This is a genomic window from Phenylobacterium sp. Root1290 (assembly GCF_001425305.1).
Classification (GTDB): domain Bacteria; phylum Pseudomonadota; class Alphaproteobacteria; order Caulobacterales; family Caulobacteraceae; genus Phenylobacterium.
Genome location: NZ_LMEE01000001.1, coordinates 57,807 through 113,344 on the forward strand (window position 1 = coordinate 57,807; position 55,538 = coordinate 113,344).

A 55,538-nucleotide genomic window follows, 5' to 3' on the forward strand; every position below is an offset into this window, starting at 1 on the left:
GCGTCCGCGGGAAGGCTGGCGAATTGAAGCAACTCGCGTGCTTTGCCAACCCTCAACCGCTGCACATATTCCGTCGTGGTGTAGCCGGTCGCCCGTTGAAATCGGCGCAAGAAGGTACGCCGCTCAAGGCCGGCTTCAGCGGCCAGCGTCTTCAAATCCACCGCGCGAGCGGCCGTTGCCTGCAGCCAATGCTGGGTCTTAAGGACTTGGGCGTCCCCATGAGAGAGAATTGGCGAGAAGGAACTGTAATAGCTCTGCTCGCGGCCAGGCGGGTCCACCACAAGGATCCTGGCGGTCTCAAGCATGACGGTTGGGCCGAGAAACCGATCGACCAGCTTCAACGCCACGTCGATCCAGGCCATGACGCCGCCCGCCGTGATGATGTCTCCGTCATCGATAATCAGACGGTCCGTATCGAGGTTTGCGGCCGGAAAGCGGCTCCGGAATTGCGGCTCGAAGCTCCAGTGGGTCGTGACCGTCCGCCCGTCCAAAAGCCCGGTTTCTCCGAGCACGAAAGCGCCGGCGCAGACCGAGCCCAACGTGACGCCGCTGGCGTGCTGCTGTCTCAACCAGGTCGCATATTCAGCTGCCCCCTCAGGCTCCATCGGCTCGCCAAGCGCAGGCGGCAGCAGGAGCACAGTGGCGTTACCCGATGCACCGACCGCTGTGTCGAATACGCGCTGCAGCGCTTGCCCCTCCCCTTCCCGACTCCAGTGGCTTACCCGCAGAGTGCGCCCCTGACTTCCTTTTTGAGCCAGACCGGCAGCGACCTTGAACAGATCGGTCATGCCAAGCAAAGCCGCCATCTGGACGCCTGGATACGTCACCAAGCCGATCTCAGGAGGTTGGCCGACCATGTCGCTACTGCCTCGGAAAATGTCGCAAACGCCACTCATCTAAGAGCACTTGGCGCGCTAACCAAGGCGACTTCATCAGCCTTGAGGTCAATCCGATGAGCAAACGCGTCGTGGTCGTTGTCGACCTTCAGAACGAGTACCTTTCCTCCGGCAAGCTGCCGCTAACCGGCATCGACCAAGCGGTGCAGTCTGCAGCCAAAGTGATCGCTGCGGCTCGCGCGAGCGGCGACCAGGTCGTGCACATCCGACATGAGATGCCTGTCGCAAACGCTCCGGTCTTCACCCCCGGTTCGGACGGCGTACAGATCATCGCCGGTGTCGCGCCCGCGCCCGGCGAACAGGTCATCGTCAAGAATTACCCCAACGCCTTCCGCGAAACGGACTTGGAGGCGGTGCTAAAGGCTCAAGACGCTCAGGAAGTCGTCATTGTGGGCGCGATGAGCCACATGTGCGTGGCCGCCACAAGCCGGGCCGCCTCGGACCTCGGGTACAAGACGACCGTGGTGCATGACGCGTGCGCCACAATGGATCTCGAGTTCAATGGTCAGGTGGTTCCGGCGGCGCAGGTGCACGCAGCCAACATGGCGGCGATCGCTTTTGCGCACGGCGCAGTCGTGAGCGCCGCAGAGGTCGTGGGCTAGAAACGGAGAAGCCGCCTGCACGTCAAGGCGGCTTCCTCGTCGCAACCTTTCGGCGGCATGGGTCTGTGGGTCAAAAGCCCCACGCCATCGGGCAAGTTTTGGTCGGTTGGCAGGTGTAGCCTCCGAACATGACGGGCGACCGCCCAGGGTCGCCCATTCTTCGTTGAGGCAAAGGGTCAATGCTAGAAGCCGGTTTCCACAACCTCGAACTGATGCAGATCAGGGAGCTGATCCAATCAGGTCGGGCCTCTTCGATCGAGGTTACGAGGGCTCTCCTCCAACGCATCTCCGACATCGACCCCGAACTTCATGCGTTCGTGACCCTTCTTACGGATCGAGCAATTGCTGAGGCGGCTGCGGCTGACGCAGAGATTGCCGCCGGCAGAATCCGCGGCCCGCTCCATGGCGTACCTCTCGCGGTGAAGGATCTCTTGTGGACAGTGGACGCGCCGACCACCCACGGCATGCCCATCAATCGAGCCTTCATGGCGCCTGCCGATTCAACTGTCGTCTGTCGCCTGCGCGAGGCCGGCGCGGTCATTCTCGGCAAGCTGCAACAAACTGAGGGCGCATTCGGCGATCACCACCCGGAAATCCGTGCTCCCGTGAACCCTTGGAACCCCACAATTTGGTCGGGTGTGTCGTCAAGCGGATCGGGCGTCGCAACGGCCGCGGGCATGTGCTTCGGGGCGATTGGCACTGACACCGGCGGCTCTATTCGCTTCCCGTCCGCCGCCAACGGACTGACGGGCCTAAAGCCCACCTGGGGACGGGTGAGCCGGTTCGGAGCGTTCGAACTAGCAGCTTCTCTCGACCACATCGGCCCGATGGCGCGTTCTGCGGCAGACACGGCTGTTATGCTGGCGGCGATCGCCGGTCCAGATCCCAAGGACCCCACCGCCGCTCACAATCCTGTACCGGACTACGCCAACGAGATGGAGAAGGGTATCCGAGGACTTCGGATCGGCATCGATCGAGACTGGGCGATCAACGGCGTGGACGCCCCCAACCAGGCCGTGATCCGTAGCGTGATCGAGGTTTGCGAGGCGGCGGGCGCCATCATTCAGGAGGTCGCCTTTCCTGACACCGCTCAGATGGTCGCCGACTGGACGCCGCTTTGCAGCGTAGAAGCGGCTGTAGCTCATCAAGAGACATTTCCTTCACAGCGCCAGGACTATGGCCGTGCGCTCGCCGGTCTACTTGATTTGGGACGAGCGCAGTCGGCGATGGACTACCAGCAGCTCCGCCTGCGGAGGGCGGAGTTCACCGGTCGCGTGCGCGCGGTGTTTCAAGACATCGACTTACTGCTGATCCCGGCGACTGGAGTGATCACCCCGACTGCTGAGAAGATGGATACTGTCGGTTCCGACGCTGCGCTGGCGTTGGCGATGTTCAGCTTCACCATGCCGTTCGACATCACGGGCAGCCCAACGATCACCCTGCCAGGCGGTATGAACGAAAACGGGACCCCAATTGGATTTCAGTTTGTGGCGGACCACTTTCGCGAGGACCTGCTCTTCCGCGCCGGATGGAGCTATCAGTCCGCCACCGATTGGCATCGCCAGCGACCGCCCGTCTGAGCCCACGGTCTACCTCCTCTGCGGCCCGCGCTGGACTGCGACTCGTAGGCAACCGCGTGACCCGCGCAGGCAAGCCGGGCCAAAGCCAACAGGTTAGCCTGAGGTCAGATAGGAGGCTTCGATGCAAGATAGTCAGGACGCCGGCGGGAGCGCGCCGCCGGTCTCAAACGCAGCGCTGATCGCGAGAGCCATGGGCAACGTCGCGAAGTTCAAAGAGATACGGCCCAATTGGCCAACCGCCGCGGGGGTAAGTCCGGAATTTCAGATCCCGGCTTACAAGTACTTCGACTGCGGAACCTCCAACATGGCCGTCGGAACTCCACCCGCGGTCCAAAGCGACGAACTTCGCCTAGTGACCGGCGTCTGCGCGCCGGGGCAAGGCGCGCCCCTGCACCTTCACACAGGCGAGGAGATGATGTTCGCAGCCAGCGGATCCTGGGTGATCTACTTCGACGAGGCGGGAGATAATGCGGTGTTCCTCGATCCCTGGGACGCGATTGTTATTCCCGGAGGCATACCGCGCGGTTGGCGCAACGTCGGAACCGAGGTGGGTTGCCTCCTCAACATCAGCTGCAACACGGACGAGATGACGTTCGTGAAGACGAAGTAGCGCCATCCTTCAGAAGATCGCAGCGTGGGGTTCCGGGCGCCCGCGGCGCGCCTGGCACTCTCTGCGCTGCTGTCTTGGCGGACAGCCGAACCGTGCGCGAAATGCGCGGCTGAAGTGGGCCGTGTCATTGAACCCCCAACCGAAAGCGACATCAGTAATGTTGCGATGCGCCTGGTGGGGATCGCACAGGTCCCTCTGCGCTCCGTCTAGCCTCATGGCCCAGATCCACGAAATCGCCGAGCATGGCTGATCGCTGAACGCACGGTGGATGGTGCTCGCCGAAATGTTGAGCCTGTTCGCGATCTGATGAACCGAGAGGTTCGGCTCGCGCAGATGCGCGAGCACATAGGCCCTAATTCGTTCAAGGCGCTCGCCAGCGTTCGCCGTCGTCCTCCGGGGTTCGCCCAGATGCGTGAAGGTTGAAAGCACTAGGTTCTCTACACCCGCCACAAGCGCGGTCGCCGCTGGGCCGCCTGCGTTCATGCCGCGCGCAACCTCCGAAAGGGTCCGGAGGGTGGCCGCAAGCAATAGCGAAGGGCCCGCGACACCGTTGGAACAAGCCGGTAGGGCCTCAGCCATCGTCAGAGCCAAGCGACGGATCGCGACTTCCGGAAGTGTAAGGATCAGACAGCTCGTCCCTGTCTGCAGAGCCAGTTCGAAGGGCCTGCCCGCTTCAAAAAGCACCAGGTCGCCAGACTTCAAGGCGACGCCCCGGCCACGCGCTATGAGATCGCCCGCCCCGCAGAGGATCATGCCGACACCGACTAGATTGCGGCCGGCCACATGCCGCATGCTGCGCTCGGTGAGCATGTGACGTTCACGAGCATCGATCTCGCACAGCGTGAGCTCGCCGATCTGGACGCACGGCTGGATTTGGGCGCTGTTCGCGACCTGCGCTTCGAAGGGAGCTAGGAGACCTCCCTGGGCGACGGTCGGTTCGTCACGATCGGAGACAAGCGATGTCAGAATCGGAGCCTCCAGCCCAAACGCGATACCTTCGTCGGTTGCCTGCATGGACGCACTCATTGTGGCGCCGCCGACCGCGCCCCGGCGACACTGTTGCTGAGAACACCGCGACGGACACCGCGCGGAAGCGTCGCGCACTAAAGGGGTTCCCACAGTGGGAAGGTCAAGCGCCGGCGGTTCATTGACCGGTTAGAGCTGGCAGCGCGCCGCCTTAGCATGCGTCGTGCGGCGGCCGCGTTATCGGACTGCAGGCCGCAGTAGAGGGCTGCGACGCCATCGCGATCTGGGGTCCAAAGTTGAGCGTGCGCCCGCCCACGCTCACTCCTCGACCGCCACCTCCAGGCCCGCGGCGATAGTGTACGTGCCGCTGCGAGCCCGCCATGCCAGCCCCCAAAACAACGACATCGCAGCCTTGAGACCGGATAGCAGCCTCCTGTCGCGGCGGTTTGCCTTGGATTCAGCGGCTTCCATCGGCAGCGAAGATGGTTTTGCCTCTGAGGATCGTCCGCAGCACACGGGTCTTGTGGATGTCGCCCACGCTGACCTTCAGGAGGTCCTGGTTCAGAATGATCAGATCGGCGTCCTTGCCGACCTCGATCGAGCCGGTGCGATCCTCGAGGCCCAGGCCATAGGCGCCGTTGATCGTCAGGACCTCCAGACCAGTGATCACGTCGATGGCCTCTGTGCGCGCCAGATACCCACGCTCGGGCGCGGATGGGTTCTGACGCGTGACCATAGCCTGCAGGGCGAGCCAGGGATTCGGTTCTGGGATGTTGTCCCAGTCGCTGCCGTACCCCACGGTGTCGCCGGCGGCGATCAACGACCGGATGGGTCCCACCGCTCGCGTCCGCTCACGGCCGAGCAGGACCACAGTCGCGTCCATCAGCTCGTTCGGGAAGAGCACCACCGGCGGAGAATTCTCGAAAGCGACGTTGAGCCGGCGGGCGCGGCCCATGTCCTCGGGCGCCACACTGAAGGTATGCGCGATAACGTGCCGCTTCCCACTGTTCCCGTTGGCGCGGCGGGCTGACTCGATAGCGTCGAGCGAACTGCGAACCGCGGCATCGCCCATGGCATGGATCATGATCGAGAGACCCAGCCGATCCATCTGCAGCACTGCCGTGTTGAGGCTGGACGAATCGATCGCCGGGCGACCGTAGGTCGGCGCGGAACTGTAGGGCTCGAGGTAGGGCGAGCCGGCGCCGATCGCGATTCCGTCGGCGTAGATCTTCCCGCCATCGGGATTGATCAGATCGGAAACCGGCCCCCGTTCGGCGCGGGTGTCGAACCGCTCCAGCATCTTCTCAGGCGCGACGCTCGCGAGCGGCGTATTGAAGTCCCAGTTCGTCTTCACGCGGACCGTCAGCCGGCCTTCCGCCTCGAGCTTGCGATACGCCGCCAGGTCGGCGGCTTCAGCTTGGCCGGTCTGGACGCTCGTGACGCCATAGCTATTCAACTTCTGGAAGATCCAGGCGGCGCCGCGCTCGATGTCTTGCGCCGACGGCTTGGGCTTGGCGTTGAAGACCAGCGCGATGGCCGATTCCATCAGGACACCGGTTGGCTCGCCGGTCCTCGGGTCGCGCAGAATCTGCCCGCCCGCAGGGTCGCGAGTAGTCTTGTCGATCCCGGCGGCGGCCAGCGCCGCAGAGTTCACCCAGATGATGTGGTTCGTGTTGTCGTGCAGGTAGACGGGGTTGTTCGGCGCAATCCGATCCAACGCCGCCTTGTCAAGCGACTGCGCCAACTTGGCGTCCCACTGCGCCCCCTCAACCCATTCGCCGGGCTGCTTCGCCTCCACGCACGTGGCGACAGCTTCGAGCACACCGCCGCGGTCGAGCCGGTCCGAGAACTTGCAGTAGCTCAGCTGGGCCAGGCCACCTCGGACCGGATGGATGTGCATGTCGGTGATGCTGGGCATCGCCATGCCACCCTTCAGGTCATGGACGACCGTCGCCGGCCCGATCCGCCGGCGAACCGTCTCACTCGACCCCACGGCCACAAATTTCCCATCCGCGATGGCCACCGCTTCGGCGACGCCAGAGAAAGCGTTTGCCGTGAAGATTCGGCCATTGACGAACACGGTCTCGGCGAACGGCTCCGTAGGCCGGGGTTGCGCGACCGCGGCGCCCGCGCAGAGCAGACTGGCCGCGAGCGGCATTATGGCGAGGAGTCGTTTCAGGCGCATGCCGGGTCTCTCGCTGTTCGGGCGGTTGCTGTCTGGGCATCGCAGGGGCGAACTGGTCAAAGGCGGCCCCTACGCACGGGTGCTGGCCAAGCATGTGCAGGAGCAGACCGTGCTCCTGCACAGCTTCGTCGAGGTACTGCCGGATATCCTCGCCCGACGCGATCTGGGGACCGGTCCAAGCCTTGAACCCGAACCCAAGGGCGAAGAGGCCGCTGATTGTTGTGCGCAAGCCAAGCGCCACCGAAGCTGGCCTCGGCGTCAACGATGAGGAAGTCCTGGCGCGGTTCGAGCTGCCGCAGGTGGAAGCCGGGGGCAATCCCAGTCAATCCCGCGCCGATGATCAGGACATCAACGGGCTCTGCTGCGGACTCTCGATGGCCCGACACCGGGTGCTGTGGATGCAAGGCTTCAACCGACATGAGTAGAGGGAGCAAAGCCGCGGCGCCGGACCAGCCGGCGCCGCGTCCGGGTTCAGTACCGATAGGTCGCCGTAACGCCGAAGGTCCGGGGCTCACCCAAGTTCTGGTAGGTGAAGCCGACGCCGGAGACGTCGATCCGCGACGTGTAGTAGAACTTGTCGCCGATGTTCTTCACCCAGGCGGCCAGCTCGATCGGCGAGTTGGCGGGAGTGTAGGAGACCCGTCCGCCAAAGAGCGCATAGGACGACTGCGCCTGGGCGTCGTTGTTGAAGACGTCGAAGTACTGCTTCGAGGTGGCGACTGCGTCGGCATGGATCGTCACGCGTCCCCACTCAGCGTCGATCACACGCCAATCCGCGGCCAGGCTGACATTGACCTTCGGGGCGTTGGCCAGCTGGTTGCCGCGGACGTCGATGCCGCTCGCCGTCCCCTCGAGGATGCGCGACGAGAGCAGACCGACCCCGCCATAGATCGTCAGCCCCGAGGTCGGAACCGCGGTGAACTCCAGCTCGGCGCCGTACACACGGGACTTCGGCAGGTTCAACAGCTGCTGCAGGGCGCTGGCGCTATCGACGTTGATGAACTGCTGGTTCTTGTAGCTGTAGTAGAATGCCGTCGCGGAGACCTGCAGGCGGCGGTCGAAGAATTGGGTCTTCACGCCCCCTTCCACGGCCTCCAGGATCTCAGGCTTGGCCACGGTCAGTTCCGAGGGATCGTAGAAGGCCTGCGCCGCGAAGCTGCTACCGCGATAGCCGCGGGAAAGGTTAGCGAAGACCATAGTCCCCGCGACAGGCCGCCACTCCAACCCGAGCTTCCCGGAGAGGTCCTTGTCGTGGAAGCTTTGGCTCGTCGTGGCATTAACGTCCGGTGAGCCCGGGATCAGGTTCAGGAAGAACACGTCGTCGGCGCCGGCGGCCACCGACCTGAAGTTGGTTTGGTCGCCCTTGTCATCGGTCCCGCGCAGGCCGAAGCGCAGGCTCAGGTCAGAGGTGAGCTTGTAGGTGGCGTCGCCATAGAGGGCCAGGCTGGTCTTCTTCTGGTCGAAGCTGTTTTGGACCTGACAGGCGAGTGGGATGGTCGCGAGGCAGTCGGCCCCGTTGCGCAGACCGTCGCCGTTTGTGTCGAGGTCCATGTAGAAGGTCTGCAGAGTCGAGTTGTAGACATTCTCTCGGCTCGCATACGTGCCCACCAGCACCTTGAACCGGTCGGACGCCTCGTAGGTGACGCGCAGGTCCTGAGCGAGTTGCTTGACGCGATCATAGTAGGTGATCGTGAGAGTCTCGTAGGGGCTCCCGTCGGTGTCTTGCGGGACCAATAGCACGCCCTTGTTCGCCGACGTCACCGACGTGATCGTGAGGCCTTCGGCAGGACGCCAGTTCATGTTCAGTGACGCGCCCTGCGCCCGGTTTTTGCGACGGGGCGTATAGTCGGACTCCACGGTGTAGTGATCGAGGCCGGTTCGGAAGTAGTCCGTCTTGGTGTTCGAGGCCGGAAACGTCTGGCGGAAGAACTCGTAGGCGCCGGCGCCGACGCCCAGCGGCCCGACGTCCGCCACCACCGCCGGGTTTCGCGGGTCGGCGTAGCTCGCGGAGAGGCGTAGTGTCGCGTCGAAGGCGTCACTCGGCTGGTACAGAACCGAGAGCCGACCGCCGACGCCGCGCGTCCCGTTGAGGTCCGGCCCGATGAGATTATTGATCCAGCCGTCAGCGTGGGTGCCCGAGAACGCCAACCGCACCGCTACTTGGTCGCCGAAGTGGGTGTTGATGGCGCCGCTGGCTTCTTTCCGATCGTAATTCCCGTACCCGAGCGTGAGGAAGCCGATGTTCTCGAAGACCGGCTTCTTGGCGATCAGGTTGACGGCGCCTCCGGTGGAGTTGCGGCCATAGAGGGTGCCTTGCGGCCCGCGCAGGACCTCGACGCGTTCGAGGTCGAACATCGAGACGCCGAACGCGGCGAAATTGCCGATGTAAGCTTCGTCGTAGTAGGTCGCGATCGGACCCGATTGGTTCAGGCTGTAATCCGACATCGATACGCCGCGGAGCGAGAAGATCGGCGTATCCTCGCCAACCGTGGTGATCGCGCGCAGGTTCGGCACCGCGGTGGTCAGGTCGGAGAGGTCGGAGACATGCTGTGCAGCCAGCCGCTGTTCCCCCAGCGCGGTGACCGAAACGGGCACATCGCTCAGCCGCTCGGAACGCTTCTGCGCGGTCACGACAATCTCGGTGACCTCAGCGATTTCAGGCTCGTCCGGCGCACCGCCCGTTTGCGCCTGCGCCAGGGCCGGCGCAAACCCGATGATCGCCGTCGCAGCCAGAAGTCCAGATTTGAATCCCACGTCTATCCCCTCGTTGTTATGGGTGGGCGCCCAGGTGGGCGATGAGTTCTCGGCGCACGCGCGCCGCATCGGCGCGAAGCGGCGCTCGGCGACCGGCCGCGATCTCGGCGGCCGTGTAGGGCTTGAAACTGACGGGAAGCTGCGCGCCGTCGTAGCGCCGCAGCAAACGTCGGCGAGGTCCTGATCGCCCTGGGGCGCCGAGGCGACGCCGGGCACGCACGTCAGGTACGCCCATGCCCTGCACCATGGCCGCGAACTGCGCGGCCCGGATATGCCCCTTCAGATTGGGTTCACCGGCGCCGACATCGACCACCGCGACGCGGCCATCGATGACCGATGTCCCGTTCAGGTCGTGAACGAACACCCAGCTCTGCGGGTAGACTTTCGGGAGAGTCGGTTGCGCGGGAATGGTCTCCGGCTCCACGGCCGGCGATGCGATTTGCGCCGACGCCGGCGCCGCCAGGCTCAGGAGTATCGCGCCCGTCAGCGCGGGCCTGCGCACGTTCCACCTATCAAGCACCGGCCGCTCCTACGCGTGTTCGCCGAACTCTATGATGTGCGACCAATTTTAGTCAATCGTACAATCTTGAACCACTGATGAATGTCTGACCTTCCTGGCCATGATCACGGCCCACGGCGCGGCCTTTCATGCGCAGCACCCGTGAGGGCTGCGCACAGGTGGACGGTTTAGGAGCGAGGGGCCGCGCGCGACGCTATCCGAGCCTCGAGGGCGCAGGCGTCAGGCCGGCCTGGGAATGTGTCGGAGGTTCTGCACTTGCAGCGTCAATAGCCGCCGCCTCGTGGGCCTGGCCGCCCAGCGCCTTGTGATAGGCAAGGTGCGGATCAACCGCGCCGGTACCAATGCCCAAGAGCTCTTCAAGCACGGTGGTTCCGAAGAGCGGCAAGGTCCAGGGAAAGTCGCCGCCTTCCTGAATGAAGACGATGCGGCCCCGGCAGAGGTCGTCTGCGGCGTTCGTCGGCTTGCGGCTCAGCGAACGATACCCTTCGGAGGGCATGCGCATCCGGCCTTCGCGACCTGCCCGCCGGCGCTCGACGTCTTCGCGGTCGGGATGAACCCGCCCGAGGTTCAGAACGACCCCGTGGTGATCGAATTCACGCGCAAGGCTGCGGGTGAGGCTAGGTACGTCATCGGAGTCTGCAAAGGCGGCGCTACTGGGAGCGGCCGGTCTGATCAAGCGGCGAACCGTCGCAAGCAACTTCGCCGCCCCGCACCGGCGAGGACTTCAAGCGCATCGAGCGGGCCAACGCTGCAGTCCGCGAGACGACCAGAGCGGAGTCTGACTTCGTGCTGGTCGGCCATCTGGTCGGCCGTGGCCTCGGACTTCCCGAGGACTAAGGCATCCTCACGCGCCCGGCGCGCGTGGTTGGGTGGATTACCCACGCCATGGAGCGGTCCCACGGCGGAGAACTCATTCGGCCGCATGCGGCCTAAGCGCGCCTAAGTCCCCACTGAGCATCACGAACGCTCCGCGCGGTTCAGCCTAACTCGCTCCGGACTGCGCGAGTGCTCCGCCAGGGCAAAGTCCGCTACCCGGCGGCCCGACAGCTTTCTTGATCGGTCCGGCCGCGATGGGCTCGGTGCGGTTCGAACAAACGCGAAAAATTGCGAGAACGTTCGCGCACGAACGCTGCACGCAACCACCCATATCTCATTGATTTAAAAGACAATTCCGTACAGTCCATCATCGGGGCGACGGAGAGCCTATAGGGCTGAAATATAGCGTGTTTCGTCATGCAACTTGGAGAATTGGGCTGGCCGCTGGACGCGCGCTTCTACGCCATTTCGTGAGGGATTTCGCCCCTGCTTTCTATTCCGCATCCCCACACCGCGCTCAACGGCGCAGAGGAACCCAAGCCAATGTTAGTCCGCCTCACCGCAAGTCGGACCCAAGCGGCGCCTTTCGCCCTACAACGGGTTATCCGCGAACCAACCTACTGATCGTGCGTTGCTGCTGCGGTGTTTCGGGGGTGAGGGCCAAGTTCTGCGTACGCATGCCATTTTCGACGGGGGATCGGCCTATCCGTTTCTCAATTCCGGGGGCGAGCTCGCCGGCCTGATCGGCAGGTTCGACTGGGGTTCGACTTCGCTCGGGCCGCTCGACGCCTGGCCGCAAAGCCTGCGCACCAGCGTCGACCTGATCCTGCGATCCCATGTTCCGATCGTCAGCCTCTGGGGCGCCGACGGGATCATGATCTACAACGACGCCTACGCGGTCTTCGCGGGCGGGCGCCATCCGAAGCTGCTGGGCTCCAAGGTCCTGGAGGGCTGGCATGAGGTCGCCGATTTCAACGCCCATGTCCTGAAGGTCGGCTTGGCCGGCGGCACCCTGGCGTTCAAGGACCAGGAACTCGTCCTCCACCGGCACGGCCAACCTGAGACGATCTGGGCGGACCTGGACTACTCCCCGGTGTTCGACGAGGCAGGGCGCCCCTTCGGTATCATCGCCATCGTCGTTGAAACCACCGAGCGGCTGAAGGCGCAGCGGTGGCGCGAAGCCGAGCAGGAGCGTCTGCGGCTCATGTTCGAGCAGGCGCCAGGTTTCATGGCGATGCTGGCAGGCCCCGAGCACCGCATTGTCCTGACGAACCCCGGTTATGAGCGCCTGATCGGCCGCCGCGACGTGGTGGGCAAGACGGTCGCCGAAGCCCTGCCGGACGCCGTTGAACAAGGCTTCGGCCAACATCTCGACGAGGTGTTCGCTAGCGGCCAGGCCTATACCGCCGAGTCCGCGCTCTACGCCGTGCAGGCCACGCCGGGCGGGCCGAGCAACAACCGTTATATCGACCTGGTTTTCCAGCCGGTCGAGGACCAGCACGGCGCGGTCGTGGGCATCTTCGTCCAGGGCTCCGACGTCACCGATCGCCGCGAGGCGCAACGGCAAGTCATCGAGAGCGAGGCGCTAAACCGCGAGATCATCGACAGCGCATCCGACTATGCGATCATCGCGACCGATCTCGATGGGCGGATCATGCGCTGGAACCGGGGCGCTGAGCGGCTTCTAGGCTGGAGCGAGAGCCAGGCCCGTGGCCGCGACCTCTCGATGGTGTTCTCCGAGGAAGACCGGAAGGCCGGCGTCGACGCAAACGAGCGTCGAATGGCGCTGGAGGACGGGCACGCCCAGAGCGAGGGCTGGCGCTGCCGGAGCAATGGCGAGCAGTTCTGGGGGAGCGGGGAGCTCACCCCCGTGCGCGACGCTGCGGGCGTCGTCACTGGCTTCGTCAAGGTTCTGCGCGATCGCACCGAAGCCCATCAGGCCGCCCAGCAGCTGGCTCAGGCGCAGCAAGCCGGCGGCGTCGGCGTCTTCTCCCTCGATTTCGCGACCAACGAGATCACGGCGACTCCTGAGCTGTGCCGGATCTATGGTCTGCCAGAGCGTTCTCGCTTTCCGGTGACCGAGATCGAACAGCTCGTCCTTCCCGGTGACGCCGCCAACGTCCTGGATACCCGCCGGCGCGCGGCCGGCGAGGCGGACAAGGAAGTCGAGTACCGCATCCGCAGGCACAGCGACGGGGTCGAACGGATCATCGCACGCCGGGCCGAGTACGAGCGAGACGCGAAGGGCGCGGTCGTCCGCTTGGCGGGGGTCGTGCAGGACATCACCGATCGACGCAGCGCCGAGCGCGCGCTGCTCGCCAGTCAGGCGCAGTTCGAAGCCTTGGCCCAGGCGATGCCGAACCAGGCCTGGACGGCCCGGCCCGATGGCTACGCCGACTGGTTCAACGCTCAGTTCTATACCTTCACCGGCGCGCCGGAGGGCGCCCTGGACGGGATCGGCTGGACGAGATGGGTTCACCCGGAAGATCTCGGGGCGGCGCAGGCCGCCTGGTTCTCGACACTTCGATCTGGCCGGGACTTCCAGTCCGAGTTCCGCCTCCGAGCCGTCGACGGCACGTGGCGATGGCATCTAGCCCGCGCCATCGGCGTCCGCGATCCGGGCGGCTCCCTGCTTCGCTGGATCGGGACCAACACCGACATCCACGAGCAGAAGCTCGCTGAAGCCGCTTCGAACCGCGATCGCGACCGCATGTGGTCGATGTCGCAGGACCTCATGCTGATCAGCGACTACAGCGGGCGGATCACCTCGGTGAACCCATCCGTCGAGCGCATGCTCGGCTGGAGCGAAGCCGAACTGATCGGCGCTCAGCTCGTCGACTTCATACACCCCGAGGACGTCGACAGGACGGTGGCCGAGGTCATCAAGCTGGCCGGAGGCGAGACCACCTGGGCTTTTGAAAACCGTTACCGCACCAAGGCCGGCGCCTATCGCCTGCTGGACTGGACGGCAGTCCCAGATCAGGGCCGCATTCACGCCGTCGCACGCGACATCACCGAACAACGAGCCGTCGCCGAGGCGCTGCGCCAGAGCCAGAAGATGGAGGCTGTCGGCCAGTTGACCGGCGGCATCGCACACGACTTCAACAACCTGCTGCAGGGCGTCACCGGAAGTCTGGACCTCATCCAGAAGCGCGTGGCTCAGGGGCGGATCGGCGAACTCGACCGCTTCATCGTCGGCGCGATGACCTCAGCGAACCGGGCCTCAGCCCTCACCCATCGGCTTCTCGCCTTCTCCCGGCGCCAGCCGCTCGATCCTCGCCCAGTGCGGGTCAATCCGCTGGTCGGATCGATGGAGGACCTGCTGCGGCGCACCCTGGGCGAGCGGATCGACTTCGAACTGGTCATCGCCGCTGGGCTTTGGTCCACGAAGTGCGACCCCAACCAGCTGGAGAGCGCGATCCTCAACCTGGCGATCAACGCGCGCGACGCCATGCCCGACGGCGGCAAGCTGACGATCGAGACCTGCAACGCCCATCTCGACACGCGGTATGCAGCCCAGCTGCGCGACGTACGCCCGGGCCAATATGTCTGCATCTGCGTCACCGACACCGGCGTGGGCATGGACGCGGCCACGATCGAACGCGCCTTCGAACCCTTCTTCACCACCAAGCCGATCGGCCAGGGAACCGGCCTTGGCCTTTCGATGATCTACGGCTTCGCGCAGCAGTCTCAGGGCTATGCGAAGATCTATAGCGAGGTGGGCAAGGGCACGACCTTCAAGCTCTATCTGCCGCGGTACCGCGGGGATGCGGACGCCGAGGAGGATCTTCCCCAGTTCAGTTCGGCGCAGGGAGCTGAGGATGGCGAGACGGTGCTGGTGGTCGAGGACGAGCCGGTGGTTCGCGGCCTGATCGTCGAGGTGCTCAGCGAACTGGGCTATCGCGCCATCGAGGCGGCGGACGGCCAGCAGGGCCTGGACGTGCTGCATTCTCGCCGCCGCATCGATCTGCTCATCACCGACATCGGCCTACCCGGCCTCAACGGCCGTCAGGTGGCGGACGCAGGCAGGGCGCGACGCCCTGAGCTGAAGGTCCTGTTCATGACTGGATACGCGGAGAACGCGGCCTTGGCGTCAGGCTTTCTGGAGCCCGGGATGGCGATGATCACCAAACCCTTCGCGATGGAGCATCTGGCGACGCGCATTCGCCAGATCATCGAGGACACGGCTCCACCGACCGGAGCTTGATCCTGGCGGCGCTATCCGCGACTGCTCTAGCTTCGCCGCCTGGAGGAACCGATGGCTCTCAATGAAACCCGCTTCCGCTATTTCGGAACTGACCGCACGGCCCTTGCGGGCTTCAAGTGGGGTTCGGACGCGCCTCCCCGCGCCTTGCTTCAGCTCGCCCACGGGGCGGGCGAGCACGCCGGGCGCTATCGCGAGCGCCTAGCGCCGCTCACAGAGGCGGGCTTCCTCATCTACGCCGCCGATCACCGCGGCCATGGCCAGACCTCAGGCATGAGCCACCTCGGCGACTTCGGCCCTGGCGGCGCCGAAGCATGCGTCACCGACATGGCGGAGCTGTCAGCCCTGGCGCGCCGGGAGCACCCAGGCCTTCCGCTCTTCCTGCTGGGCCACTCCATGGGCGCGATATTCGCCCAGGCCTATCTGAGCCAGTACGCAGAGTTGATCGACGGGCTTGTGCTTTCGGGCACCTCGGGTCCTGGCCCGCGGATGGAGGGCCCGGCCAATGGGGCCTTCCCCTCGCCCCGCACGGACTACGACTGGCTCAGCCGCGATGAGGCCGAGGTCGATCGCTATATCGCCGATCCCTTCTGCGGAATTCGCTTCAACGACGCTTCGCAAGCCTCGTTCTACAGCGTCGCGGCCAAGGCGCTGTTCCAGCCCGACCTCAGTTCGGTTCGGCCAGCGATGCCGGTCTACGTCTTCGTCGGTGATCGCGATCCCATCAACAACAACCTGGCGGCGGTGACGCCGCTGATCGACGCCTACCGAGCCGCTGGCCTGGACGTGACATTCAAGGTCTACCCGGAAGGGCGCCACGAGATGCTGAACGAGACCAATCGCGAAGAGGTCGTCGACGACCTGCTCGGCTGGCTAAGCCGTCAGGTCTGAGCCGGCGCGGTGTAGCGTCGCTCGATGATTTCCCGCATCGCCTCGCGGCTGGCTCTCGCATCGCCGTCGTCCTGGACGCCCAGCGCCTCGTCGGCCAGTTCGTCGTCCTTGATGGCCTCCCGAAACCATCGGACGTAATCGCCCTGGCGGAGATGATGCAGCCAGGTCGCATCGTCGACGCCGTCGGCCATCTGCAGGAACACGATCAGGTTCTGGGCGCGCAGGTTGAGAGCGCCGTCCGGCCCTTGGAAATAGAAGCTCTTGTCGGCGCCTAGCTCCCCCTCGGCATACTTCCGGGTGTGCCGTTTGCGCGCCTGATGCGGAGGGTCGGCGACGATCCAGCGCGGCGGCTGGCCTGACGCAACATCCCAGTAGAGCACCTGATCCTCGTCGGGCGGATCTGGCATGTCGGGCGCCTCGATCCCCACAGCCGAGCAGAAGCTCGCCGCCACGTCGGCGCCCTTGGGCCCTACGCACAGCAGCGTCCGAACCGTCCGCAACGCCGCGGGCGCCATCTGGTCGGGGTGCACCGTGACATATATGACCGCAGAGAGCTCAGGTGGAAGCACCTCGCCGGCCTCGGCCACGGGCAGCATGTGATGGGCCTCGTCGACCACCAGCCAGTGGGGACGCCCGCTATCGACCTGCAGCTTGCAGATCTGCGCGATGGTCTCGCGGAAGAACGCGGGCCGGTCGGCGACCTTCAGGCCCAGCATGTTGATCACCAGGGGCGGGCTGGCCGGATTCTCCAGCACACCCATGGCTTCGATCGCGACGGGTTCGTGCTTGGCGTCGCCCAAGACGATCGCGCCCTCGAGCTCGGTGTAGTCGCCCTCGGGATCGAGCACGCACATCTGGAAGCCTTGCGCTTCAAGCTTCTCGATAAGCGCCGTGGCCAGGGTCGACTTGCCGAAGCCCGATGAGCCGGCGATCAGCACGCCGCCGCGGTCGGGAGCCAGATCGGCGTCGGCGTCCGGCCCAATCGCAATCGCGCGCGCCGACGCGGCCGCCGCGACGAGCGGCGATGGCTCGGCGAGCAGGGCGTCGATGGCTTGCGTCACCCCTGCCCCGTGATCGGCTGAGGTGACCAAGGCCGCGGTGGCCTTGACGGCATCAAGCGCATTGGCGACGGCCACGGAGCAGCCGCATGCGGTGAGGAAGGCGTGGTCGTTCTCGGCGTCTCCGATCCCCACCACGTTCAATGGCGAGAGCCGAAGCGCCTCAAGTGCGGCGGCCAGGCCCGTCGCCTTGTTGACCCCCGCCGGCAGGACCATGACCGCGCCCTTGTTGAAGATGATCTGCCACTCCAGGCCACTCTCCCTGATCGCATCGAGCACCGCGCCTTCATTGGGCTCCCAGGTGGCGACGATCCCGCGGCCCACGGACAGCGGCTCCACCTGGCGCTCGCGCAGCGCCGCGATGAGCTCCGGCGGCGGCTCGTCGGCGACGAGCTGCTCTTCCTGGCTGGCTGGGAAGTAGAGCAGCGAGCCGTTCTCAGCGACCACCACATCGAACAGATCGAGCCTATCGAAGGCCTGCTTCAGGTCCGGCAGCTCGCGGCCGGTCACCATCAGCAACTTTCTGCCGCTCGCCTTCAGGCGCTCCAGGGCTGTGATCGTGGGCGCGTCCACCCGGCCATGGTGAGCCAGGGTTCCGTCATAGTCAGTGGCGAAGGCGATCAGGCGCATAGGAACCCAAGCCCCTGGCCTCGGCACGGGTTCCCTCGGGCCCAGCCAGCAACCCCTCCGGCCAGGCGCCGATCTCTTGACCGCGCGGTGGCATTTTCCTATTTTCAGAAATTCCTGAAAGTTCATGAAAATGAATCTGCCTCCCCTCACCCAGGCCTTCGTTCTTCACTTCGGAGAGATGGGCAGCCGCTGGGGCATCAGCCGCACGGTCGGCCAGATCTACGCCCTGCTGTTCCTCGCGGAGGAGCCGCTGAACGCCGACGACATAACCGAAAAGCTCGGATTTTCGCGCTCGAACGTCAGCATGGGGCTCAAGGAGCTGTCATCGTGGCGGCTCGTAAAGCTTCAGCACAAGCCGGGCGACCGCCGCGAGTACTTCTCGACCCCGGAGGACATCTGGGAGATCGTGCGCATTCTGGCCGAGGAACGGCGCAAGCGGGAGATCGACCCAACCCTTTCAATGCTGCGCCAGGCTCTGGTCGAGACGCCGGCCACCGCAGGAGAGCGACACGCCCAGGAGCGCATGGCCGAGATGCACGGCCTTATCGAGCTCATCACCCGCTGGTCGGAAGACATCCAGAAGCTTGAGACGCAGACGCTGATCCAACTGCTCGAGGTAGGCTCAAAGGTGCAGAAGGTGTTCGAGATCAAGGATAGGCTGAAGGTCGTCGCCGGCGGCAAGTCGCGGCGTCGCGCGAAAGACGAGGGCCCGGCAGATGTTTGACGACATCAGCGCGCTCACCCTGGCGCGGGCGCAGTTCGCCTTCACCGTCTCCTTCCACTTCATCTTCCCGGCCTTCTCGATCGGCCTCGCCAGCTACCTGGCGGTGCTTGAGGCCCTGTGGCTGAAGACCGGCAAGGAGGTCTACCTCAACCTCTTCAAGTACTGGCTGAAGATCTTCGCCCTCGCCTTCGCCATGGGCGTCGTCTCGGGCATCACCATGTCCTACCAGTTCGGCACCAACTGGTCGGTGTTCTCCGACAAGGCCGGTCCCGTGATCGGCCCCCTGATGGCCTATGAGGTGATGACCGCCTTCTTCCTGGAGGCTGGCTTCCTGGGCGTGATGCTGTTCGGCATGAACCGCGTCGGGCCGAAGCTGCACTTCATGGCGACCCTCGCCGTCGCGATCGGCACTTTCATCTCGGCCTTCTGGATTCTGTCGGCCAACAGCTGGATGCAGACCCCCCAGGGCTTCGTGATGAACGCCGCCGGGCAGTTCGAGCCGGCCGATTGGATGGCGATCATCTTCAACCCGTCCTTCCCCTACCGGCTCGTCCACACCGTGCTCGGGGCCTACCTGACGACAGCCCTTGCGGTCGGGGCCGTGGGCGCCTGGCATCTGCTGAAGGACAAGGGCAACGCCGGGGCGCGGGTGATGTTCAACATGGCCATGGGCATGATCGCCGTGGCCGCACCAATCCAGATCTTCGCCGGCGACATGCACGGCCTGAACACCCTGGAGCACCAGCCTGCCAAGGTCATGGCGATGGAAGGCCATTTCCAGAGCCATCCGGACGGCGCGCCGCTGATCCTGTTCGGCATCCCGGACGAGAAGGCCGCCACGGTCCACGCCGCAGTGTCCATACCCAAGGCCTCATCGCTGATCCTCAAGCATGACCCGAACGCGCCGTTGGCCGGCCTCGACACGGTCCCGCGCGAGAACTGGCCCGTTGTTTCGATCGTCTTCTGGTCGTTCCGGATCATGGTCGGACTGGGCATGCTGATGTTGGCCCTGGGGGCGGTCAGCCTGCTGGCTCGCGCCCGGAGCAAGCTCTACGACTGGCGCTGGCTCCACCGCTTCGCCCTGGTCATGGGTCCATCCGGCTTCGTCGCCGTGCTGGCCGGTTTGGTGACGACCGAGGTAGGACGCCAGCCCTTCACGGTCTACGGCTTGCTGCGGACATCAGAGTCCGCCGCGCCGCTGGACGCGCCTGCTGTGGCCGCCTCGCTGCTGGCCTTCGTCGTCGTCTACTTCGTCGTCTTCTCGGCCGGCGCCGGCTACATCCTCAAGCTCATGAGCCACCCGCCGCACCCCGGCGAACGCGGCCTCGATGAAGCGCCCGACCATCCGGTGCGTACCGCCGGAATCACGCCAGCGCCTGGCATCCCGGTCCACCGCACCAGTGAGGGAGACGCCTCGTGACCCTCGACCTCCCCTCCGTCTGGGCCTTCGTCATCGCCTTCGCGGTTTTCGCCTATGTGGTGATGGACGGCTTCGACCTCGGCATCGGCATCCTGTTCCCGACCTTCAAGCCGGGCCGAGAGCGGGATTCCGCGATGAACTCGGTCGCGCCGGTCTGGGACGGCAATGAGACCTGGCTGGTGCTGGGCGGCGGCGGCCTGATGGCGGCCTTCCCCCTCGCCTACGCCATCGTGCTCCCGGCGCTCTACGCCCCGATCATCGCCATGCTGCTGGCGCTGATCTTCCGCGGCGTGGCCTTCGAATTCCGCTGGCGCGACCCGGCGCACCGACCATTCTGGGACCTCGCCTTCACCGGCGGCTCGGTGATCGGCGCCTTCGCCCAGGGCGTTGCCCTGGGCGCACTGCTTCAAGGGATTTCAGTCGAGGGCCGTCAGTACGCCGGCGGCTGGTGGGACTGGCTGACCCCGTTCAGCCTCCTCACCGGCGTCAGTCTCGTGGTCGGCTACGGGCTGCTGGGCGCGACCTGGCTTGTGATGAAGACCGAGGGCGATATGCAGTCCCACGCGCGGCGCATGTCGGGCTGGCTCGGCGCGGGCACGATCGTGCTGATCGCCGCCGTCAGCGCCGCGACGCCATTTCTGAAGGGCGCGTACTACGAGAACTGGTTCGCCTGGCCGAGCGTGCTGCTCACCGCCCAGGTGCCGCTGATGGTGCTGATTGGCGCGGTGCTGTTCTTCCGCAGCCTGCGCAAGGGCCATGAACGCTGGCCGTTCCTGCTCGCGCTCGCCCTCTTCCTGCTCAGCTTCGTCGGCCTGGGAATCAGCATGTTCCCCTATGTCGTCCCCGGCGCCGTGACGATCTGGGACGCCGCGGCTCCAGACATCAGCCTGATGTTCATGCTGGTGGGCGCCGTCGTGCTGATCCCGATCATCCTGGCCTACACCGGCTACGCCTACTGGGTGTTCCGCGGCAAGGTCGGCGAGGAGGGCTATCACTGATGGCCGCGCCCTCACCGTCAGCATGGCGGCGGCTGGCGTGGTTCGTCGGCCTGTGGCTGGCGGGTGTGCTGACAGTCGGCGCCCTCAGCTACCTGATCCGGGCCTGGCTGCTCTAGCTTAGCGAGAACGGCACGATCGAACGTTCGGTCCGCGACACCCGGAAGCTCCGGTCCACGGGCGGGAACGCGCGTTGCAGGCAATCGTCCCGCTCGCAGATCCGGCAGCTGACCCCGATCCTCGCCGCCGGGCCCTTCAGATCGACGCCGTCCGAATAGACCAGGGCGTCAGCGTATTCGACTTCGCAGCCGAGCCCGAGCGCATAGCGGCGATCGGGCGTGCCATGGCCGCCTGACCGCTTGAGCACGCTCCAGGCGAGGCAGAGATAGCGGGTGCCGTCCGGCATCTCCGCCACTTGGGTCAGGATGCGGCCGTCGCGGCCGAACGCCTCGTGGACGTTCCACAGCGGACAGGTGCCGCCGAACCGCGCGAACTGGAAGCGCGTGGCGCTATGGCGCTTGGTGATGTTGCCGGCCGGATCGACACGCACGAAGTAGAACGGGATACCGCGCGCGCTCGGGCGCTGCAGCGTGCTCAGCCGGTGACAGGTCTGCTCGAAGCTGGACTGGAAGCGAAGGGTCAGGGCGTCGATGTCGTGACGCAGCTCCTGCGCCGCCTGCCGAAACGCTTCGTAGGGCAGGACCAGGGCGCCCGCCGCATAGTTGGTCAGGCTGATCCGGCAAATGTCCACCGCCGCAGGGCTGCGCAGTTCTGAGGCTTCCAACTCGGCTTCGATGATCTCGCCAAGCTCGGCCGCCACGACATGGCAGGCCATCTGGAAGGTCCGGGTCTCCGCCGGCTGGGCCATGTTGAGCGTCAGCTCTCGCCGTCCCGGATCGTAGCGGCGCATCAGGGCGCCCTCCGCCACCCGCCGGACACTGACCTGCAGCCTGTCGCGCAGATAGATTTCGAGCGCCGCCTCCAACGGAATTTCAGGCGCCAGGCCGCACTTGGCGTGCAGCTGCTCGGCGGCCACGTCCAAGGCATGGATGTAATTGTTTTTGTAATGGAAATAATCTCGCACCTCCTCGTAGGGCAGCTGCGCGCTGGCCGCGACCGTCTCGTCCAGGGCCAAGGCCTCGTCGGTGGCGCTCAACCGCTCCCCCGCGCGCCGGTGGGCGCGGTGCAGATCGAGATAGTGCCGGGCGAAGCTGGGGGCGTTGGTCACCACCAGTTTGAGCTCCGCCAGCGAAGGCGCCGGCGCCTCCGCCGCCGATTCCGCCGTCGCTTCGCGCAGGTCCGCAATCATCCGCTGATCGTCGTCCGCATCGAGCGACGCAGCGTCCACATCGAACACTCGCATCATCGAAATCAGCACCCGCGCGGTGACCGGGCGCTGGTTGGCTTCGATCTGAGACAGGTAGCTGACCGAGACGCCAAGCCTTGCTGCGCAAGGCTCCAGCTTCCAACCCCGGCCCTCGCGCAGGCGGCGTACTTTTGGTCCGACGAACAGCTTTTGGGACATTTGCAACTTTGCAGAATGTGAATTTGTGAAGCGTGAATTTCACAATAGCGCCTCTATTCACATGACGTCACCTGCCGTGGCGCCTATCGCAGGATCGCGCCTGCTTTCGATGGCGCGGCAGACTTGAGGCCAGGTCCTTGAACTCGATCGTTCGCAACCTCGCGCCGACCGGCGCCAAGCACATCCTTGAAGAGCTGGAGAAGCGCCGTGGAGAGGCGCGTCTTGGCGGCGGCGAGCGCCGGATTGCGAGCCAGCACGGCAAGGGCAAGCTGACGGCGCGCGAGCGTCTGGACCTGCTGCTGGACGAGGGCTCGTTCGAGGAGTTCGACATGTTYGTCGAGCACCGGGCGGTGGACTTCGGGATGGCCGACAACCGGGTGCCGGGCGATGGGGTGGTGACCGGCTGGGGCCGGATCAACGGCCGGCTGGTGTTAAGGTGCAGGAGCAGGCGCTGAAGGTCGGGGCCCCGATCATCGGCCTGTTCGACGCCGGCGGCGCGCGTATCCAGGAAGGGGTCGACGGCCTGGCCGGCTACGCCGACATCTTCCTGCAGAACACCCTGGCCAGCGGCGTCATCCCGCAGATCAGCGTGATCATGGGCCCCTGCGCCGGCGGCGACGTCTATTCGCCGGCGATCACCGACTTCATCTTCATGGTGAAGGACACCTCGTACATGTACGTGACCGGCCCGGACGTGGTGAAGACCGTCACCCACGAGGAGGTCACCCACGAGGAGCTCGGCGGCTACCGGGTGCATGCGCTGAAGTCCGGCGTCGCCGACGGCGCGTTCGAGAACGACCTGGAGGCGCTGACCCAGGTGCGCCGGCTGGTCGACTTCCTGCCGCTSWSSAACCGCGAGAAGCCGCCGGTGCGCGAGAGCTTCGACCGCTCCGACCGGCTGGAGCCCTCGCTCGACAGCCTGGTGCCGGCCAATCCCAACAAGCCCTACGACATGAAGGAACTGATCCTCAAAGTCGTCGACGAGGCCGACTTCTTCGAGATCAGCCCNCCTCGCTCGACAGCCTGGTGCCGGCCAATCCCAACAAGCCCTACGACATGAAGGAACTGATCCTCAAAGTCGTCGACGAGGCCGACTTCTTCGAGATCAGCCCAGACTTCGCCAAGAACATCATCTGCGGTTTCGGCCGCATCGACGGGGCCAGCGTCGGTATCGTCGCCAACCAGCCGCAGGTGCTGGCCGGGGTGCTGGATATCGATAGCTCCAGGAAGGCCGCGCGCTTCGTGCGCTTCTGCGACGCCTTCGAGATCCCGCTGGTGACCTTCGTCGACGTGCCCGGCTTCATGCCCGGCACCAAGCAGGAGCAGGGCGGGCGTCGAGATCATCTTCCGCTCCGAGATCGGCGATCCCGAGGCCATCGCCGCCCGCGAGGCCGAGTACAAGCAGCGCTTCGCCAATCCGTTCGTCGCCGCTTCCCGCGGCTACATCGACGATGTCATCATGCCGCACTCCACCCGACGGCGCATCGCCAACGCGCTCAAGAACCTCCAGGGAAAACAGCTCTCCAATCCCTGGAAAAAACACGACAACATCCCGCTGTAGCGCTGCCGCAGGTCACGCAAACTTCTCGGAACCTGGACCGCGATCCCTCGTTGACGCTCGCAAGACGAAACGAAAACCAGGGAGAACGACCATGTCCGATCGATGGATGGACGAGCGCGAAGAACTGGAACGTATGGACCGCGAGCGCGGCTACGGGCGCTATCGTGGCGAGCGTGACGAGAGCCGCCATGAACGCGGCCTCTACGGTGACCGGAGCTTCAAGCCTCGGCGCGACGAGCATGTCTTCGGCGAACGCGAGAGCGGCGTCAATTACACGAGCCCGCGCAATTCCGGCGACTATGCCTATGAGGCGCGGATGGCGCGCCGAGTGCGCAGGGACTATGCCGACTACGCCCGCCGTGAGCCGCGCGGCGACGACTACGCGCCGATCACGCGCGGTGGGTCATATGCCTACGCGCGCCCCCACGGCGGTCCCGACCATTGGGGCGAGGAACGCGCCTATCGCGTCGCCTACGGCGATCACCATCCTGACCACGCAGGCCACTACGAAGACGAGCGCGACCGCCGCGGCTTCTGGGAGCGGGCGAGCGACCGGGTCGCGTCATGGCTAGGTGAAGGCGACCATCGCGGGCGTGGACCGACCGGCTACAAGCGAACCGACGCCAAGATCAGCGAGGACGCGCATGATCGCCTGACCGACGACCCGTGGCTGGACGCCAGCGGCATCGCCATTCAGGTCGAAGGTGGCGAGGTCACGCTGTCCGGGACCGTCGCCGAGCGCGAGGGCAAGCACCGGGCAGAGCGGCTGGTCGAGGATCTGGCGGGCGTGACCCACGTACAGAACAACCTGCGCGTCCGGCGCAACGATCCGATCACCGGGTCTGGGACCGGTTTCGGCGACAGCGCCAACGCCGCGCAGATCAGTTCGGCCAACCGCAAGAACTGAGGACCCCCTCTGGCCTCGCCGCGTCAGGCTCCTACATAGACAGGCGTGACGGGGCCTTCATTTCAACCTTGGCTGGATCTTTGGGACCTGGTTCCCGATGGCCAGGCCTTCACGACCGAGTACACCGGCAGCTGGCTGCTGCCGGTGCGCAGGTCCGGCCGCGCCGCCATGCTCAAGCTCGCCACCGTGCCGGAGGAAATCGCCGGCGCGGCCCTGATGGAATGGTGGAACGGGCAGGGCGCGGCGCAGGTCCTGGCGCGGCAGGACGAGGCGCTCCTGCTTGAGCGGGCCGAAGGGCCAAGATCGCTGGCGAAGATGTCCCGCGGGGATGAAGACGACGTGGCGACGGGCATCATCTGCGATGCCGTCGCGGTTTTGCACGCGCCTCGCTCCACACCGCCGCCAGCGAGCCTGATCCCCCTGGATGTCTGGTTCGCGGCCTTGGGGCCGGGAGCGTCCCGGCATGGCGGCGTGCTGGTCAAGGCGCACGAGACCGCTCAGGCGCTGCTGGCGACGCCGCGCGAGGTCGTGCCGCTGCACGGCGATGTGCATCACGCCAACATCCTCGACTTCGGGCCGCGGGGTTGGCTGGCGATCGATCCCAAGGGCGTGCTGGGCGAGCGTGGCTTCGACTATGCCAATCCGTTCTGCAATCCCGACACCGCGACCGCACTCATTCCAGGCCGGCTCGACCGCTATCTCGATCTGGTGTCGGCGCGCGCGGGCATGGAGCCGCGGCGGTTGCTGATGTGGATCCTGGCCTACAGCGGCTTGTCGGCGGCCTGGATCCTCGATGATGGGGATCCTGCCGATTTCGACAGTTCGATCGCTGAGATGGTCGCGGCCAAACTCGACGCCTGACCCGTCAGCCGCCGATCCGCCATCCGACCTCGCGGGCGAAGTCGTTGAAGAACTCCGGCTCATAGGCCCGTTCAGGATCCTTGCGCACCCATTGGTCGAGCGCCTGGGCGTCGTCGCCGACGAGGATGCGCCAGCGTTCGGCCTTGACGCCGTCGAGGATCACCTTGGCGGCCGCAGAGGCGGTCATCGGCGCATCCTCCAGGAAGCTGCGGGCCATTTCGGCCGACATCGCGCGAATGGCGTCGTCGGGGACCTGGCTTAGGTCCATGCCCGCGGCAGCCATGCGCGCCCGCGCCTGGGTCAGATCCTCGGCGCTCAGGTCGTCGGAATCGGAGCCGGACTGGACCTTGCGCGAGTTGGCGATGATCGAGGTGCCGATGTGGCCTGGCATGACGACCGAGCATTTGATGTGCGGTGCGTTGAGCCGCAGGTCGGTGACCAGGGCCTCGGTGAAGCCCTTCACCGCGAACTTCGCGGCGGCATAGGCGGTGTGCGAGGTGTTAGGTCCGATCGTGGCCCAGAAGCCGTTGACGCTGGACGTGTTGACGATGTGGCCCTCGTCGGCGGCCATGAGCATCGGCAGGAAGGTGCGAACCCCGAGATAGACGCCGCCCCAGCACACATTGAACGTCTTTTCCCACGAGGCGCGGCTGTCGGCGATCACGCTGCCGCCGCCGGCGATGCCGGCGTTGTTGAAGAGCAGATGGATGCGGTCGGTCTGCTGCTGCTCGGCCATCTCGTCGCGGAACGCGGTCAGCGCCGCTTCCAGCGAAACGTCGGCGATGTGAGTGGTGATCTTGGTGCCTTGCGGCTTGCCGTCGGCCTCGATGAGCCGAACTGTCTCGGCCATGGCCTTGGCCGAGACGTCGCACATGGCGACGTTGCAGCCTTCGGCGGCGAGCTGGCGGGCGAGTTCGCGGCCCATGCCCGTTCCGCCGCCTGTGATCACGGCGGTCCTACCTGCGAAATCCTTCACGGCGTCGCCTCCCTGGCGTTGTTTGCCGGGAGCCTAGCGCGCTTTCCGCCCGGTCCGCCAAGCGGTCAGACTTCCACGTAATAGAGCCGCAGGATGAAGGAGACTTGGTAGATCAGGTTGGCGATCACGAAGGCGGCGTGGAAGCGCCGGTTGGTGGTGGCCATCGCCACGCCGCAGAGGGCGACATAGGCCAGGCACCGGAGCGGATATTCCCAGCCGAGGTGGGCCAGGTAGTCATGGCCCTTGATCGCGGTGTCCGCGATGTCGGCGACATAGGTCAACGCCAGCAGGCCGAAGAACCACTTCCGCCGCGAGATGAAGAAGTCCTCGAAGCTGGCGTATTCGGCCAGGTGGTCGGGAAACAGCAGGCAGGCCAGGAAGTAGTAGAGGCTCGCATAGGCCAGCACGAAGGCGTAGAGCGCGAAAGTCCAGGAGACGTCCGAGAGCCGGAACTCCCACCACCAGAAGTGCGCGGCCGACAGCAGGACCGAGACCGCCCACGCCAGGTGGATCGGGTACAGCTTGCGCCGACCGGGGTGCTGGACCATGGCTGAAAAGCCGGCCAGGGAGCGGGTGATCGACAAGCCCACCACGAGGCCGATGATCACCCTGACGTGCAGGTAGAAGTCGGCGCCGGTGTGAGCGGCGCCGGCCATCAGGCTTTTGCGCCCGCCAAGGCGGCGTTGTCGCCACGTTGGAGCGGATCGCGCAGCGGCGTCCCGTTGGCCACGAACTCCAGCGATACCGAGTTGATGCAATAGCGCAGTCGGGTCGGCGGCGGGCCATCGGGGAACACGTGGCCCTGGTGGCTGTCGCAGCGCGCGCAGCGAGTTTCGATGCGGACCATGCCGTAGCTGACGTCACGCACCCCGATCACGTGCGCCTCGTCATAGGGCGCGAAGAAGCTGGGCCAGCCGGTGCCGCTCTCGAACTTGGTCTTGGCCTGGAATAGCGGCAGCCCGCAGAGGCGGCAGCAGTAGGCGCCGTCTTCCTTGTTATCGAGGAGGCCGCCGCAGAATGGCGCCTCGGTGCCGTGATGCAGCAGAACGTCCGCTTCTTCCTGCGACAGACCAGCCTCCAGGCTGGCGCGTTCGGCCGCGTCAGGGGCGGTCAGATTAAATCCGGATGGGGAGGCGGCTGGCGTGCTCATAGGGTGCAATCTAAGGTCCCTGAGCTGTTCGCGAAAGTGCGTCGCCGGAGGATGCAGGCATGATCACCACTACGACACCCCATGTCGCCGAACGCGAGACCGCTCGCACCATCGGCGTGGTCAGCGGCGAGGCGATCATCGGCGCGCACATCTTCCGCGACATGTTCGCCGGGATCACCAACATCATTGGCGGCCGGGCCGGCGGCTACGAGAAGGCGCTGCGCGAGGCGCGCGACATCGCCATCCGCGAGATGTGTGACGAGGCGGAGAAGCTGGGCGCCGACGCGGTGGTCGGGGTCGACCTGGATTATGAGGCGCTGGGCGTGGACAACGGCATGCTGATGGTCACGGCCGCGGGCACCGCCGTCAAACTTCGCTAGGCCTGGAGGGGGCATGAACGGCCAGACCGATTGGGGAGCGCTGCTGCTGTCGGCGGACGGCCGCATCGCGCGCACGCCGTTTCTGATTGCTGCGGTCGTGCTGCTTGGCCTTGCCGCGGTCTATGAGGCCGTTGTCGGTGTCACGCTCCACTGGCTGACGGGCTGGTTCGTCTATCCGGCACTGATCTATGCGGGCGCCTGCGTGCTGTCCAAGCGGCTGCACGATCGCGGCAAATCGGGCTGGTGGGCCGCCTTGATCCTCTTTGCGCTGGTCGCGGTCTGGCCGCAGCCGGTGGGCTTCTTCGACTTCCTGTTCGGTATCGCCCTGGTATGGGCGGCGGTCGAACTGGGCGTGATGGGAAGCGAGATGGGCGCCAATCGCTTTGGCCCCAATCCGCTGCGACCGGCGGCGGCGGCCTAGATCGGCGGCTCGGTCGCCTCGACGTCGCCGAAGACGATCTTGAAGCTGGCCTTCAACGCCTCGTCGGCCTCATCCATCGTCACCGGCAGGCCAAGATCGACCAGGCTGGTGACGCCGTGCTCGGTTTGCCCACAGGGCACGATGCCCGAGAAGTGGCCGAGGTCCGGCTCCACATTCAACGAAATGCCGTGGAACGACACCCATCGACGCAGCTTCACGCCGATAGCGGCGATCTTGTCCTCGCGGGTCGGAAATCCCGGCGTCTTGCGTTCGACCCAGACACCGACCCGGCCGTCGCGAATCTCACCCTCGACATTGAAGCGGGCGAGGGCGCCGATGACCCAGGCCTCGAGACTGGCGACGAAGGCCCGGACGTCGCGCCGACGCTTGGTCAGGTCGAGCATCACATAGGCCACCCGCTGACCGGGGCCGTGATAGGTGAATTGCCCGCCGCGTCCGCTGGCGAAGACCGGGAATCGATTCGGATCCAACAGGTCGCCATCCTTGGCCGACACGCCGGCGGTGTAGAGCGGCGGGTGCTCCAGCAGCCAGACGAGCTCTCCTGCGCGGCCCTCGGCGATCGCGGCTGCGCGGGCCTCCATGGCCGCCACCGCCTCAGGGTAGGGGACTTGGTGGCGCGACACGGCCCATTCGGCGGCGAGGCCATCGTCGCGACCGAAGATCGGGGCGTTCGGCGAGAGGTTTAACGAGCGGTCAAGCATGTTGGACCCAATGTGGTGACCGGATCGGGCGCGTCAAAGCCCCATTCGCCCTGTGTCTAGTGTTTCAAAGGCTTTGCGTCTTGGGTCAGGTCAACGAGGTTCACGTCGAAATATCGGTCCTGCTGGGCCGATCGACCCTGCCGATGCAGCAGCTTCTGCGCATGGGGCGGGGCGCCGTGATTCCCCTCGACGCCGGCGTGAACGAGGAAGTCTGGATCCTGGCGAACAACCATCCGGTCGCCCGCGGTGAGATTCAGATCAATGAAGATCGCATCTCGATCGCCGTCACGCGTGCGGCAGATGTGTATGACTTCATGGCAGGCGGTCAGTAGGGCTTCACAAAGCTGCGGGGGTTTGCTACCTGCCGCGCCTCACCACGAGCGGTCGTGGCGGAATTGGTAGACGCGCAGCGTTGAGGTCGCTGTGGGGCAACCCGTGGAAGTTCGAGTCTTCTCGACCGCACCAGTGAATCAGGGTCTTCAACAGCGATAGAGCACATCTTCGTCCGACGCCTAGGGAGGTCAGCATGAGCCGCGAAACGGCCGACCTGTCCGAAGCTGCTGGCAAGATTGCTCCTGAGCTCGAAGAAGACCTTGAAGACCTCGCCCTAGGCGAGGACTACGCTCTAAATCCCCAATTCGTGGCGATGGTGGTGGATGCCGCCGATCGCGGCGACGCCGAGCGTCTGCGCGAATTGCTGGGCGCCCTTCACCCGGCCGACGTCGCCGACCTGATGGGCTTCCTGTCTGCGGAGTACCGCGACGAGGTGCTGGCCCACCTGGCGCCCGAGGCGCTGGCCGAGATCCTCTCCGAACTCGACACCGAGATTCGCGAAGACGTTCTCGAGACCGTTGCGCCCGCCACGCTCGCCCGAGCCCTTGAAGAGCTTGATTCGGACGACGCCGCTGACGTCGTGGACGATCTGGAGGACGACAAGCGCGCCCAGGTCCTGGCCGCGATGTCGGAGGCCGAGCGCGCTGCGATCGAGACATCTCTGGCCTACGAGGATGAGACCGCCGGCCGCATCATGCAGCGCGAAGTTGTTGCTGCGCCTCAGTTCTGGACCGTCGGCCAGACGATCGACCACTTCCGCAGGGAAGCCGACGACCTGCCTGAGCTGTTCTTCGACATCTATGTGGTGGACCCCAGCTATAAACCTGTCGGTGGGACGCCGGTCAGCCACCTGCTGCGGGCCCCGCGCAGCACTCCCCTTGCCCAGATCATGGAGCCGGTGACCGAGATCCCGGTCGGCATGGATCAGGAAGAGGTCGCGTACATCTTCGACAAGTACCACCTGATCTCCGCGCCGGTGGTGGAGCCGGGCGGGAGGCTGGTGGGGCAGATCACCGTCGACGACATCGTCGGGGTCATCCAGGAGGAGAGCGAGGAGGATATCCTCGCCCTGGCCGGGGTGTCCGACGCCGGCCGGAACGCCGACGTCCTGGACATAATTCGCGCGCGTCTTCCGTGGCTTGCGCTGAACACCATAACCGCCGCCCTGGCCGCCAGCGTCATCCGCGCCTTCGAGGGCGAGATCGCCAAGCTGGTCACCCTGGCGGTGCTGATGCCCATCGTCGCCTCGCTGGGCGGCAACGCCGGCACCCAGGCCCTGGCCGTCGCCGTGCGCGCGCTGGCCAGCAAGGAGCTGTCCTCGGTCAACGCCTATCGGACGGTTTTCCGCGAAATGGCCGTGGGGCTCGCAAACGGCGCGGCCCTAGCCGCCGTAACGGGTGGCGTGATCTACTTCCTGTTCCGTGACGTGATGCTAAGCGTCACGTTTGGGCTCGCGCTTATCATAAACCTGTTTGTCGCCTCGCTGGCCGGGGTGCTCGCGCCCCTGGTTCTGGAGCGCATGGGCCGCGACCCCGCGGTTTCATCCTCAGTTTTCGTGACTTTCGCCACGGACTTCACAGGTTTCTTCGCCTTCCTAGGCCTTGCAGCGCTGATCCTGCTGTAAAAGCGGCCTCTATCTTGCCCGCTAAGCCCTGGGTGCGTGCGCCCATGTGTCAGGATGGGTCAATCAGGCCATGAAACCGCGTAATCAAGTGTCGAGGTCGGCGATCGAGCTGATCAAGCGCTTCGAAGGCTACCGCCGAAAGTCCGCCCAGTTGCCCGACGGCCGCTGGACGATCGGCCATGGCCACACCCTGACCGCCCGCGAGGGCGCCGAAGTCTCGGAACAGGACGCCGAGGCGTTGCTGATCTACGACCTCATCGCCGTCTCGCATTCGATCAACGAGTGGGTGTTCACCCCGCTTAGCCAGAACCAGTTCGACGCGCTCGCCGCCTTCACCTTTAACATCGGGGTCGAGAACTTCCGCCGCTCGTCCGTGCTGCGCCGCCTGAACGAAGGCAGCATGATCCAGGCCGCCTGCGCCATGGAGCTGTGGCGCAAGGCCGAGTTCGAAGGCGAGAGGATCGTGGTCGATGCGCTGGTTCGCCGACGCTCGGCCGAGAAGACCCTGTTCCTCACGCCTCCCGACGGCTGGGTTCCGGCCCCGTCGCCGGTGCTGAGGCCCAATATCGATCTGGACGCTACTGGCGTCGTGCCGCGCGAGACGCCCACCGCCCTGACCGCCCGTATGGAAGGCGCGAGGGCGTTCATCGAGCGTGATGAAGTTCACCAGGAACGCCCGGCGGGTCCGGTGCTGGAGGACGACCTGCAGAGCCCAGCAGCAGCGGCGGCCGCCTCGGTTTCCTCGCGCCTGTCCAGCATCTTCAGTGAGCCGCTTCGCCAGGGTCCGGTCGTGGAGCCGGCCCCGCGGCTGGTCATCGAAGAGCCCGGCCCCCTCATGGCCGCCTTTCCTCAGCCGGCGGCGGAAGCCGCCTTCGTGCTGACGCCGCCGGTGGAAGAGGAGTTCGCGTCGCCGGAAGCGTTCGAGGCGCCGAAGCTGGAACTGGTCGCGGCCAATGAATCCGAACCCAACCTGTTCGACGAGGCGCCGCCGGCCGCCGCGCCGGAGGTCGAGGCCGAGCTCGAGCCCGCCCCGGACGAACCCGCGACGGCCCCGGCCATCGAGGTGGTGACTCCCAAGAAGCCTGGGCTGATGCCGGCGGTGGGCCTAGCCGGAGCTGGCGTGGCCCTCTTTGGCGGTTGCCTGTTCTGGGCGGTCAACATGCCCCAGCCGCAAGGCGATGGGGCGATGAACCCCGGTACGGTGGTGTGGCTGGCGGGGATCGCCGGCGTCGGTCTGATCGGGGTGGCCGTCTACATGATCTTGGACCGCCTGGGCCGGCCGGACATCGAGCATGTCGATGCGGTGCTGGAACGCGACGAATAGCCACGGGGCCGTTCCTCGCAAGGCGCGACGCGTGCTAACTATACAACATGATGCGCGTCGTTTCCTTTGCGGCAGCCCTGAGCGTTCTGGCGCTCGGCGGCTGCGCCAGTTTTCATGGGCTTAGCTGCCCCTCGGGGCAGGAGTCGATGCGCACGGCTCAGCTCTTCTTCGGCCAAAATGTCGGCGGCAAACCTGGCGTTTCCGCGGCGGAATTCCGCAAGTTCGTTGACGAGGAACTGACGCCGCGTTTCCCGAGCGGACTGACCGTCCTGGAGGGCGGCGGCCAATGGAAGGGCGACGAAAACAAGCTTATCCGCGAAGCGTCCAAGGTCGTGGTGCTGGTGCTGCCCAACGGCATCGACGCCAACCTGAAGCTCAATGCCGCCCGCAAGGCCTACAAGGCGCGGTTCAATCAGGAATCGGTCCTGCTGGTGACCCAGCCCGCCTGCGTGGACTTCTAGGCGGGCAGGCTGTCGGCGAGGGCGCGCAGCGCCTGACTTGTCTCGGCGTCGGCCGGGAAGAATGTCTCCAGGGTCAATTCCGACACCGTGACGTCCACCGGCGTGCCAAATACGGTCGTCGTGCTGAAGAACGACAGCAACCCCGCGGCGGTCTGGATGCGGAACGGCATGGCCACCCCGCCGAACTCGTCCGAGGGCTTGCGCGGCGGTTGGCCTCCCGGAATGGGGTAGGCCCTCAACTCGGTCAGCAACTCTGACAGCTGCGCATCCGCCGTGAGTTCGACCTCGCGCCGCAGACGATCGAGCAGATGGGCGCGCCATTCGTGCAGGTTGGCGATCCGCGACGCCAACCCTTGAGGGTGCAGGGTCAGCCGCAGCACGTTCATCGGCGCGGCCAGCAGCTCGGGGGCGACACCCTCCATCAGCGGCCCGATCATCCGGTTGGCGCTGACCAGGTTCCAGCCCCGATCAACCACCAGGGCAGGGTAGGGCTCGTGCCCGGTCAGGATCAGGTCGACAGCCCTGCGCGCGGCGACCAAGGCGGGATCGTCCAGCGATCGCTGTGGAAAGACCGGCGCGAAGCCCGCCGCCACCAGGATCGTGTTCCGTTCACGCAATGGGATCTCCAACTGCTCGGCCAGGCGCAGGACCATGTCCCGGCTGGGCTGGGCCCTACCAGTCTCGAGAAAGCTGAGGTGGCGGGTGGAGATCTCGGCGTCGAGCGCCAGGTCGAGCTGGCTGAGACGGCGGCGCTGGCGCCATTGGCGAAGGTGGTCGCCCACCGCTGTTGCTGTTGCGATCATGGGTGGAGCCTAGCGGCGCACAGGCCTGGGCTCCATGACCTTGCAGGTAATGGGCGAGATGCTCAGCCCAGAAAGACAAAGGGCCGGCTCTCTTGCGAGAACCGGCCCTTCCATTGTCGGACCGCAGTGCGGCCCGCAACTCGGCGCTTACTTGGAGACCTCGTAAGCGGCGACCCGGGTCGCGGCTTCCACACTCGGATGAGGACAATGAGACACTGGGTCACCTCCTTTCAGCTGTTGAACAGGAATTTCAATATGGGACCGAATGGGCCGCTTCGCAAACCCTCTTCGTATCTCACGTCAGCGTGACCGCCCGGAGTTCGTGCTCGTCCTCGGTATCGGGGCGACGGCGCAGTTCGGTGACCGGGCGGGTGAGCTTGTCCAACGCCTCGATCGTGGCGCGGTAGCCTGCCTCGACCGCGGGGGCATAGGCCGACCAATCGCGAATTTCCACGCCGGTCAGATCGGGGGTGATCAGGACGTCGGTGGCCTCGCGGGCGGCGGCGAGATCGCGTCCCGTGGAGACGGTCGCCGCGCGCATCAGCAGCGACACGATGGGCGGCCCCTTGCGCCACTGGCCCGAACGAATCCAGCGCCAGACCGACTCCGGGCGCGCGACGTCGTCGGCGGTGATCGACCGGCCGCGGCTGACATCGACCCCGACGATGGGGCCAAGTTGCGACAGGCGCATGATGTCGGCGGGGAAGTTCTTCATCACCGCGCCGTCGACCAGCACGTTGTTGTCGCTGGTGGTCGCCGGGGGCAGCACGCCGGGCAGGGAGATCGTCGCGCGCAGCGCCTCACGCAGGAGCCCGCCCTTGTGAAGCTGATAGGCGCCGGTGGTGAGGTTCGACGACACGCAGAAGAACGGCAGCCATAGATCGGCGATCTGGATGTCGCCGAAGTGCTTGGCCAGCCGCTCGCGCACTTTTTCGCCCCGGGTCATGGCGAGCAGCGGAAGGGCGATATCGTCCAACGGGCTGGTGGTGACGAAGGCGTCGCGGATGCGCTCGTCCATCTCCGGGCCGTCCCATCCGACCGCCAGGCCGGCCCCGACGATCGCGCCCATCGAGACACCGCCGACGAAGTCGATGGGGACGCCGCGTTCCTTCAGGGCCTTGATCGCCCCGACGTGCGCGTAGGCGCGTGCGCCGCCGCCCGACAGCACCAGGCCGACGGACTGCCCGGTGAGCAGCCGCGCCATCCGCTGCACGTCCTCGGCGTTGTCGTGGCGCACATGGAAAAGGCGCGACGGCTGCAGGGCGTCGACCCAGGCCTGCGACCCGCGCGGAGTCTTGCAGGCCTTTGGTTGCACCAGGATCAGGTCGACCAGACGCTGGACCTGCAGCGGCTCGGCATGAGCCAGGCCCTCGGGCGGCGGCGCGGCGTCGCCGCGCGCCACGCGGAAGAGTCGGTCCACCTGGCGGCCGACGACCTGGCGCCAGCCGATGTCGTCAGCCTCGGCGGCATAGAGGACGAAGTCGTAGTCGCGCTCGACCTCGGAGAACCACTCGGTCGGCGCGCTCTGAGCTTCGCTGCCGACCACGGTCACCGAGAAGCCGAGACGGCCGATCTCGCGGGCGACCTTGTCGAGCAGCGGCCTGACGGGGACGGGCGCGCCCGTGGCGACGAAGCCGTAGACCGACGGCTCGCCCACCGAGGTCTTGGTCGCCGCCTGGCGGCTGCGCAAGATCATCAGCCTAGCCAGTTCGGTCATCACCGAGGCGTCAGCCTCGGCGGCTTCGAAGAAGGCGTCGCGCGGCAGGGCGAAGATTTCCGAATCGCGCAGGGCCACGACCGAGCCGCTATGCGGCGCCCCGGCGATCAACGACATTTCGCCGGCCGGCTCTCCGGGGCGAATTACGCCCAGGAACTGGGGCTCGCCGTTCTCTTCCTTGCGGAAGGCGCCTAGCCGCCCGGCACGGAGGAAATAGAGGTGGTCCGCCGGTTCGCCGGCCTGGAACAGGGTGGCGCCGCCCGGCAGGGAGAACCACGTCGCTTCGCCGTGGCCGCGCTCCTCATAGAAGAGGCGCGCCAACGCGGAGTCGCTGGGAATATCGGGCAAACTGACCACGGGAGGAACCTAGCTTGCGTCGCCCCGGGGAGCTATGGCTTGGCCTGATCCAAAGTTTCGGTCCAGCGTTCTTGTTAGGCTTTAGGAGCCCGTAGACATGACCAACCCCATCGCCGACCCGCTGGTCGAAATCACCGACACCGACGCCGAGTCCCGGCTGGTGGACATCGACGCGACGCCGGAAGGCGTGGCGACCGTGACCCTCAACCGCGCGTTCCGCCGTAACGCCTTCAACGCCGAGCTGATCGCCGCCCTGCACGAAGCCTTCGAGACCCTCCAGGGCGCGGAGGGCGTGCGCGTGGTGTTCCTGCGCGGGGCCGGCGGCACGTTCAGCGCGGGCGCGGACCTGGAGTGGATGCGCGAGGCTATTGACCGCACCGAGTCCGACAACCGCGACGACGCGATGCAGCTGGCCCGAATGCTCAAGAGTCTGTGGGACATCCCGGCCCTGACTGTGGCCCTGGTCGAGGGCGGCGCGTTCGGCGGCGGGGCTGGGCTGGCGGCCGCCTGTGACATGGCCGTCGCCACCGTCGACGCCAAATTCAGCTTCTCCGAAGTGCGGCTGGGCCTGATCGCCGCGACCATCAGCCCCTATGTCGTCGGCGCGATCGGCCCGCGGCAGGCGCGGGCGCTGTTCGCCACCGGCAAGGTGTTCGACGCCGCACATGCCGAGAAGATCGGCCTGGTGAACGAAGTCGTCGCGGACACGGCCGCGCTGGAAGCCGCGCGCGACCGCATCGGCGTCGAGATGATGGCCTGCGGCCCCGAAGCGGTGGCCGCGTCCAAGAAGTTGGTCGAGGACGTCGCCTATCGTCCGGTCGAGGACGTCATGGAAGAGACGGCCCGCCGCATCGCCCGCACCCGGGTCAGTCCCGAGGGCCAGGAGGGTGTTCGCGCCTTCCTGGAGAAGCGCAAGCCGAACTGGCAAGTCTGAACACGTCCATGGCGTTGAACATGATCAAGCTGGTGGTGGGGTGCGACACCATCGAGGATCTGCTCGCCTGGCATCAGGCGGGCCGGCCCTGGATCATGCACACCCGCCAGACGCCCAAACGGGCGGCTGAACTGCTGGACGGCGGATCGCTCTACCGGGTGTTCAGGGGCGTGATCATGTGCCGACAGCGCATCCTGGCCGTCGATACTGTGGGGGAGGCGGTCAACGCGCGCTGCGAAGTGACCGTCGATCCAGAGATAATCCGCGTGGCGCCGACGCCTAGGCGTGCGTTCCAGGGCTGGCGCTATCTGGAGGCCAAGGACGCGCCGCCGGACCTCTCCGGAGGCGTGGACGGCGACATTCCTCCGGAATTGGCGCGGCAGCTGCGAGAGGCCGGCGCCTGGTGAGCCGTGTGCAACGCGAACCGGCCTGACGGCGGTGGGCGGGTGTTATTGCACCGCCATGTTGTCGATCAGCCGGGTCTTGCCGATCATTGCCGCAGCGAGGATCCGGGCCGGGACAGCGAGCGGGCCGGGGCCGGGATGGCTGAGGTCGTCTGCGTTGCGAACCTCGAAATAGTCGATGCGCTGGAAGCCGGCGCGCTCGAGCGCCGCGATACCGGTCGCCTCGACACGCTCGACGCTCTCGCCGGCCTTGAGGCGACGGACCGCGTCGGCAAGCGCGACGTTCATCCGGCCGGCCACTTCCCGCTCGGCCGGGCTCAGATAGGCGTTGCGCGAGGAGCGGGCGAGGCCGTCCTCCAGACGCGAGGTCGGCGCGCCGACGATCTCGACCGGAATGTCCAGGTCGCGGACCAGGCGCTTGATGACCTGGAGCTGCTGGTAGTCCTTTTCGCCGAAGACGGCGACGTCGGGGCCGCACTGCAGGAGCAGCTTGCTGACGATGGTCGCCACGCCGGCGAAGTGGCCGGGGCGCGCGGCGCCGTCGAGCGGTTCTGACACGCCGGTCACGGTGACCGTGGTCGAAAAGCCGTCGGGATACATTTCGCGCACGGTCGGTGCGAACAGCAGGTCGCAGCCGGCGCCGGCCAGCAGCGCCGCGTCGCGGGCCTCGTCGCGAGGATAGGCGTCGAAGTCCTCGTTCGGGCCGAATTGGGTCGGATTGACGAAGACGCTGGCGACCACGCGTTCGGCCTTGGCCTTGGCCAGGGTCACCAGCGACAGGTGTCCGTCATGCAGCGCGCCCATAGTGGGGGTCAGGGCCACCCGCTCGCCGGCGCTTTTCCAGGCCGCGACCTGGGCGCGGAGCTCGGCGACGGTGCGGACGATGGCGATCTGGGACATGCTGGACTCGTGGGGCAAGGTGTGGGGCTTATGGCGCGGTCGGCCCTTGGCGTCTATTCCATCCACAGCCCTGGCGGCGCCTTACGTTGACGCCGCGTCGTGGTGAAGGTTCCTGTTAACCAATAGAATCGGTGCGAAGCCGCCGAATCGGTTGTGGAGTTAAGGATCGATGTCACAAGCCAAGGTGATCGTCGTCGGGAACGAGAAGGGCGGGGCTGGAAAGTCCACGATCGCCATCCACCTGGCGACCGCGCTGCTGCATGGCGGAGCCAAGGTTGCGACCCTGGACCTGGACGTGCGCCAGCAGTCCATGGGGCACTTCTTCGCGCATCGCCGCGCATGGCTGGACGCCAATGGCGCGGTCGCGCCGTTGCCGCTGGAGTTTCCGCTGGGCGCCGAGCTGGCGAAGGCCGCCGATGAGGAAGCGCTGGCCCGTTTCGAAGAGGCGTTCGGCCTGGCGGCCGAGCAGGCCGACTTCGTGCTGATCGACACGCCCGGCAGCGACACGGCGATCGGCCGCGCGGCGCACGGCATGGCCGACCTCATCGTGACGCCGATGAACGACAGTTTCGTCGACTTCGACATGCTGGGCGTAGTCGATCCGGTGAGTCTGGAGCTGAAGCGTCCCAGCCTCTATTCCGAGACGGTCTGGAACAGCCGCAAGGCGCGCGCGGTCTCCACCGGCAAGTCGATCGACTGGGTGGTGCTGCGCAACCGTCTGGCGCCGACCGAGGCGCGCAACCGCAAGCGCCTGGACGAGCGCGTGCAGGCGCTGTCGCGCCGGGTCGGCTTCCGCGTTGGGCCGGGTCTGCGCGACCGGGTGATCTATCGCGAGCTGTTCCCGTTCGGCCTGACCATCGCCGACCTGTCGCCGACCATCCGGCCGGTGGCCATGTCGCTGCAGCACGTGGCCGCGCGCCAGGAGCTGCGGGCCCTGATGGGATCGCTGGGCTTATCGGGCCTGGGCGGCGAAGAGCTCCTGGCGGCGCAATAGCCTGGCCCGATGCTGTACCTGGCGATCGGCTGCGCGGCGCTGTTGCTGCTGGTCTGGCTTACCCGTGGCAAGCCCATGCTGAAGCGGCGGGAGTGGCGATTCCTGGCCGGCGCGCTGGCGATCGCCTGCTTCGCGGCGGCGGCCTATGTCGGCGTGCGCGGCGGCTGGGGGAAGTCGATCGTGCTGGTGGTGATGGGGCTATGGTTGGCGGTGTCGACCCGCCGGACCGGCATGATCCCGCCGCCCTCGGCCGGTCGCCTCAGCGATAGCGAGGCGCGCTCGATACTGGGGGTCGGGCCCGACGCCAGCGAGGCCGAGATCAAGGAAGCCTATGGCCGCCTGATGCGCATGGCCCACCCCGACAAGGGTGGGACCAGCGGCCTGGCCGCGCAGTTGAACGCGGCCAGGGATCGTCTTCTCAAGAAGTAGTCGTCAGGTCGGGCGAACGACCATGCAGGCGAGGCGCTTGGCCTTCAGGGCCTGGCAGGCGTCCTTGGCCGAAGCCTCGGTGTAGCCGGAGAAGCGGGCGCGGTACGAGCCGCCGACCTTGGCCCCGATGTCGCCGTTGGCGGCGCTGAAGTGCTTGCCGAAGCGCTTGGTGACCAGGGCGAGCTGTTCCTTGGCGTCGGATTTGGTCTTGAACGCGCCGACCTGGACCGACCACTTGCCGCCCTTCTTGGCGCTCTTCGAGGGCTCGACCTTGGTGCGCGAGGCGGCAGGCGAGGGGGTGGCCGAGGCCAGCACGATTTTCAGGCCGTCCTGCTCGTTGTCGCCTTGTTCGATCGAGGGGCGGACGATCGGGCCGGTGGGCTCGGGCTCGAACAGGTTCTGCGCGACGGTGATCTTCTCGCCGCGGTCGCGGCGGGCCATCACGTCGAAGCCGGTGAGGATCAGGTCCTCGGCGTTGTTGTTGCGGATCGCCGTGGACGGGGCGCCCAGGACGACGGTGATCAGGCGGCGATTGTCGCGCACGGCCGAGACGGCGATGTTGAAGCCCGAGGCGTTGGTGTAGCCCGTCTTCAGCCCGTCGACGCCCGGCATCCGGCCCAGCAGGCCGTTGTGGTTGCGCATGGTCACGCCGCGGAACGTGAAGCTCTGCTGGCTGAACAGCTTGTAGTACTGCGGGTAGTCCCGCATCACCGCGCGCGACAGGATGGCGATGTCGCGGGCCGTGGAGATCTGGCGGCTGTCGGGCAAGCCCGAGGCGTTGACGAAACGGGTGTTGCGCATGCCGAGCTCTTCGGCGCGCAGGGTCATCATGGCGGCGAAGCGCGCCTCCGACCCGCCGAGCTTCTCGGCCAGGGCGACGGCGATGTCGTTGGCCGACTTGATGGCCAGCGCCTGCATCGCCTGTTCCACGGTCAGGGTCTCGCCGGGGCGCAGGCCGAGCTTGGTCGGGGCCTGGGCGGCGGCGCGCGGCGAGATCACCACCGGATCATTGAGGTGGATGCGGCCAGCGGCCAGCGCCTCGAACGCCAGGTACAGCGTCATGACTTTTGTGATCGAGGCGGGATACCGAGGGCTGTCCGCGCGTTTGGCGTACAGGACCTCGCCAGTCTTCGCATCGACCACGACGGCCGCGTACTTGGGATGGCTGGCAGGAAGCTGAAGGTAAGGAACCTGGGCCTGCGCGGTCGAGGCTACCGGCGCGACGGCGGTCGCGGCGGCGAGAACAAGAGACGCTATCAGGCGGCGGGCGCGCTCGAACATACGGTTCGTCCGTCGATACAAAGGGTTAAGCGGCCCCCGGGCCACTCGGGATGAGTCGTACCATGACAGCCGTAGCCTTGCGCGATGGTAAACAGGACTTGAACGGGCCCATTTGTCGCGCCTGACGCGATCAACACTTCCGTGAACGTCCGGCGCCTAGCGAACGGGCAGGTCATTGTGCACTGCACAAAAATCCCTTGACTGCTGCACTGCAACATGGGAAATAACGGGCGAGTTCAAGGCAAGTCCCCCGTCCCCGTTTGCGTCGCGGTAGACCACCGCCCAACCCGACCCCAGGAGCCCGCCCATGGCCGCCGCCGAGACCGTCAAGAACACCGTCGAACAGTTCACCACCGCCGGCAACGTCGCTTTTAAGGACGCCGTCGAGAAGTCGCTTACTCAGCTGAACGACATGAACGCCCATTCGAAGAAGAACCTGGAAGCCGTCATCGCCTCGGTGACCGCCTCGACCAAGGGCGCTGAAGCCCTGGGCGCCCAGGCCATGGCCTACTCGAAGAAGGCCGTGGAAGATCACGTGGCCGCCGCCAAGTCGCTCTCGGGCGCCAAGTCGGTGCAGGAAGTGATCGAGCTTCAGACCACCTACGCCAAGTCGGCCCTCGACGCCTACATCGCCGAAGTTTCGAAGATGTCGGACATCGTGTCGTCGTCGGTGAAGGATGCGGTCAAGCCGCTCAACGAGCGCGTCACCGCGGCCGTCGAGCGCCTGCAGGCGGCTCGCTAAGAGCTTCCAGTCGCCCCGCCTCGCGGGGTGTCCTCTCGGAAAAGGCCCGCGCCAGCCCAGGCGCGGGCCTTTTCTCTTTTCGGGTCTCAGGTGCGGCGGTAGACCTTCGGCATGTCAAAGGTCGAAGAACGTCTGTCTGCGCTTGGCCTAACCCTGCCGCAGCCCAATCCTCCGGTCGCCAACTACGTGCCCTTCGTCCGGGCCGGCGACCTTGTCCATATCTCGGGCCAGGTTTCGGTGGACGCCAGCGGCGGCATCCGCGGCACGGTCGGCGAGGACGTCGACCTGGAGACCGCGAAGGCGGCTGCCCGGCTCTGCGGCATCAACCTCATCGCCCAGATCAAGGCCGCCTGCGACGGCGATCTCGATCGCGTGATCCGCGTGGTCAAGCTGGGCGGCTTCGTCCAGGTCGGAGCGAACTTCCTGGAGATTCCCCAGGTCGTGAACGGCGCCTCTGACCTGATGGTCGAGGCCTTCGGCGACGCCGGCAAGCATGCCCGCTCGGCGGTGGGCGTCTACCGCCTGCCGCTGGGCTTCTCGGTCGAGGTCGACGCCGTGGTGCAGGTCAGGTGAGCAATGCTTTCGGCGAGGCCTGGGATCTTCTGTTCCACCCGCCGGTGGCGCACCGCGGGTTGTGGACCCGGGGCGGCGCTCCGGAGAATTCCCTGGCGGCGTTCCAGGCCGCCTGTGAGGCCGGATACGGGGTGGAACTTGATGTCCACCTGTCGTCGGACGGCGAGGCGATGGTCTTCCACGACGAAGACCTGAAGCGGATGACCGGGGTTGAGGGCAAGCTGCAGGACAGGACGGCCGCCGACCTCGGCGAGCTGCGGCTGGCGGGCTCCGACGAAACGATACCGACCCTGCGCGAGACCCTGGCCCTCATCGGTCGACGGGCGATGGTGCACATCGAACTCAAGACGCCATACGGCAAGGTCGGGCCGCTCGAGCAGCGGGTGCACGAGCTGCTGATCGATCACGCGGGGCCGACTTGCGTCATCGGCTTCAATCCTTATTCCCACGCCTGGTTCGCCGACCGGTTTCCCGGCGTGCTGCGCGGGCTGGACAGCTACGACTACAAACAGGCTCCGAACATGAACGAGGCGCAGCGCGAATCTTTCGCGCGGCTGGAGCACGTCTCCATCGCCCGGCCGCATTTCCTGGCGCTGCACATCGGCATGCTGCCCGATCCGCGTGCGGCGAAGTTCCGCGAGGACGGGATGCCCGTTGTCGCCTGGACCGTTCGCGAGCCGGGCCAGTGGGACGCGGTGAAGGACCATTGCGACAACCTGATCTTCGAGGGTTTCGAAGCGTGAAGCTCAAGCCGGCGGTGCAGATCAGCCGCCGAGTCGCCGACCTGGGCCGTGAGGCCTGGGACGCGTGCGCCGGCCACCCGGACCACCGCGGCAATCCGTTCGTTTCGTTCGACTTCCTGGATATCGCCGAAGCGGCGGGCTGCGCCGTCGAGCGCACGGGCTGGGGGCCGCAGCACCTGTCCGTCGAGGACGAAGCAGGGCGCACCGCAGCGGTCATGCCGCTCTATCTGAAGTCCCACAGCCAGGGCGAATACGTCTTCGATCACGCCTGGGCCGACGCGTACGAGCGGGCAGGGGGGCAGTACTATCCCAAGCTGATCTCGGCCGCCCCTTTCAGCCCGGTGACCGGGCCGCGCTTGCTGGTGCGGCCCGATGTCGATGTCGAGGAGGCCCGCCGAATCCTGCTGGGCGGAGCGCTGGCCGTTTGTGAGCAGTACGACGTCTCCTCGCTGCACGTGAACTTCCCGGTCCAGGAGGAGTGGGAGTGGCTGGGCGAGCGCGGGCTCTCCCAGCGTCAGGGGCAGCAGTATCACTGGCTGAACCAGGGCTACGCCATGTTCGACGATTTCCTGGGGGCGCTGTCGTCGGGCCGCCGCAAGACCATCCGACGCGAGCGGCGCGATGCGCAGGCCGAGGTCGAGATCCTGGCTCTGACAGGTGACGAGATCACCGAGGACCACTGGGACGCCTTCTTCGGCTTCTACATGGACACCGGCTCACGCAAGTGGGGGCGGCCCTATCTGAACCGGCTGTTCTTCTCGCTGCTGGGCGAGCGGATGGCCGATAGGGTCCTGCTGATCATGGCTCGTCGCCACGGCCGTTGGATCGCCGGAGCGCTCAACCTGATCGGCGACGACTGCCTCTATGGCCGCAACTGGGGCTGCGTGGAGGACGTGCCGTTCCTGCATTTCGAGCTCTGCTACTATCAGGCTATCGAGTGGGCGATCGGCCGGGGGCTGGCGCGGGTTGAGGCGGGCGCCCAGGGGCAGCACAAGATCGCCCGTGGCTATCTGCCGGCTCCGGTGTTCTCTTCGCACTACATCGCCGACCCGCGCCTGCGCGCGCCGGTGGACGACTTCCTGCGCCGCGAGCGCGAGGCGGTGAATGGGGAGATGGAGTGGCTGGCCGAGGAGTACTCGCCGTTCCGCCAGTCCTAGGGCCGGCTCAGATCTTCCGATCCTGCCAATAGGCGTCGCGCAGCACCCGCTTGTAGAGCTTGCCGGTGGGAAGGCGCGGCATCTCCACGATGAAGTCGATGGACCGCGGCGCCATGTAGTGCGCCAGCCGCTCCCGGGCGTAGGTCATCAGCTCCGCCGCCAGTTCGTCGCTCGGCGCCTGGCCCGGCGCTGGCTCGATCACCGCCTTCACCGCTTCGCCCATCTCGGTGTCCGGCACGCCGAAAACGGCCACGTCCGCGACCTTGGGGTGGGTCACCAGGGCGTCCTCGATGGCCTGCGGATAGATGTTCACCCCGCCCGAGATGATCATGAAGGCCTTGCGGTCAGTGAGGTAGAGGTAGCCATCCTTGTCCAGGTAGCCGACGTCGCCGAGGGCGTTCCAGTTGGGGTGGTCGGGGTGGCGGGCGGAGGCCGTCTTGCCCGGATCGTTGTGGTATTCGAATGTCGGCGCTTCGCGCTCGAAGTAGACGAGGCCGGTTTCGCCGATGGGCAGTTCGACCCCGTCCTCGTCGCAGATGTGCAGGACGCCCAGAGCCGCGCGGCCGACCGAGCCCGGATGCTCCAGCCAGTCCTCGCTGGTGATGAAGGTCGATCCCGACGCCTCGGTGCCGGCGTAGTACTCGTAGAGGATCGGTCCCCACCACTCGATCATCTGGCGCTTGACCTCGACCGGACAGGGCGCGGCCGCGTGAACGGCGACCGTGTGGCTGGAGAGGTCGTATCGCGTGCGGACTTCGACCGGCAGCTTCAGCATGCGCACGAACATGGTCGGCACCCACTGGCTGTGCGTGACGCTGTGACTCTCGATCAGTTGCAGCGCCTGCTCTGGATCGAACCGCTCCATCATCACGACCGTGCCGCCAAAGGACTGCACCGTCAGCACATATGCCAGCGGGGCGGCGTGATAGAGCGGAGCAGGCGACAGGTAGACGGACTGCGCCGTCAGCCCATAGCGATTGGACGCCTGGCGCGTGTCGAACCCTTCCGCCGGCGTGATCTCGGGCAGGGGGCGCAGGATTCCCTTGGGACGGCCGGTGGTGCCCGAGGAGTAGAGCATCGAGTCGCCCATCCACTCCCGGGCCAGCGGTTCGGGTGAGCCTGAGGCGACAGCCGCCTCGTATGATGTCCACCCCGGAATGACGCCGCCGACCATGAGGCGGATCGCGACGTTGGGGATCAGATCCAGAAGTTCGGCCGCCGTGTCGCGCTTGGCGTAGGAGGTCACCAGCGCCTTGGCCCCGCAGTCGTTGGCGATGTACGCCGCCTCGTCCGGCGGCAGGTAGCGGTTGATCGTCGTGACATAGAGGCCCGATCGGAACGCCGCCCAGATCGGCTCCATGAAGGAGAGGTTGTTCTCCATCAGGACCGCGATGTGGTCGCCCCGGCGCAGACCCTGCGCGTAGAGGAACTGTGCGAAGCGGTTCGACCGCTCGTCCAACTCGGCGAAGGTCACCGCCTGGCCGGTGTCGGCGGAAATCATGGCCGGCTTGTCGGGCGTCAGCCGCGCGTGATCGGCGAGATACATCGCTTCCCTCCCTCCGCGGCCTTTTCTGGCCGTCTGTCTGTGCAGTTGAGATGCACGTTATCGCAAGGCGAGGGGGCGTAAACCCGTTGTAGCGGCTCGCAGTCCGGCTCCGGGTATCCCGCGAGGGGCCAACGGCTGTGTTTCGTCCTCCGGGGCAATGCGCTACCACCGTGCGATGAACTGGAGGAGCGCGCGATGAGCCTGGATGGGACCTACGAGGACGGAAACATCTTCGCCAAGATTTTGCGCGGCGAGGCGCCGGCGGCCAAGGTCTTCGAGGACGGAGACATCCTGTCCTTCATGGACGTGTTTCCGCAGTCCAAAGGGCACACGCTGGTGATCCCGAAGCATTCCCAGGCCCGCAACCTGCTGGAGGTCGAACCCGAGGTCCTGACGCCGTTGATCCTGGGGGTGCAGCGCATCACCCGGGCGGTGCGCGCAGCGCTGAACCCGGACGGGATCATGGTGTCGCAGTTCAACGGCGCCCCGGCCGGGCAGACCATCTACCACCTGCATTTCCACATCATTCCGCGCTGGACGGGCGTTGAGCTGGGGCGCCATGGCGCCGGCGGCATGGCCGATCCGGCTGAGTTGAAGGCGTTGGCCGAGCAGATCGCGGCGAAGATCGCCTAGACTGTCAGCAAGCCGAGCGGCCAAAGAAAAACCCCGGAGCGGATGCTCCGGGGTTTGTCGTTATGGGGCCTGGCTGGCGCCTTAGTCGGCCAGCTCGGTCGCCGCGTCCTCGGCGGGATCCTCGATGATCGGGGCTCCCGGTTCGCGGTCGTCGCCTTCGATCTCGAAGCCCAGCTTGCTGTCCTTGAGCACCACCTTGACGTGGCCGCCCTTGACCAGCTTGCCGAACAGGATCTCGTCGGCCAGCGGCTTCTTGATGTGCTCCTGGATGACCCGGGCCAGAGGCCGGGCGCCGTAGAGCTCGTCGAAGCCGTTCTTGGCCAGCCAGTCCGCAGCTTCCTCGGTCGTCTCGATGGTGACGTGACGATCGGCGAGCTGCGCTTCCAGCTGCATGACGAACTTCTGCACGACCTGACGGATGATCTCCTGGGTCAGCGCCTTGAATTGGACCACCGCATCCAGACGGTTGCGGAATTCCGGGGTGAACAGGCGCTTCAGGGCCTCATCGACCTCGTCGTCCTGCTTGCCGCGGCCAAAGCCGATGGCGTTGCGCTGGGCGTCGGAGGCGCCGGCGTTCGTGGTCATGATCAGGACCACGTTCCGGAAGTCGACCTTCTTGCCGTTGGCGTCAGTCAGGACGCCATGGTCCATGACCTGCAGCAGGATGTTGAAGACGTCGGGGTGAGCCTTCTCGATCTCGTCGAGCAGCACGACCGCGTGCGGGTGCTGATCGACAGCGTCGGTCAGCAGGCCGCCCTGGTCGAAGCCGACATAGCCGGGAGGCGCGCCGATCAGGCGGCTGACCGTGTGGCGCTCCATGTACTCCGACATGTCGAAGCGCAGGAGTTCGATGCCCATGGTCGAGGCCAGCTGGCGGGCGGTCTCGGTCTTGCCGGTCCCGGTGGGGCCCGAGAACAGGTAGCAGCCGATCGGCTTGTTCGCGTCGCGCAGACCGGCCCGCGCCATCTTCATGGCGGCGGAGAGCTGCTCGATCGCGTTGTCCTGACCGTAGACCGCGCGCTTCAGATCGACTTCGAGTTCCTTCAGCGCCACGGTGTCGGATTTGGACACCGACTTCGGCGGGATGCGGGCGATCTTGGCGACGACCGTCTCGATCTCCTTCACCGCGATCGTCTTCTTCCGCTTGCCTTCAGGCAGCAGCATCTGGCTGGCGCCGGCCTCGTCGATGATGTCGATGGCCTTGTCCGGCAGCTTGCGGTCGGTGATGTACTTGGCCGACAGCTCCACCGCCGCCTTGATGGCGTCGTTGGTGTAGCGGAGCTTGTGGAACTCCTCGTAGTACGTCTTCAGACCCTTCAGGATCTTGATCGTATCTTCGATGGTCGGTTCGTTGACGTCGATCTTCTGGAAGCGCCGGACCAGGGCCCGATCCTTCTCGAAGTGCTGACGGAACTCCTTGTAGGTGGTCGAGCCCATGCAGCGCAGGGTGCCCGAGGCCAGAGCCGGCTTCAGCAGGTTCGAGGCGTCCATGGCCCCGCCGCTGGTCGCGCCAGCGCCGATCACCGTGTGGATCTCGTCGATGAACAGGATCGCGTCGGGGTGGTTTTCCAGTTCCTTGACGACCTGCTTCACGCGCTCTTCGAAGTCGCCGCGATAGCGGGTGCCCGCCAGCAGCGAACCCATGTCGAGCGAGAAGATCGTCGCGCCGGCCAGAACCTCAGGGACCTGGTTGCTGATGATCTTGCGGGCCAGGCCTTCGGCGATGGCCGTCTTGCCGACGCCCGGATCGCCGACCAGCAGCGGGTTGTTCTTGGTCCGCCGGCACAGGATCTGGATGCAGCGCTCGACCTCGGCGTGACGGCCGATCAGCGGGTCGACCTTGCCCTGCTTGGCCTTCTCGTTGAGGTTGACGCAATAGGCTTCGAGGGCCTCGCCGCCGGTTTTGACCGCGGGCTTGTCCTCGTCCTCGGCGCCCTTGACCGACTTGGGCTGCTCGGCGCCGGCCTTCTTGGCGATGCCGTGGGCGATGTAGTTGACCGCGTCGTAGCGCGTCATGTCCTGCTCTTGCAGGAAGTACGCGGCGTGGCTTTCGCGCTCGGAGAAGATGGCGACGAGGACGTTGGCCCCGGTCACCTCCTCGCGACCCGACGACTGGACGTGGATCACAGCGCGTTGGATCACGCGCTGGAACGACGAGGTCGGCTTGGCGTCCTCGCCGTCATCGACGACCAGGGAGCGGAGCTCGTTGTCCACGTAATTGGTGAGCGTTGTGCGCAGGGAGGCCAGGTCCACGTCGCACGCGCGCATCACACCCGCAGAGTCCTCATCGTCGATGAGGGCGAGCAGCAGGTGCTCTAGCGTCGCGTACTCGTGCTTACGCTGGTTTGCGAAAGCCACCGCGCGGTGGAGAGATTCTTCAAGCTGGCGCGAGAATGACGGCACTGGGCCTCAATCCTTTTCCATTGTGCATTGTAGCGGGTGCTGATGCCGGCGAGCGGTTTCAACAACCTGGGCCACCTTCGTTTCCGCCACTTCGTATGTGAACACGCCACACACGCCGACACCGTGTTGGTGTACGTGCAGCATGATCCGCGTCGCGTCTTCGCGCGACTTATTAAAGTATTGCTCAAGCACGTAGACGACGAATTCCATCGGCGTGTAGTCATCATTGAGGATGAGCACGCGATACATCGACGGCTTCTGCGTCTTCGGCTTGGTCTGAGTGATGACCGTCGACCGGACGCCCGTATCTTGATCACCTTGCTTGCGCTCGGCCATCGAACAGGTCTCCTGAGGGCAGGCGCCCTCTCTACAATGGATTAGATATGGAAAAGGCTGCCGTATGGAAGGGTTGAAATGCCCGCCAAACGCTCCAAGCCCGCCAACCGCGCGTTTTTGTCACCCCGAATGCGGGGGAACACGGCAGCCCTCAATCATGGGAGGTGCGTTTGGCTCCCAATGCACGGCCGGAAGTGACCGCGTCGGGACCGAATCGCGCCCGTAGCTTATCCACGACGCGTTCCTCGACCAGGGCCTTGTGCTCGGCGTCGGCGAAAAAGTCGTGTTCCACGGCGTCGGCGTCGATCAGCTCCGACATGCCGATGCCGATCAGCCGCCAGGCGCGGCCGTCGGCTTCCTTGGCCAACATTTCGCGGCCGACGGCGAACAGTGTCTTGGCCGTCTGGGTCGGAACCGGCAGGACGCGGCGGCGGGTGATGATCTTGAAGTCGGTATGGCGCAGCTTGAAGGTCACCACGCGGCCGGCGACCTGGCCGGCGCGGGCCTGACGCGCGACGCGATCGCAAAGCGGGGCCAGTTTGTCCTCGAGATCGGCGAGCGAGGTCAGGTCGTCGTTGAAGGTGGTTTCGGCGCTGATGCCCTTGCGTTCCTCGTGCGGATTGACCGGGCGGTTGTCGCGGCCATGCGCCAGGTCGTGCAGGCGCAGGCCCTGAGCGCCGAAGCGCTGGGCCAGGACCTTGAGGTCGGTCCGGGCGATGTCGCCGACCCTCGGCAGGCCGGCGCCTTCCAGCGACTTGACCATCGCCGGGCCGACGCCGGGAATGATCCCGACCGGCTTCGGAGCGAGGAAGCTCTGCGCCTCGGCAGCGCCGATCACCGAAAAGCCGCGCGGCTTGTCGAGGTCGGAGGCGATCTTGGCGAGGAACTTGTTGGGCGCCAGGCCGATGGAGACGGTGATGCCGATCTCGGCCTCGATCCTGGCCTGCAGCCGCGAGAGGGTTTCGGCCGGCGGGGCGCCATGCAGACGCTCGGTCCCGGACAGGTCCATCCAGGCTTCGTCCAGAGACAGCGGCTGCACCAGGGGCGTGAGGTCGCGGACCATCTCCATGATCCGCCGGCTCTCGGTGCGGTACTTGGTGAAGTCGGGCTTGAGGATCACCGCCTGCGGGCAGAGCTGGCGGGCCTTGAACATCGGCATGGCCGAGCGCACGCCGGACATCCGCGCGATGTAGCAGCAGGTGGTGACGACGCCACGCTTGCCGCCGCCGACGATCAGCGCCTGATCGCGCAGCGAGGGATCGTCGCGCTTCTCGACCGAGGCATAGAACGCGTCGCAGTCCATATGGGCGATCGAGAGCTTTTCGAGCTCCTGATGGACGACGATCCGCGGCGAGCCGCAGGCCGGGCAGCGCCGCTCGAAAGCGCCGCGCCGGAAGCAGTCGCGGCAGAGCGCGGTCATGGCTCGAGCGGCCACAGCCAGGCGGCGCCGCGCACGCCGGAAGAATCGCCATGCATGGCTGGTCGGACCGGGGTTTCGAACTGGTCCGAGAACACGTGCGTCGCGATCGCGCCGGGCAGCCGCTCATAGAGCTCGCCGACATTCGACATGCCGCCGCCCAGAACGATGACGTCCGGATCGAGGACGTCGCACACCATGGCCAGGCCTCGGGCCAGTCGGTCGACGTAGCGGTCCAGGGTCTCGACGGCCGCGTGGTCGCCCGCGCGGGCTGCGGTGATGATCTGCTCTCCGGAAAGGCCGCCGCCGTGGTCCTTCGTAAAGCCGCTGCCCGAGACCCAAAGCTCCATGCAGCCGCGCCGCCCGCACCAGCAGGAAGGGCCGGGATGCTCGGCGTCCACGGGCCAGGGCAGGGGCATGTGACCCCATTCGCCGGCGAACGCATTGCGGCCCTCCAGGATCTTGCGCTCGACGGTGATCCCGGCGCCGCAGCCGGTGCCGAGGATGGCGGCGAAGACCACGCCGAACTCTGCTCCGGCTCCGTCGACGGCCTCCGACAGCGCCAGGCAGTTGGCGTCGTTGGCGTAGCGAACGGGCCGCTCCAGGACGCGGGTGAGATCGGCCGGGAAGGGGCGGCCGTTGAGTTCCGTGGAGTTGGCGTTGCGCATCAGGCCGCTCGCCGGAGACGGAGAGCCTGGGCCGCCGACACCGACGCTTGCGCTGGTGACGCCTGCCTGGCGTTCGGCCTCGGCGACAAGTTCACGCACGGCCGCCAGGCCCGCCTCGTACTCACGCGGAGAGGCGCCGCGCACACGGGCCTGGAAGCGGCCCTGTGCATCCAGCGCTGCGGCTTCGATCTTCGTGCCGCCGAAATCCACCCCGATCCGGATCATGGATCATGGTTTGTTCCGTTTTGCCGGCGTGCGCAATGGGGCTGGGCTCGGTCGATTTCGGATGGCGCAGTTCGGCCTGCGGCGCCACGCTCCGTTGTAGCCTGACCCCCTCGATCAAGGATCTGACGCATGAAGAGAGCCGCCTGGGCGATCGCAGCCCTCACCGTCTCCGCCTGTTCACAACCGCCGGCGGAGAAAACCAAGTCCGCCGAGGCGCCGGCTGCGCCCGCCGCCGCGCCGGCCAAGAACACCGCCCCGGCCGGCGAGTACAAGTTGGACAAGACCCACGCGAGCGTCACCTTCCGGGTCAATCACCTGGGCATGTCGCGCTACACTGCGCGCTTCACCGGGATCGATGGCGTGCTGCAGTTCGATCCCGCCAATCCTGCGGCCATGTCGATCATGGCCAGCGTCGATCCCAAGTCCATCGAGACGGACTTCCCGCTGGAGGAGCCCGATTTCGACGAAGAACTGGCCGGCCCGCAGTGGCTGGACGCCGCGAAGTTTCCGCTCATCACCTTCAAGTCGACAAAGGTGGAGCCAACGGGGGCCAACACGGCAAAGGTCACCGGTGATTTCACCCTGCGTGGTGTGACCCGGCCGCTTGTCCTGGACGCCACGTTCAATGGCGGCTACGCGGCGGGCGGCATGGACCCGATGGGTGCGCGCATCGGCTTCTCGGCGCAGGGCAAGATCAAGCGCTCTGATTTCGGCGTGTCGTACGGCGTCCCGTCGCCGGGCTCGACCTTTGGCGTCGGCGACGAGGTCGAGATTCTCATTGAGGCGGAGTTCACTCAACCCGCGCCAGCCGGAGCGGCGAAACCGCCGGCCTAGAAAACGGCCGTCTCGATCGCCTCTCGCAACGTTTGCCAGTCGTCGATCCTGGTGTGGCGTTCCGGGGCGGTCGGGGCGAGCGGCTGCAGCCGCGGATCGGCGACCATCTGGAACCGCGTCACGCCGGGCGCGCTCTCGGCCACAGAGTCCAGGTTCGAGATCAGGTCGTCGATGAAGGCGGCCGGCGCGCTGACCTGTCGGGCCATGCCCGCCGCGACCGGTCCCTTCGGTCCAGCGTTCAGCACAAGGGGGTAGTCCATGCCGTGCCGGCCCAGCCATCGGGCCCGCGCCATCCGGGCTGGGCCGGGCGCATTGGTCAGGATCACGACGTTGGCCCGTCGCGACAACGCGCGCAGCGCTTCCGGCCCGCCTGGCGCCGGCTCCATGTCCCCGCAGCCCAGGCGGAAGAAGTCGTCGAAGTGGACGCGTCCTTCTTCCACCGGCAGGTGCATCGCCTCGCCGGGGCGATAGATGTTCTGAAACAGCGCGAACCGATCGACGCGGAACTCCAGCCCACGGCCTTCCAGGAACCGGCCGAAGCCCTGCATGAACAGGCCCAGCACCTCGTCGACGTCGACCAGCAACAACGGCCGACGGGGATCGACGCCCATGTCCAGCAGATTGGGCGCCCGCGGCGACGGCAGATGAGACGAAACGCTGGCCAACAGGCTCTCCGGTGCGACTAACGCGAGTTTAAGGATATCCGTGAGATTAACGATCCAAAGGTGGGGTCAGCGGTCGATTCGCGGGCTCGAAGCATTGTCGAGACGAAAATGGCCAAGAAGGTCCTCATCGTCGAGGATAACGAGCTGAACATGAAACTCTTTCATGATCTGCTCGATGCCCAAGGCTACGAAACTCTTCAAACCCGCGAGGGGCTGCAGGCGCTTGCGTTGGCGCGTGAGCATCGTCCGGACCTGATTTTGATGGATATCCAGCTTCCTGAGATCTCCGGTCTGGAGGTCACCAAGTGGCTGAAGGAGGACGACGAACTGGCGGCGATTCCGGTCGTTGCGGTCACGGCCTTCGCGATGAAGGGTGACGAGGAGCGGATTCGAGAGGGTGGCTGCGAGGCCTATCTGTCGAAACCGATTTCCGTGTCGCACTTTCTCGATACTATCCGGCGCTTGCTGAGCTAGTTCCCAAAATGTCCGCCCGTATCCTCGTCGTCGATGACATCGAAGCCAACGTTCGTCTGCTGGAAGCCAAGCTGACGGCGGAATACTACGATGTCCTGACGGCCAGCGACGGGCCGACCGCGCTCGCCATCGCCGCGAAGGAAAAGCCGGACATCGTCCTGCTCGACGTGATGATGCCGGGCATGGACGGGTTCCAGGTCTGCCGCCGCCTCAAGGACGATCCGGAAACGCGCCACGTGCCCGTGGTGCTGGTCACCGCCCTGGACGGTCGCGCCGACCGCATCGCCGGACTGGAGTCCGGCGCCGACGAATTCCTCACCAAGCCGATCGACGACGTCATGCTGTTCGCCCGCGTGCGCAGTCTGACCCGGCTCAAGATGGTGATCGACGAGCTTCGCGACCGCGAGGCCTCGGGACGCCGCATGGGCGTGATCGCCGGCGCGGCTTCGCGGCTCGGCGGCGCCGGCGGCCGCATCCTGATCGTCGACGATCACGAGCGGCAGGCCCAGCGCGTGGCGACTGAACTCGCCATCGAACATCGCCCGGTGATCGAGGCCGATCCCGAGAAAGCGTTGATGACGGCCAAGGGGCCGGTCGACCTGATCATCGTCAACGCGACCGCGCGGGCCTTCGATGGTCTGCGCTTCGCCGCCCAACTGCGGTCCGACGAGGCCACTCGTCACCTGCCGATCCTGGCCATCGTCGACTTCGACGAACGCTCGCGGCTGGTCAAGGCGTTGGAGATCGGCGTTAACGACATCCTGTCCAAGCCGATCGATCCGCAGGAACTGGCTGCCCGCGCGCGCACCCAGATCCGCCGCAAGCGCTACACCGACTACCTGCGCGATAATCTCGATCACTCGCTGGAGCTGGCGGTCACCGATCAGCTCACCGGCCTGCATAACCGCCGCTACATGAACGGTCAGCTCGAGGCGCTCGTACGCCGGGCGACCCACGGCGGTGATCCGGTCGCGTGCCTGCTGATCGACATCGACCACTTCAAGAAGATCAACGACGGTTACGGCCACGATGTCGGCGACGAGGTGCTTCGCGAGTTCGCGGTGCGGCTGGCCTCCAATGTTCGGGCGATCGATCTGCCGTGTCGCTTTGGCGGCGAAGAGTTCGTCGTAGTGATGCCGGACACCAAGCTGGAAGACGCCGAACGGATCGCCGAGCGCATCCGGCTGCATGTCGCCGGCTCGCCCTTCCGGGTCATGGGCGGTTCCGAACTGCTGACTGTCACGATCTCGGTCGGGGTGGCCGCCACGCTCGGCGAGGGCGACAAGCCTGAAGCCTTGCTCAAGCGCTCCGACGAGGCCGTCTACGAAGCCAAGGCCCACGGCCGCAACAAGGTCGTCGCCCGCGCCGCCTAGGGCCGCTCAGGCCAGGCGCGCCCCGTTCGGTACGGCCAGGCCCGGTGCGGCCAGCACGATGTGGCCCTCATCGTCGGGAAAGCCAAGAACCAGCACTTCGGACCGCACGGGTCCGATCTGGCGCGGCGGGAAGTTCACCACGGCCATCACCGTCCGGCCGACGAGCTCGTCCAAGCTGTAGAGGTCGGTGATCTGCGCCGAGCTCTTCCTCACACCGATCGTTGGGCCGAAGTCGATCGTAAGGCGATAGGCGGGCTTGCGCGCTTCGGGGAAGGGATCCGCGGTCAGCACCGTGCCGACGCGAATGTCGACCTTGGCGAAGTCCTCGAAGGCGATCTCGGCCGCCGCTGGTTCGTCAGGCCTGCTGATCTTGTGCATGGGATGCTCCTTGGCGCGGGCGATGGGCTGAGACGCAGGTGACGACGCTGGCGACCATCAGGGCGATCGCGGCCGACTCGGCGACCGTCGGCAGCCGCTGCTCCCAAAGAAAGCCGTAGAGCAGCGCGAACAGGGTCTCGAACAGGATCATCTGCCCGACCAGCGTCAGGGGCAGCAGCCGGCTCGCCCGGTTCCAGAAGGCGTTGCCGACGATAGAGGCCAGGATCGCGACGCCCGCCGAGACGGCGACGAACCGCACCCACTCGGCTGGGGCATGGGCGCTCGTCCCGATCAACAGCGCCGCGATCGCCAGTACGATCGCCTGGGCGCCCGTGGCCACGCCCGTCAGCAGGCTCCAGTCGGGCGCCGAGACGTGCTCCAGCCGCGACAGCCAGCGGCCGTTCCAGACGGCGTAGGCGGTCCACGAGGCCAGGGCGCCGATGGCGCAGAGCAAAC

General features: G+C 66.1%; 54 protein-coding genes, 1 tRNA gene and 2 pseudogenes (2 of these 57 cut by a window edge). 33 read left to right on the forward strand and 24 right to left on the reverse strand.

The genetic code is table 11. The features are described from left to right. Nucleotides 1-788, reverse strand: the 5' portion of a protein-coding gene (locus tag ASC79_RS00285) for a GlxA family transcriptional regulator (protein ID WP_235528861.1). Its footprint begins 130 nt before the window's first position; only the first 788 of its 918 coding nucleotides appear in the window; it begins with the start codon at nucleotides 786-788; its stop codon lies beyond the left edge, outside the window. Between the two features lie 164 nt (nucleotides 789-952). Here ASC79_RS00285 and ASC79_RS00290 point away from each other — a divergent pair, with 164 nt between their 5' ends. The 3 genes from ASC79_RS00290 to ASC79_RS00300 all read left to right on the forward strand — a co-directional run bounded on the left by ASC79_RS00290 (nucleotide 953) and on the right by ASC79_RS00300 (nucleotide 3,688). Next, a complete protein-coding gene (locus ASC79_RS00290) occupies nucleotides 953-1,498 on the forward strand; it encodes a cysteine hydrolase family protein (protein WP_056027315.1) in 546 nt (181 codons plus the stop codon). 179 nt (nucleotides 1,499-1,677) lie between these two features. Further along, complete coding sequence (locus tag ASC79_RS00295) at nucleotides 1,678-3,078, forward strand: amidase (protein WP_056027318.1); 1,401 nt, start codon at nucleotides 1,678-1,680, stop codon at nucleotides 3,076-3,078. Between the two features lie 190 nt (nucleotides 3,079-3,268). Then, on the forward strand, nucleotides 3,269-3,688 hold the full coding sequence (locus tag ASC79_RS00300; RefSeq protein WP_162244239.1) for a cupin domain-containing protein: 420 nt from the start codon (nucleotides 3,269-3,271) through the stop codon (nucleotides 3,686-3,688). Between the two features lie 9 nt (nucleotides 3,689-3,697). On the opposite strand, the gene ASC79_RS00305 is transcribed toward ASC79_RS00300, so the two are convergent. Both ASC79_RS00305 and ASC79_RS00310 read right to left on the reverse strand, forming a co-directional pair. Beyond that, nucleotides 3,698-4,702 (reverse strand): helix-turn-helix domain-containing protein, encoded by a 1,005-nt coding sequence (locus ASC79_RS00305; protein WP_162244240.1) that lies wholly within the window; start codon nucleotides 4,700-4,702, stop codon nucleotides 3,698-3,700. Between the two features lie 409 nt (nucleotides 4,703-5,111). Then, nucleotides 5,112-6,839, reverse strand: coding sequence for an amidohydrolase (locus tag ASC79_RS00310; protein ID WP_082531874.1), 1,728 nt, complete (start codon nucleotides 6,837-6,839; stop codon nucleotides 5,112-5,114). A gap of 221 nt (nucleotides 6,840-7,060) precedes the next feature. On the opposite strand from ASC79_RS00310, the gene ASC79_RS00315 reads away from it, so the two are divergent. Beyond that, nucleotides 7,061-7,264 (forward strand): hypothetical protein, encoded by a 204-nt coding sequence (locus ASC79_RS00315; RefSeq protein WP_056027332.1) that lies wholly within the window; start codon nucleotides 7,061-7,063, stop codon nucleotides 7,262-7,264. A 46-nt stretch (nucleotides 7,265-7,310) separates the two neighbouring features. Here ASC79_RS00315 and ASC79_RS00320 read toward each other — a convergent pair whose 3' ends face one another. From ASC79_RS00320 to ASC79_RS20950, 3 genes are all read right to left on the reverse strand, one after another. Continuing rightward, complete coding sequence (locus ASC79_RS00320) at nucleotides 7,311-9,593, reverse strand: TonB-dependent receptor (protein WP_056027336.1); 2,283 nt, start codon at nucleotides 9,591-9,593, stop codon at nucleotides 7,311-7,313. Nucleotides 9,594-9,609: 16 nt separating this feature from the next. Then, a complete protein-coding gene (locus ASC79_RS00325) occupies nucleotides 9,610-10,113 on the reverse strand; it encodes a hypothetical protein (protein ID WP_156378518.1) in 504 nt (167 codons plus the stop codon). 193 nt (nucleotides 10,114-10,306) lie between these two features. After that, the gene (locus tag ASC79_RS20950) at nucleotides 10,307-10,810 is read right to left on the reverse strand and encodes a hypothetical protein (protein WP_156378519.1); all 504 of its coding nucleotides are present in this window, start codon (nucleotides 10,808-10,810) and stop codon (nucleotides 10,307-10,309) included. 750 nt (nucleotides 10,811-11,560) lie between these two features. On the opposite strand from ASC79_RS20950, the gene ASC79_RS00335 reads away from it, so the two are divergent. Together ASC79_RS00335 and ASC79_RS00340 are read left to right on the forward strand one after the other, a co-directional pair. Further along, the gene (locus tag ASC79_RS00335) at nucleotides 11,561-15,136 is read left to right on the forward strand and encodes a PAS domain S-box protein (protein ID WP_056027345.1); all 3,576 of its coding nucleotides are present in this window, start codon (nucleotides 11,561-11,563) and stop codon (nucleotides 15,134-15,136) included. A 51-nt stretch (nucleotides 15,137-15,187) separates the two neighbouring features. Further along, nucleotides 15,188-16,024: an alpha/beta fold hydrolase gene (locus tag ASC79_RS00340; RefSeq protein ID WP_056027348.1), complete on the forward strand. Its 837-nt coding sequence runs from the start codon at nucleotides 15,188-15,190 to the stop codon at nucleotides 16,022-16,024. Here ASC79_RS00340 and ASC79_RS00345 read toward each other — a convergent pair. Continuing rightward, a complete protein-coding gene (locus ASC79_RS00345) occupies nucleotides 16,015-17,712 on the reverse strand; it encodes an HAD family hydrolase (protein ID WP_056027352.1) in 1,698 nt (565 codons plus the stop codon). The genes ASC79_RS00340 and ASC79_RS00345 overlap by 10 nt on opposite strands. Before the next feature lie 130 nt (nucleotides 17,713-17,842). Between ASC79_RS00345 and ASC79_RS00350 the strand changes: the two genes are divergently transcribed. From ASC79_RS00350 to ASC79_RS21425, 4 genes are read left to right on the forward strand one after another with little or no spacing between them, the layout of a single operon-like run. Beyond that, nucleotides 17,843-18,436, forward strand: coding sequence for a GbsR/MarR family transcriptional regulator (locus ASC79_RS00350; RefSeq protein WP_056027355.1), 594 nt, complete (start codon nucleotides 17,843-17,845; stop codon nucleotides 18,434-18,436). Continuing rightward, the gene (locus ASC79_RS00355) at nucleotides 18,429-19,856 is read left to right on the forward strand and encodes a cytochrome ubiquinol oxidase subunit I (protein ID WP_056027357.1); all 1,428 of its coding nucleotides are present in this window, start codon (nucleotides 18,429-18,431) and stop codon (nucleotides 19,854-19,856) included. Before ASC79_RS00350 ends, ASC79_RS00355 begins: the two co-directional genes overlap by 8 nt. Continuing rightward, nucleotides 19,853-20,854 carry a cytochrome d ubiquinol oxidase subunit II gene (cydB, locus tag ASC79_RS00360; RefSeq protein WP_056027359.1) on the forward strand — a complete coding sequence of 334 codons (1,002 nt, stop codon included), beginning with the start codon at nucleotides 19,853-19,855 and terminating at the stop codon, nucleotides 20,852-20,854. Before ASC79_RS00355 ends, cydB begins: the two co-directional genes overlap by 4 nt. Continuing rightward, nucleotides 20,854-20,970, forward strand: coding sequence for a DUF2474 domain-containing protein (locus ASC79_RS21425; RefSeq protein WP_235528862.1), 117 nt, complete (start codon nucleotides 20,854-20,856; stop codon nucleotides 20,968-20,970). Before cydB ends, ASC79_RS21425 begins: the two co-directional genes overlap by 1 nt. On the opposite strand, the gene ASC79_RS00365 is transcribed toward ASC79_RS21425, so the two are convergent. Beyond that, complete coding sequence (locus tag ASC79_RS00365) at nucleotides 20,967-22,376, reverse strand: short-chain fatty acyl-CoA regulator family protein (RefSeq protein WP_056027362.1); 1,410 nt, start codon at nucleotides 22,374-22,376, stop codon at nucleotides 20,967-20,969. The genes ASC79_RS21425 and ASC79_RS00365 overlap by 4 nt on opposite strands. A gap of 137 nt (nucleotides 22,377-22,513) precedes the next feature. Between ASC79_RS00365 and ASC79_RS21430 the strand changes: the two are divergent. From ASC79_RS21430 to ASC79_RS00385, 4 genes and pseudogenes are all read left to right on the forward strand, one after another. Beyond that, nucleotides 22,514-23,384 (forward strand): annotated as a pseudogene (locus ASC79_RS21430) (acyl-CoA carboxylase subunit beta); the annotation flags it as partial. 1 nt (nucleotide 23,385) lies between these two features. Beyond that, nucleotides 23,386-23,937: pseudogene (locus tag ASC79_RS21435) on the forward strand (carboxyl transferase domain-containing protein); the annotation flags it as partial. A gap of 91 nt (nucleotides 23,938-24,028) precedes the next feature. After that, nucleotides 24,029-24,844: a BON domain-containing protein gene (locus tag ASC79_RS21245; protein ID WP_082603932.1), complete on the forward strand. Its 816-nt coding sequence runs from the start codon at nucleotides 24,029-24,031 to the stop codon at nucleotides 24,842-24,844. 45 nt (nucleotides 24,845-24,889) lie between these two features. Beyond that, on the forward strand, nucleotides 24,890-25,705 hold the full coding sequence (locus ASC79_RS00385; protein WP_056018147.1) for an aminoglycoside phosphotransferase family protein: 816 nt from the start codon (nucleotides 24,890-24,892) through the stop codon (nucleotides 25,703-25,705). A 4-nt stretch (nucleotides 25,706-25,709) separates the two neighbouring features. Here ASC79_RS00385 and ASC79_RS00390 read toward each other — a convergent pair whose 3' ends face one another. The 3 genes from ASC79_RS00390 to msrB form a co-directional block, all read right to left on the reverse strand. Then, a complete protein-coding gene (locus ASC79_RS00390; RefSeq protein WP_082531877.1) occupies nucleotides 25,710-26,681 on the reverse strand; it encodes an SDR family oxidoreductase in 972 nt (323 codons plus the stop codon). Nucleotides 26,682-26,746: 65 nt separating this feature from the next. Then, entirely contained in the window at nucleotides 26,747-27,337 is a 591-nt protein-coding gene (locus ASC79_RS00395; RefSeq protein WP_056018151.1) for a hypothetical protein, read from the reverse strand. Further along, a complete protein-coding gene (gene msrB / locus ASC79_RS00400; protein WP_056018153.1) occupies nucleotides 27,337-27,831 on the reverse strand; it encodes a peptide-methionine (R)-S-oxide reductase MsrB in 495 nt (164 codons plus the stop codon). Before msrB ends, ASC79_RS00395 begins: the two co-directional genes overlap by 1 nt. Before the next feature lie 59 nt (nucleotides 27,832-27,890). Here msrB and ASC79_RS00405 point away from each other — a divergent pair, with 59 nt between their 5' ends. Both ASC79_RS00405 and ASC79_RS00410 read left to right on the forward strand, forming a co-directional pair. Beyond that, nucleotides 27,891-28,211 carry a heavy metal-binding domain-containing protein gene (locus tag ASC79_RS00405; protein ID WP_056018155.1) on the forward strand — a complete coding sequence of 107 codons (321 nt, stop codon included), beginning with the start codon at nucleotides 27,891-27,893 and terminating at the stop codon, nucleotides 28,209-28,211. A 13-nt stretch (nucleotides 28,212-28,224) separates the two neighbouring features. Further along, the gene (locus tag ASC79_RS00410; RefSeq protein WP_056018156.1) at nucleotides 28,225-28,632 is read left to right on the forward strand and encodes a DUF805 domain-containing protein; all 408 of its coding nucleotides are present in this window, start codon (nucleotides 28,225-28,227) and stop codon (nucleotides 28,630-28,632) included. Here ASC79_RS00410 and lipB read toward each other — a convergent pair. Next, entirely contained in the window at nucleotides 28,629-29,354 is a 726-nt protein-coding gene (gene lipB, locus ASC79_RS00415) for a lipoyl(octanoyl) transferase LipB (RefSeq protein WP_056018158.1), read from the reverse strand. The two genes, ASC79_RS00410 and lipB, sit on opposite strands and share 4 nt — an antisense overlap. A 23-nt stretch (nucleotides 29,355-29,377) precedes the next feature. Here lipB and ASC79_RS00420 point away from each other — a divergent pair, with 23 nt between their 5' ends. From ASC79_RS00420 to ASC79_RS00440, 5 genes are all read left to right on the forward strand, one after another. Continuing rightward, on the forward strand, nucleotides 29,378-29,686 hold the full coding sequence (locus tag ASC79_RS00420) for a FliM/FliN family flagellar motor switch protein (RefSeq protein ID WP_156378294.1): 309 nt from the start codon (nucleotides 29,378-29,380) through the stop codon (nucleotides 29,684-29,686). 48 nt (nucleotides 29,687-29,734) lie between these two features. Further along, nucleotides 29,735-29,819 (forward strand) — tRNA-Leu (locus ASC79_RS00425). Nucleotides 29,820-29,880: 61 nt separating this feature from the next. Next, nucleotides 29,881-31,311 carry a magnesium transporter gene (mgtE, locus tag ASC79_RS00430; RefSeq protein WP_056018163.1) on the forward strand — a complete coding sequence of 477 codons (1,431 nt, stop codon included), beginning with the start codon at nucleotides 29,881-29,883 and terminating at the stop codon, nucleotides 31,309-31,311. 70 nt (nucleotides 31,312-31,381) lie between these two features. Continuing rightward, a complete protein-coding gene (locus tag ASC79_RS00435; protein ID WP_056018165.1) occupies nucleotides 31,382-32,635 on the forward strand; it encodes a lysozyme in 1,254 nt (417 codons plus the stop codon). 146 nt (nucleotides 32,636-32,781) lie between these two features. Beyond that, entirely contained in the window at nucleotides 32,782-33,096 is a 315-nt protein-coding gene (locus tag ASC79_RS00440; protein ID WP_056018167.1) for a DUF3574 domain-containing protein, read from the forward strand. Here the strand turns inward: ASC79_RS00440 and ASC79_RS00445 are convergent. Then, the gene (locus tag ASC79_RS00445; protein ID WP_056018169.1) at nucleotides 33,093-33,899 is read right to left on the reverse strand and encodes a helix-turn-helix domain-containing protein; all 807 of its coding nucleotides are present in this window, start codon (nucleotides 33,897-33,899) and stop codon (nucleotides 33,093-33,095) included. The two genes, ASC79_RS00440 and ASC79_RS00445, sit on opposite strands and share 4 nt — an antisense overlap. Before the next feature lie 295 nt (nucleotides 33,900-34,194). Next, nucleotides 34,195-35,973, reverse strand: a complete 1,779-nt coding sequence (locus tag ASC79_RS00450; RefSeq protein ID WP_056018171.1) for a patatin-like phospholipase family protein — start codon at nucleotides 35,971-35,973, stop codon at nucleotides 34,195-34,197. Nucleotides 35,974-36,070: 97 nt separating this feature from the next. Between ASC79_RS00450 and ASC79_RS00455 the strand changes: the two genes are divergently transcribed. Both ASC79_RS00455 and ASC79_RS00460 read left to right on the forward strand, forming a co-directional pair. Continuing rightward, nucleotides 36,071-36,907 (forward strand): enoyl-CoA hydratase-related protein, encoded by an 837-nt coding sequence (locus ASC79_RS00455; protein ID WP_056018173.1) that lies wholly within the window; start codon nucleotides 36,071-36,073, stop codon nucleotides 36,905-36,907. Nucleotides 36,908-36,915: 8 nt separating this feature from the next. Then, complete coding sequence (locus tag ASC79_RS00460) at nucleotides 36,916-37,314, forward strand: DUF1489 domain-containing protein (protein WP_056018176.1); 399 nt, start codon at nucleotides 36,916-36,918, stop codon at nucleotides 37,312-37,314. Between the two features lie 42 nt (nucleotides 37,315-37,356). Here ASC79_RS00460 and panC read toward each other — a convergent pair whose 3' ends face one another. Beyond that, complete coding sequence (panC, locus tag ASC79_RS00465) at nucleotides 37,357-38,211, reverse strand: pantoate--beta-alanine ligase (RefSeq protein WP_056018177.1); 855 nt, start codon at nucleotides 38,209-38,211, stop codon at nucleotides 37,357-37,359. A 169-nt stretch (nucleotides 38,212-38,380) separates the two neighbouring features. On the opposite strand from panC, the gene ASC79_RS00470 reads away from it, so the two are divergent. Further along, entirely contained in the window at nucleotides 38,381-39,205 is an 825-nt protein-coding gene (locus tag ASC79_RS00470) for a division plane positioning ATPase MipZ (RefSeq protein ID WP_056018179.1), read from the forward strand. 9 nt (nucleotides 39,206-39,214) lie between these two features. Then, on the forward strand, nucleotides 39,215-39,634 hold the full coding sequence (locus ASC79_RS00475) for a DnaJ domain-containing protein (protein ID WP_056018181.1): 420 nt from the start codon (nucleotides 39,215-39,217) through the stop codon (nucleotides 39,632-39,634). A 3-nt stretch (nucleotides 39,635-39,637) separates the two neighbouring features. Here ASC79_RS00475 and ASC79_RS00480 read toward each other — a convergent pair whose 3' ends face one another. Then, nucleotides 39,638-40,915, reverse strand: coding sequence for a D-alanyl-D-alanine carboxypeptidase (locus tag ASC79_RS00480; protein ID WP_056018183.1), 1,278 nt, complete (start codon nucleotides 40,913-40,915; stop codon nucleotides 39,638-39,640). 307 nt (nucleotides 40,916-41,222) lie between these two features. Here ASC79_RS00480 and ASC79_RS00485 point away from each other — a divergent pair, with 307 nt between their 5' ends. The 4 genes from ASC79_RS00485 to ASC79_RS00500 all read left to right on the forward strand — a co-directional run bounded on the left by ASC79_RS00485 (nucleotide 41,223) and on the right by ASC79_RS00500 (nucleotide 44,130). Continuing rightward, on the forward strand, nucleotides 41,223-41,657 hold the full coding sequence (locus ASC79_RS00485; protein ID WP_056018185.1) for a phasin family protein: 435 nt from the start codon (nucleotides 41,223-41,225) through the stop codon (nucleotides 41,655-41,657). Nucleotides 41,658-41,768: 111 nt separating this feature from the next. Next, a complete protein-coding gene (locus tag ASC79_RS00490; RefSeq protein ID WP_056018187.1) occupies nucleotides 41,769-42,230 on the forward strand; it encodes a RidA family protein in 462 nt (153 codons plus the stop codon). Next, on the forward strand, nucleotides 42,227-42,973 hold the full coding sequence (locus ASC79_RS00495; RefSeq protein WP_056018189.1) for a glycerophosphodiester phosphodiesterase: 747 nt from the start codon (nucleotides 42,227-42,229) through the stop codon (nucleotides 42,971-42,973). The genes ASC79_RS00490 and ASC79_RS00495 overlap by 4 nt, the downstream gene beginning before the upstream one ends. Continuing rightward, nucleotides 42,970-44,130, forward strand: coding sequence for a GNAT family N-acetyltransferase (locus ASC79_RS00500; protein ID WP_056018191.1), 1,161 nt, complete (start codon nucleotides 42,970-42,972; stop codon nucleotides 44,128-44,130). Before ASC79_RS00495 ends, ASC79_RS00500 begins: the two co-directional genes overlap by 4 nt. Nucleotides 44,131-44,137: 7 nt before the next feature. Here the strand turns inward: ASC79_RS00500 and ASC79_RS00505 are convergent, their stop codons facing one another. Continuing rightward, entirely contained in the window at nucleotides 44,138-45,676 is a 1,539-nt protein-coding gene (locus ASC79_RS00505; protein WP_056018193.1) for an acyl-CoA synthetase, read from the reverse strand. A gap of 195 nt (nucleotides 45,677-45,871) precedes the next feature. Between ASC79_RS00505 and ASC79_RS00510 the strand changes: the two genes are divergently transcribed. Further along, a complete protein-coding gene (locus ASC79_RS00510; protein WP_056018195.1) occupies nucleotides 45,872-46,309 on the forward strand; it encodes an HIT family protein in 438 nt (145 codons plus the stop codon). Between the two features lie 81 nt (nucleotides 46,310-46,390). Here the strand turns inward: ASC79_RS00510 and clpA are convergent, their stop codons facing one another. The 4 genes from clpA to ASC79_RS00530 form a co-directional block, all read right to left on the reverse strand. Next, nucleotides 46,391-48,712, reverse strand: coding sequence for an ATP-dependent Clp protease ATP-binding subunit ClpA (clpA, locus tag ASC79_RS00515; protein ID WP_056018196.1), 2,322 nt, complete (start codon nucleotides 48,710-48,712; stop codon nucleotides 46,391-46,393). A gap of 6 nt (nucleotides 48,713-48,718) precedes the next feature. After that, the gene (gene clpS / locus ASC79_RS00520) at nucleotides 48,719-49,048 is read right to left on the reverse strand and encodes an ATP-dependent Clp protease adapter ClpS (protein ID WP_056018198.1); all 330 of its coding nucleotides are present in this window, start codon (nucleotides 49,046-49,048) and stop codon (nucleotides 48,719-48,721) included. 151 nt (nucleotides 49,049-49,199) lie between these two features. After that, complete coding sequence (locus tag ASC79_RS00525) at nucleotides 49,200-50,468, reverse strand: DNA polymerase IV (protein ID WP_056018199.1); 1,269 nt, start codon at nucleotides 50,466-50,468, stop codon at nucleotides 49,200-49,202. Further along, nucleotides 50,465-51,358 (reverse strand): ROK family protein, encoded by an 894-nt coding sequence (locus tag ASC79_RS00530; RefSeq protein WP_056018201.1) that lies wholly within the window; start codon nucleotides 51,356-51,358, stop codon nucleotides 50,465-50,467. The genes ASC79_RS00525 and ASC79_RS00530 overlap by 4 nt, the downstream gene beginning before the upstream one ends. Nucleotides 51,359-51,487: 129 nt before the next feature. Between ASC79_RS00530 and ASC79_RS00535 the strand changes: the two genes are divergently transcribed. Then, complete coding sequence (locus ASC79_RS00535) at nucleotides 51,488-52,192, forward strand: YceI family protein (RefSeq protein WP_056018203.1); 705 nt, start codon at nucleotides 51,488-51,490, stop codon at nucleotides 52,190-52,192. On the opposite strand, the gene ASC79_RS00540 is transcribed toward ASC79_RS00535, so the two are convergent. Further along, nucleotides 52,189-52,857 carry a hypothetical protein gene (locus ASC79_RS00540; protein ID WP_327082813.1) on the reverse strand — a complete coding sequence of 223 codons (669 nt, stop codon included), beginning with the start codon at nucleotides 52,855-52,857 and terminating at the stop codon, nucleotides 52,189-52,191. The two genes, ASC79_RS00535 and ASC79_RS00540, sit on opposite strands and share 4 nt — an antisense overlap. Nucleotides 52,858-52,965: 108 nt before the next feature. Here ASC79_RS00540 and ASC79_RS00545 point away from each other — a divergent pair, with 108 nt between their 5' ends. Beyond that, a complete protein-coding gene (locus ASC79_RS00545) occupies nucleotides 52,966-53,331 on the forward strand; it encodes a response regulator (protein ID WP_056018205.1) in 366 nt (121 codons plus the stop codon). A gap of 8 nt (nucleotides 53,332-53,339) precedes the next feature. Further along, complete coding sequence (locus ASC79_RS00550; protein ID WP_056018207.1) at nucleotides 53,340-54,704, forward strand: PleD family two-component system response regulator; 1,365 nt, start codon at nucleotides 53,340-53,342, stop codon at nucleotides 54,702-54,704. 6 nt (nucleotides 54,705-54,710) lie between these two features. Here the strand turns inward: ASC79_RS00550 and ASC79_RS00555 are convergent, their stop codons facing one another. Next, entirely contained in the window at nucleotides 54,711-55,082 is a 372-nt protein-coding gene (locus ASC79_RS00555; RefSeq protein WP_056018209.1) for a tRNA-binding protein, read from the reverse strand. Further along, on the reverse strand, nucleotides 55,060-55,538 hold the 3' portion of the coding sequence (locus tag ASC79_RS00560; RefSeq protein WP_056018210.1) for a DMT family transporter. 481 nt of this gene lie beyond the right edge of the window; 479 of the gene's 960 nt are visible here — the last part of the coding sequence; the start codon falls outside the window, past its right edge; the stop codon is at nucleotides 55,060-55,062. Before ASC79_RS00560 ends, ASC79_RS00555 begins: the two co-directional genes overlap by 23 nt.

Excerpts from the sequence above, each read along its gene's own strand:
- ASC79_RS00290 (WP_056027315.1), top strand. The coding sequence starts at position 953 with ATGAGCAAACGCGTCGTGGTCGTTGTCGACCTTCAGAACGAGTACCTT.
- ASC79_RS00295 (WP_056027318.1), top strand. The coding sequence starts at position 1,678 with ATGCTAGAAGCCGGTTTCCACAACCTCGAACTGATGCAGATCAGGGAG.
- ASC79_RS00300 (WP_162244239.1), top strand. The coding sequence starts at position 3,269 with ATGGGCAACGTCGCGAAGTTCAAAGAGATACGGCCCAATTGGCCAACC.
- ASC79_RS00305 (WP_162244240.1), bottom strand. The coding sequence starts at position 4,702 with ATGCAGGCAACCGACGAAGGTATCGCGTTTGGGCTGGAGGCTCCGATT.
- ASC79_RS00310 (WP_082531874.1), bottom strand. The coding sequence starts at position 6,839 with ATGCGCCTGAAACGACTCCTCGCCATAATGCCGCTCGCGGCCAGTCTG.
- ASC79_RS00340 (WP_056027348.1), top strand. The coding sequence starts at position 15,188 with ATGGCTCTCAATGAAACCCGCTTCCGCTATTTCGGAACTGACCGCACG.
- ASC79_RS00345 (WP_056027352.1), bottom strand. The coding sequence starts at position 17,712 with ATGCGCCTGATCGCCTTCGCCACTGACTATGACGGAACCCTGGCTCAC.
- ASC79_RS00350 (WP_056027355.1), top strand. The coding sequence starts at position 17,843 with ATGAATCTGCCTCCCCTCACCCAGGCCTTCGTTCTTCACTTCGGAGAG.
- ASC79_RS00355 (WP_056027357.1), top strand. The coding sequence starts at position 18,429 with ATGTTTGACGACATCAGCGCGCTCACCCTGGCGCGGGCGCAGTTCGCC.
- ASC79_RS21425 (WP_235528862.1), top strand. The coding sequence starts at position 20,854 with ATGGCCGCGCCCTCACCGTCAGCATGGCGGCGGCTGGCGTGGTTCGTC.
- ASC79_RS00365 (WP_056027362.1), bottom strand. The coding sequence starts at position 22,376 with ATGTCCCAAAAGCTGTTCGTCGGACCAAAAGTACGCCGCCTGCGCGAG.
- ASC79_RS21245 (WP_082603932.1), top strand. The coding sequence starts at position 24,029 with ATGTCCGATCGATGGATGGACGAGCGCGAAGAACTGGAACGTATGGAC.
- ASC79_RS00395 (WP_056018151.1), bottom strand. The coding sequence starts at position 27,337 with ATGGCCGGCGCCGCTCACACCGGCGCCGACTTCTACCTGCACGTCAGG.
- msrB (WP_056018153.1), bottom strand. The coding sequence starts at position 27,831 with ATGAGCACGCCAGCCGCCTCCCCATCCGGATTTAATCTGACCGCCCCT.
- ASC79_RS00405 (WP_056018155.1), top strand. The coding sequence starts at position 27,891 with ATGATCACCACTACGACACCCCATGTCGCCGAACGCGAGACCGCTCGC.
- ASC79_RS00410 (WP_056018156.1), top strand. The coding sequence starts at position 28,225 with ATGAACGGCCAGACCGATTGGGGAGCGCTGCTGCTGTCGGCGGACGGC.
- lipB (WP_056018158.1), bottom strand. The coding sequence starts at position 29,354 with ATGCTTGACCGCTCGTTAAACCTCTCGCCGAACGCCCCGATCTTCGGT.
- mgtE (WP_056018163.1), top strand. The coding sequence starts at position 29,881 with ATGAGCCGCGAAACGGCCGACCTGTCCGAAGCTGCTGGCAAGATTGCT.
- ASC79_RS00435 (WP_056018165.1), top strand. The coding sequence starts at position 31,382 with ATGAAACCGCGTAATCAAGTGTCGAGGTCGGCGATCGAGCTGATCAAG.
- ASC79_RS00440 (WP_056018167.1), top strand. The coding sequence starts at position 32,782 with ATGCGCACGGCTCAGCTCTTCTTCGGCCAAAATGTCGGCGGCAAACCT.
- ASC79_RS00445 (WP_056018169.1), bottom strand. The coding sequence starts at position 33,899 with ATGATCGCAACAGCAACAGCGGTGGGCGACCACCTTCGCCAATGGCGC.
- ASC79_RS00455 (WP_056018173.1), top strand. The coding sequence starts at position 36,071 with ATGACCAACCCCATCGCCGACCCGCTGGTCGAAATCACCGACACCGAC.
- ASC79_RS00460 (WP_056018176.1), top strand. The coding sequence starts at position 36,916 with ATGGCGTTGAACATGATCAAGCTGGTGGTGGGGTGCGACACCATCGAG.
- panC (WP_056018177.1), bottom strand. The coding sequence starts at position 38,211 with ATGTCCCAGATCGCCATCGTCCGCACCGTCGCCGAGCTCCGCGCCCAG.
- ASC79_RS00470 (WP_056018179.1), top strand. The coding sequence starts at position 38,381 with ATGTCACAAGCCAAGGTGATCGTCGTCGGGAACGAGAAGGGCGGGGCT.
- ASC79_RS00475 (WP_056018181.1), top strand. The coding sequence starts at position 39,215 with ATGCTGTACCTGGCGATCGGCTGCGCGGCGCTGTTGCTGCTGGTCTGG.
- ASC79_RS00480 (WP_056018183.1), bottom strand. The coding sequence starts at position 40,915 with ATGTTCGAGCGCGCCCGCCGCCTGATAGCGTCTCTTGTTCTCGCCGCC.
- ASC79_RS00485 (WP_056018185.1), top strand. The coding sequence starts at position 41,223 with ATGGCCGCCGCCGAGACCGTCAAGAACACCGTCGAACAGTTCACCACC.
- ASC79_RS00490 (WP_056018187.1), top strand. The coding sequence starts at position 41,769 with ATGTCAAAGGTCGAAGAACGTCTGTCTGCGCTTGGCCTAACCCTGCCG.
- ASC79_RS00505 (WP_056018193.1), bottom strand. The coding sequence starts at position 45,676 with ATGTATCTCGCCGATCACGCGCGGCTGACGCCCGACAAGCCGGCCATG.
- ASC79_RS00510 (WP_056018195.1), top strand. The coding sequence starts at position 45,872 with ATGAGCCTGGATGGGACCTACGAGGACGGAAACATCTTCGCCAAGATT.
- clpS (WP_056018198.1), bottom strand. The coding sequence starts at position 49,048 with ATGGCCGAGCGCAAGCAAGGTGATCAAGATACGGGCGTCCGGTCGACG.
- ASC79_RS00525 (WP_056018199.1), bottom strand. The coding sequence starts at position 50,468 with ATGACCGCGCTCTGCCGCGACTGCTTCCGGCGCGGCGCTTTCGAGCGG.
- ASC79_RS00530 (WP_056018201.1), bottom strand. The coding sequence starts at position 51,358 with ATGATCCGGATCGGGGTGGATTTCGGCGGCACGAAGATCGAAGCCGCA.
- ASC79_RS00535 (WP_056018203.1), top strand. The coding sequence starts at position 51,488 with ATGAAGAGAGCCGCCTGGGCGATCGCAGCCCTCACCGTCTCCGCCTGT.
- ASC79_RS00545 (WP_056018205.1), top strand. The coding sequence starts at position 52,966 with ATGGCCAAGAAGGTCCTCATCGTCGAGGATAACGAGCTGAACATGAAA.
- ASC79_RS00550 (WP_056018207.1), top strand. The coding sequence starts at position 53,340 with ATGTCCGCCCGTATCCTCGTCGTCGATGACATCGAAGCCAACGTTCGT.
- ASC79_RS00555 (WP_056018209.1), bottom strand. The coding sequence starts at position 55,082 with ATGCACAAGATCAGCAGGCCTGACGAACCAGCGGCGGCCGAGATCGCC.